Genomic DNA, 55,761 nt, shown 5'->3' on the forward strand with positions numbered 1-55,761 from the left:
CGATACTCAGGCACGAACCGGGAAAGGTAAGACGGATGAGTATAGTTAATGCGCTGAAAGTGCTGGGAAAAGAGTACAGTAATCTGGTCCTGAATAAATGACCAGATTACTGGGGATCCCTCAGCCCATGGGGAGAGGGTCGGGGTGAGGGGTAAAACGTTACGCTTTATCGCCCAGCAGGACGGATTCCAGCGCGATTTTGATCATGTCGTTGAAGGTGGTCTGACGCTCAGCGGCACTGGTCTGCTCGTGAGTACGGATATGGTCGGACACGGTGCAGATGGTCAGCGCTTTCGCACCAAATTCCGCCGCCACGCCGTAGATACCCGCGGCTTCCATTTCCACGCCGAGAATGCCGTATTTTTCCATCACGTCGAACATAGACGGGTCCGGCGTATAGAACAAGTCGGCGGAGAAAATGTTACCGACGCGGGCATCAACACCCAGCGCTTTCGCCGCGTCAACCGCGTTACGCACCATGTCAAAATCAGCAATCGCAGCAAAGTCGTGATCTTTAAAACGCAGACGGTTCACTTTGGAATCGGTGCAGGCACCGATTCCAATCACCACGTCACGCAGTTTTACGTCTGCACGTACCGCACCGCAGGAGCCGACGCGGATGATTTTCTTCACGCCGAAATCGGTGATCAGCTCTTTGGTGTAGATGGAGCAGGACGGAATGCCCATACCGTGACCCATCACCGAGATTTTACGGCCTTTGTAAGTGCCGGTGTAACCCAGCATGCCGCGCACGTTGTTCACTTCACGCACGTCTTCAAAGAAGGTTTCCGCGATGTGCTTAGCACGCAGCGGATCGCCCGGCATCAGCACAACGTCAGCGAAATCACCCATTTCTGCATTAATATGTGGGGTAGCCATCTTTCATTCCTTTTTAAAATTTTTTGCCGGGTGGCGGCTGTGCCTTACCCGGCTTACATAACTTTAAGCGCTTCCCGTAGGCCGGATAAGCGAAGCGCCATCCGGCAACGGGTATCAGAGCATGTTTTTGCCGTATTCCATTGGTGACGTACCGAAGTAGGTCGCCAGCGTCTGGCCGATGTCCGCGAAGGTTTCACGGTGACCGAGCGAGCCAGGTTTCACTTTCGGGCCGTAGATCAGCACCGGAATGTGTTCGCGGGTGTGATCGGTGCCTTTCCAGGCCGGATCACAGCCGTGGTCAGCGGTGAAGATAATAATGTCATCTTCGCCCACCAGCTCCAGCAGCTCCGGCAGACGGCGGTCGAACAGCTCAAGACCACCGGCATAGCCCGCCACGTCGCGGCGATGGCCCCATGAAGAGTCGAAATCGACAAAGTTGGTGAACACAATCGTGTTATCACCCGCCGCTTTCATCTCTTTAACGGTGGCGTCAAAGAGCGCATCCAGACCGGTCGCTTTCACTTTTTTGGTGATACCGACGTTGGCATAGATGTCCGCGATTTTACCCACGGAAACCACCTGGCCGTTCTTCTCTTCAACCAGTTTTTTCAGGATGGTAGGTGCCGGTGGCTCGACCGCCAGATCGTGACGGTTACCGGTACGCTGGAAGTTGCCCGGTTTGTCGCCGATAAACGGACGCGCGATCACGCGGCCAATGTTGTAGCCGCCGTCGGTCAGCTCTTCACGGGCGATTTCGCACAGCTCATACAGCTTATCGAGGCCGTACGTCTCTTCGTGACAGGCGATCTGAAACACAGAATCAGCAGAGGTATAGAAAATCGGTTTCCCGGTTTTCATATGCTCTTCGCCGAGCTGGTCGAGGATCACCGTACCGGAGGAGTGGCAGTTACCGAGGTAACCCGGCAGATTTGCGCGTTCCACCAGCTTGTCGAGCAGCTCCTGCGGGAAGCTGTTGGTCTCGTTGCTGAAATAGCCCCAGTCGAACAGGACAGGCACACCGGCGATTTCCCAGTGGCCTGACGGCGTGTCTTTCCCGGAGGAGAGTTCATGCGCCCAGGCATACGCGCCGATCACTTCCGCGTTGCCATCCAGACCCGCCGCAATCTTGCCGGTGGAACCTTCGTGGGCTTTCGCCAGACCCAGACGGGTCAGGTTTGGCAGATTAAGCGGACCCTGACGACCCTGGTCGGCTTCACCTTTTGCGCAGGCTTCTGCGATGTGGCCAAGTGTGTCTGAACCTACGTCGCCAAAGCGCTCCGCATCTTCAGTCGCACCGATGCCGAATGAGTCCAGCACCATTATAAATGCACGTTTCATAGTTTCTCCGTACCTTGCGCGCTGTAAAAAAGCGATCAGATCAGTATACCCGAACTCTTCCTGTAACGGGAAGCTCGCCGGGCGGTTATTCCGTAATTCTGCGATACACCACCGGGGTTTGCGCCGGTGCGCTGTCATCGACGCGGATGGCGGCTTTAACCGCGCGGGCCGCTTCCTGCCAGCTGTTTTCATCTTTGGCATGAATGACCGCCAGCGGGCGTTGACCGTCCACGCTGTCGCCCAGACGGGCCATATCGGTAAAGCCGACGCTGTAATCAATGGCGTCAGACGCCTGACGGCGACCGCCGCCCATCGACACCACCGCCATGCCAAGCGCACGGGTGTCCATTTCTGACACGAAACCTTCGTTATCAGCATAAACCGCTTTGGTCAGCATCGCCGTCGGCAGGTATTTGTCATAGTTTTCAACGAAATCGGTCGGGCCTTTCTGGGCGGCAACCATGCGGCCAAAGATTTCCGCCGCTTTACCGTTGTCGAGCACGTTTTGCAGCATGGCGCGGGCGCTGGCGTCATCTTTCGCCAGCTTGCCGGAAATCAGCATTTCCACACACAGCGCGGTAGTCACTTCCAGCAGGCGCGGGTTGCGGTATTCGCCGGTGAGGAACTGCACGGCTTCGCGCACTTCGACGGCGTTACCGGCGCTGGAGGCCAGCACCTGGTTCATGTCCGTCAGCAGTGCGGTGGTGCGAACACCGGCCCCGTTTGCCACGCCAACAATCGCCTGCGCCAGTTCAGCAGAGAGTTCGTAGGTTGGCATAAACGCGCCGCTGCCGACCTTCACGTCCATCACCAGCGCATCCAGACCTTCCGCCAGTTTTTTGGCGAGGATCGAGGCGGTGATCAGCGGAATGGAGTCAACGGTGGCGGTAATGTCACGGGTGGCATAAAAACGTTTATCCGCCGGTGCCAGCGAGCTGGTCTGGCCGATAATCGCCACGCCCACGTCTTTGATGATCTCGCGGAAGCGTTGATCGTTCGGGAAAATATCGAAGCCCGGAATGGCTTCCAGCTTATCGAGGGTGCCGCCGGTATGCCCCAGGCCGCGCCCGGAAATCATCGGAATATAACCGCCGCAGGCGGCGACCATCGGCCCCAGCATCAGCGAGGTGACATCACCCACGCCGCCGGTGGAGTGTTTATCAACGATTGGGCCGTTGAGGTTGAGGCTTTTCCATTCCAGCACGCTACCGGAATCACGCATCGCCATCGTGAGCGAGACGCGCTCTTCAATCGCCATGTCATGGAAGAAAATGGTCATTGCCAGCGCCGCAATCTGGCCTTCGGAAACGGTGTTATCGCGAATGCCGTTAATAAAGAAGCGGATCTCTTCATCGCTTAATGCGATGCCGTCACGTTTTTTGCGGATAATTTCTTGAGCGAGAAACAAGGGAACCCCCTGAGGAAAAAGAGTCGAAGGCCAATCTGTAGGCCGGGTAAGCAACGCGCCACCCGGCATGTGGTCAGGCAAATAACAACTTAATACGCGCTGGCGCTTTTACCGTCGCCATGACCCAGTGCTTTCAGCAGGCTAGCCAGCAGGCTGGACGCGCCGAAACGGTAGTGGCGGGAATCGGCCCAGTCAGCGCCAAACAGATCGTCTGCGATAGCGAGGAACTGCGCGGCGTCTTCAGCGGTACGCACACCGCCTGCCGGTTTGAAGCCCACGGTTTTTTCCACGCCCATATCACGGATCACTTCCATCATGATGCGCGCGCTTTCCGGCGTGGCATTGACCGGCACTTTACCGGTGGAGGTTTTGATAAAGTCAGCGCCCGCTTTGATGGCGATTTCAGAGGCTTTACGGATCAGGGCTTCTTCTTTCAGCTCACCGGTTTCGATGATCACTTTAAGCAGCACGTTCGCTGCGGCACAGGCGTCTTTACAGGCTTTGACCAGATCGAAGCCGACCTGCTCGTTACCGGCGATCAGCGCGCGGTACGGGAAAACCACGTCCACTTCATCCGCACCGTAGGCGATGGCAGCGCGGGTTTCGGCCAGCGCGATCTCGATGTCATCGTTACCGTGCGGGAAGTTAGTCACGGTGGCGATGCGTACGTCCGGCGTGCCCTGCTCGTTCAGCGTTTTACGCGCAATCGGGATAAAGCGCGGGTAGATGCAAACCGCGGCGGTGTTGCCAACCGGGGTCTTCGCCTGGTGACACAGGGCGATCACTTTCGCATCGGTGTCATCGTCGTTCAGGGTGGTCAGATCCATCAGTTTCAGCGCGCGCAGGCTGCTTGCGGTTAAATCAGTCATAACATTCTCCGGTTAACATTTTATTCCGGCGGGTGTGTGAGTATTCTAACATTCACCCGCCACGACACTTCGACATTCATCACAGTTAATGAAAACGACATTCACATTTGCATAACTGATATGAGATTCAGATCATATTTTTCAGCGACACGGCCAGGGTTTTTCCGCTGAGTCCGTACCAGGATCAAAAGACGCGCATCCGGCATTTCTTACACTGCCCGCCTCACTCAAGGAACCCGAGGAAAGCCCATGCCCGCGTCTGCGACCCCATCCCTGCTGCAACGTTGCCAGCACATTGTGACAAGCCCTGTACTCTCATCCGCACAAAAGCGCCATTTTCTGGCACTGGAGGCGGAAAACAGCCTGCCGTACCCCGCCTTACCGCAGGCCGCGCGTGCGGCGCTGGATGACGGCGTGATATGCGATATGTTCGAGGGCAATGCGCCTTACAAACCGCGCTATGTGCTGCCCGATTACGCAAAATTTCTGGCGCAGGGTTCGGAATGGCTGGAGCTGGAACCGGCAAAAGATGTCGACGATGCGCTGTCGATGCTCACCATTCTTTACCACCATGTACCGTCGGTCACCTCGATGCCGGTATTTCTTGGTCATCTCGATGCCCTGTTGCAACCGTATGTTAGAATTCTAACACAAGACGAGATCGATAGTCGCATAAAACGTTTCTGGCGCTATCTGGATCGCACGCTGCCGGACGCCTTTATGCATGCCAATATTGGCCCGTATGATACGCCGGTCACCCGCGCCATTTTACGCGCCGATGCAGAGCTAAAGCAGGTCGCGCCGAATCTGACCTTTATTTATGATCCGGAAATCACCCCCGAATCGCTGCTGCTTCAGGTGGCGGAAAACATTTGCGAGTGCAGTAAACCGCATATTTCCAACGGGCCGGTAAATGATAAAATTTTCACAAAAGGCGGTTACGGCGTCGTCAGCTGTTACAACTCGCTGCCGCTGGCGGGAGGTGGCAGCACGCTGGTCAGGCTGAATCTGAAGGCCGTTGCTGAACGCAGTGCGTCGGTGGACGATTTCTTTGATCGCACGCTGGCGCACTACTGCGCACAGCAGATCGCCATTATTGATGCGCGCTGCGATTTTCTTCATCAGCAGTCCCACTTCTTTGAGAATAGCTTCCTGGTGAAAGAGGGGCTGATCGATGCACAACGTTTTGTGCCGATGTTCGGCATTTACGGTCTTGCGGAAGCGGTGAACACGCTGTGTGAGAAAAGCGGCAGCGCGGGTCGCTACGGAAAAGACGAGGCGGCGAATCAGCTGGCGTGGCGCATCAGTGAATATCTGGCGGATTTTGTCGCCCGGACGCCGGTGAAACATGGCTGGCAACAGCGCGCGATGCTGCATGCGCAGTCCGGCATCAGCAGCGATACCGTCACCACGCCGGGGGCGCGTCTGCCGTACGGCGAAGAGCCGGACCCCATCACCCATTTGCAGACGGTTGCCCCGCATCACGCATGGTATGCGGCGGGCATCAGCGATATTTTAACCCTCGACGAAACCATCAAGCGTAACCCGCAGGCGGTGGCGCAGCTCTGTCTGGGGGCATTCAGTCTCGGGATGCGGGAATTTACGGCTAACGTCAGCGGCAACGATCTGGTGCGCGTCACCGGTTATATGGTGCGGCTGTCAGATCTGGAAAAATTCCGGGCGGAGGGATCGCGCACCAATACCACCTGGCTGGGTGAAGAAGCCGCGCGCAATACGCGGATGCTGGAACGTCAACCCCGCGTGGTCAGCCATGAACAGCAGATGCGCTTTAGTCAGTAGCCTGATCCCCTTCTCCTGCGTCGACGGGCCGGGCAGTCGGCTGGCGCTGTTTTTACAGGGCTGCACGATGCGCTGTAAAAACTGCCATAACCCGTGGACCATGGGGCGCTGCAATCACTGCGGGGAGTGCGTGCCGCATTGCCCGCCTCAGGCGCTGTCGATGATTAACGGACAGGTGGCGTGGGATGCGGCCGCCTGTCAGCAGTGCGACACCTGTTTACGCCTGTGTCCCCAGCAGGCGACGCCGATGGCGCAGCGCATGAGCGTGGCGGAGGTTATCGCACAGATCAAAAAGGTGCGCGCGTTTATCGGCGGCGTTACCGTCAGCGGCGGCGAGGCCACCACGCAACTGCCCTTTTTACTGGAACTGTTTGCGGCAATAAAAGCCGATCCCGCGCTGTCGGCGTTGAGCTGTCTGGTGGACAGCAACGGCCTGCTGAGTGAAACCGGCTGGCAAAAACTGCTGCCGCTGTTTGACGGGGCGATGATCGATCTGAAAACCTGGGACAATGACACTCACCGCCAGTTGACCGGGCGGGATAACGCGCAGGTAAAACAGAGCATTCGCTGGCTGGCGGCGCGCGATAAACTGAGCGAGCTGCGGCTGCTGGTGATCCCAGGCCAGAGCGATTATCTGCATCACATTGCGGCACTGAGCGCGTTTATTGGCAGTCTGGGCAACGTCAGCGTCAGGCTGAACGCCTTTCATGCCCACGGCGTCTATGGCGAGGCGGCCCGGTGGCGCAGCGCCACGCCGGCAGATGTTGAACCGCTGGCGGCGGCGCTACGGGAGCGGGGCGTGGAAAAGATTATTCTGCCCGCGCTCTATCTGTGAAAAATAGTCGGCGGGTGTTGGTCAATATTGTCTCCGCGATGAGCTCCGGTGCTTCCGGGCGCAGTTCGCACAAGGTTGCAAACACCTGCGCCACCCGCTCGGGCCGGTTGGGCTGGCCCTGATAACCATTCAGCGGCATATCCGGCGCGTCCGTTTCCAGCAGCAGCGCCGATAACGGCAGGCGCGCCATCACGTCGCGGGTTTTACTGGCACGCGGGTATGTGATAGTGCCGCCGACGCCAATGTAATATCCCAGTTCAATAAACCGCTGCGCCTGTTGCAGACTGCCGGCAAAACCGTGTACCACGCCGGTACGCGGCAACGCGTGACGCTTCAGGTGCATCGCCAGCTTATCGTGGGTGCGCCTCGAGTGCAGGATCACCGGAAAATCATAGCGTTTCGCCAGCGCCAGCTGGGCATCGAGGATCTGCGCCTGACGATCAAACTGCGGATCTTCACGCCAGAGATCGAGGCCGATCTCGCCGATGGCAATCAGCCGTGAGTCAGGGGCGGCCAGGTGCGCCTCCAGCTGTTGCAGGCAGCGGTCGGTATGCTGTTCGATGACGATGGGATGCAGACCGAGCGCGGCATACAGCGCGTCGTGCTCGTGAGCCAGCGTCAGCACGCGGGCGAAATTCGCCGCTTCCGTCGAAGGGACGATAATCGCCTCTACGCCAGCCCCGGCGGCACGGGTAATACTCGCGCGTTCGTCGCCGGTAAACGGCGGAAAATCGAAATGGCAGTGGGTGTCGATAAAACGAAAGGTCACGCCATCCCCTCACTGCTGATGGTGGGATCGTCGTTGGCCTGGGGTGCACCCACCAGCGGCGTGGTGATGGCGTCGTTCGCCACCACCGCTGGCGGCACCACGACGGTTGGCGGAACCACGACGCCCGGCGGGGTGACAATACGCGGTGTATGGCGCAGCAGCGGCGGAGTTTCCGCCAGCAGTTTACCGACCGTTGCCAGGAAGTAGCGTCCACAAAGACGGCCCAGTTTGTAATCATCGCGCAGCGCAGGCAGACGGCTGCCCAGCGCCATGCTTTTTAACAATCGTGGCGGGTAGATCTCAAAGATGCGCAGTTTTCCCGGCGGTTTTTCAATGAACTGCTGAATGGCGCGATAGCTGGTTTCATGGTGCTGAACCAGCGTCATCAGCGGTTGCAGGCTGCTGTCACCCAGCCAGCGTTCCATGCGCTTAAACCACTGCGGGGTGTAGTACATCTGTGACGGCACGGTGCGGATCACCACAATAGTCTGCGCGCCCCGCTTCGCCGCTTCCTGTACCGGGATCGCATCGCTGATGCCGCCATCAAGATAGTTAATCCCATCCAGCATGACGCCAGGCCGATAAAAACCGGGGATGGCGCTCGACGCGCGGATCAGATCCAGCCAGGTCTGGCTGGTAGGCGAAAAATAACCGGGCGTGAAGTCATCGCCGCGGCAGGCGCACATGTAAAAGGATTTGCCGCTGTCGAACAGACGGACGGCGGTGTCCATAGCCAGCGGCATCTGGCTGGCGGTGGATTCAATCAGCCAGTCGAGATCGATCAGGTTCCCGCCGCGCACAAAGCGCACCGGATTAAAAAATTCTCGTGAGGTGGTGTAGCGCATAATGACTTTTCGCGCATAGCCAGGCTGGTTACAGAGATAAGCGGAGAGGTTTTGTGCACCCGCAGAGGTGCCAAAGTACAGGTCGAAAGGGTTGAAATTCGCGCGCATGAATTCGTCCAGCACGCCGGCGGTAAAAATGCCCCGTTGACCGCCGCCTTCACATACCAGTGCGAGACGACCCGGGCGAAATGGACTTAACGCTAACGGTGCGATATTGCCGAGCGTTATTGGAATTCGCTGTCCCACCCTGCCTTCCTGTTAAATTTTTGTATCCTGTAAGGTAGCGCACTTTTCCTGACTCTGAAACAACGAAAGCCAGTCACGAGGACTGGCTTTGCAATGGTTCGGGTTTTGGCAAACTGCTATGGACGTCTACGGCCCATGAACAGGCTGACCAGGAACAGAATGATACCTACGACGAATACGATTTTTGCCGCACCAGCTGCAGTACCCGCTAAACCACCAAAGCCCAGGGCCGCAGCGATTAACGCGATAACCAGAAATATAATGCCCCAACGAAACATATGACTCTCCTTTACCATAATTAATGTCGATCGCTGCTCGCGAGCGCTCAGGCTACTCACTGCGATTTTTTTTCGGTGTGTTGCCTACAATCCCCGGCTCTAACCGGGTGAAGGTATTACTTAGCTTTAAGGTCGTTCTTCACACTCTTCACACCATCGACCGCTTTGGCGATACTTTCCGCACGATCAATTTGTGCCTGGGAATCCACCGTACCGGACAGCTGAACCACACCATCGGTAGTTTCAACTTTCACTTTACGTGACGGGACGATGTCATCAGCCAACAGTTTGGCTTTCACTTCGCTGGTGGTCGCAGTGTCGCCTGCGTACCCTTTCACGGATTCGGATTTGCCATCACGTACGTGGAGTTTGTCGCTGACTGACGCTACGCCCTCAACCTGTTTAGCAACCTTAACCGCTTCTTCAGCCTGTGCCTGACTTTCGACGAAACCGCTCAGCGTAACGACCGCTTTTTCCGTTTTCACCGAAATATCTGTGCTCTTGATGCTTTCATGATCAACCAGTGCCGCTTTTACTTTCGCGGTAATGGCGCTGTCATCCATGAAATTACCGACTTTATTCATAGAGCTATCGATTTTTTGCCCTGCGTCGCTTGCGGTAGACTGTGCTTTGTCAGTGGCGCTGGTTTCAGCCAGTGCAGAACCACTTGCCAGTACGGAACCCAGCATTACTGCCAGCAGAGTTTTAGAAATCTTCAGTCTTGTCGTAGTCATCGATTTATTCCTTTCAGTTTGCCCGCACCCGGGCGTCAAGCCGCCATACTGGCTGCTTCGTTGCTGTGGTGAAGCTCACCTAATGCAGAATTCAATGGCATGGGTCACAATTCAGCATGTCCCGTGGCGCACTGCCCTGCTCCAGTTATTAATATTATGGTTAGCCGTTAAGCCAGGATGAAAGGTCAACATTCACGCATTGAACAGTGCTTTCAGCCGCCCCTTCGGTAACCACTTTGTTAAATATAGCTAACAAAATTAAAAGCGCTTGCGCGAAAGGCTAAAAAGTGAGCAACAAACTGAAAAAGCGGGGTAATTAAGAACATTCCGCAAGAGGCTAATAAGACAGGGAAAGTCACTGAGCGCGGCGGCTGCCGCGCTCTGAGGGGTCGGGATTAGTGTTCGCGTGTTTTACGGAACTGCACGTCAGGATAACGCTCCTGCGTCAGGTTGAGGTTAACCATGGTCGGGGCGATATACGTCAGGTTGTCGCCACCGTCCAGCGCCAGCTGGATTTCGTTCTTCCGTTTGAACTCCTCAAACTTCTTCACGTCGGTACTTTCAACCCAGCGCGCCGTGGCAACGTTTACGGATTCGTAGATCGCCTCCACGTTGTACTCGCTCTTCAGACGGGCAACCACCACGTCAAACTGCAGCACACCTACCGCTCCCACAATCAGATCGTTGTTGGAGATCGGACGGAATACCTGTACCGCCCCTTCTTCTGACAACTGCACCAGACCTTTGAGCAGCTGTTTCTGTTTCAGCGGATCGCGCAGACGGATACGACGGAACAGTTCAGGCGCAAAGTTCGGGATGCCGGTGAACTTCATCATCTCGCCCTGAGTGAAGGTATCACCAATCTGAATGGTGCCGTGGTTATGCAGCCCAATGATGTCGCCGGGGAAAGCTTCTTCCACGTGCGAACGGTCGCCGGCCATAAAGGTCAGCGCATCGGAGATCACCACGTCTTTACCGGTACGCACCTGGCGCAGCTTCATGCCTTTTTCATATTTCCCGGACACCACACGCATAAAGGCGACGCGGTCGCGGTGTTTCGGATCCATGTTGGCCTGGATCTTAAAGACGAAGCCGGTGAACTTCTCTTCTTTCGCTTCCACGGTACGGGTGTCGGTTTTACGCCACATAGGCGCAGGCGCCCAGTCCACCAGACCGTCGAGCATATGGTCAACGCCAAAGTTACCCAGTGCGGTACCGAAGAACACCGGCGTAATTTCACCGGCGAGGAACAGTTCTTGATCGAATTCGTTAGACGCGCCCTGCACCAGCTCCAGCTCGTCACGCAGCTGTTGTGCCAGGTCTTCGCCCACGGCGCTGTCCAGCTCCGGGTTGTTCAGCCCTTTAACAATGCGCACATCCTGAATGGTGTGGCCTTTACCGGTCTGATAAAGATAGGTTTCATCTTTATAGAGGTGGTACACGCCTTTAAACAGCTTGCCGCAGCCAATCGGCCAGGTGATCGGCGCGCAGCCAATCTTCAGCTCGTTTTCCACTTCATCCAGCAGTTCCATTGGATCGCGGATGTCACGGTCAAGTTTGTTCATAAAGGTGAGGATCGGGGTATCGCGCAGACGGGTAACTTCCATCAGCTTACGGGTACGATCTTCAACGCCTTTTGCCGCATCGATAACCATCAGGCAGCAGTCCACTGCCGTCAGCGTGCGGTAGGTATCTTCGGAGAAGTCTTCGTGGCCGGGGGTATCCAGCAGGTTCACCAGGCAGTCGTGATACGGGAACTGCATCACGGAGGTGGTGATCGAGATCCCACGCTGCTTTTCCATTTCCATCCAGTCGGATTTGGCGTGCTGGTTAGAGCCACGGCCTTTTACCGTACCGGCAGTCTGGATCGCCTGTCCGAACAGCAACACCTTTTCGGTGATGGTGGTTTTACCGGCATCGGGGTGCGAAATAATGGCAAACGTGCGGCGCTTCGCCACCTCTTGTAAATAAGGAGACAACGTCATAATGATATTCTTCTTAGTCAATGCGCGGCGCGAAGCCACGCAGCATGAAATTCAAAATTGCGGCTATTTTACCCATCAATGGAGGACAGACAATCAATGTTTACACAGCAGCTGCTCCAGTTCGCCAAGGGAGGTCACGGTCCAGGTGGGTTCCACACCGTCCGGTAAAGTTCGCTGATGGGCGTTAAGCCAGCAGGTCGACAGGCCAGCATTCATGCCGCCCAGAATGTCCGACTCGGCGGTATCTCCCACCATTAATACGCGACTGCGCGCCGGGTTTCCTGCCTGCTCCAGCGCATAATCAAAAATGCTGGGATGTGGCTTCGCCACGCCGATCTGCTCAGAGATGACCAGCAGATCGAAATAGTCCCGCAGTCCGGTACGCGCAAGGCGAATTTCCTGCAGGGCGGTAAAGCCGTTAGTGATAATGCCCAGTTTTGCTTTACCTTTCAGGGCGTTCAGCAGCGATACGGCCCCCGGCAGCGGTGTACAAATCGCTGCCATCGCGTTAAGAAACGCCTCATTCAGATCGCCCGCCGGAACGTTTAATTTCGCCGCCCATCCTTCAAAACGCTGATGCTGCAACTGTAGGGCGGAGATGGCACCATTCTGGTATTCCACCCACAGCGGTTTATTAACGGCCTGATAATCCTGGAAATCGTCAGCGGTAAAGGTCACGCTATAGTCAAGAAACATCCGCTGTAAGCCGCCGAACGAATCAAAGGTAAACAGCGTTTCGTCAGCGTCAAAGAAAATCCAGTCCCAGTTCATTACATCACCTTACGTCTTGTTAAATCGGCAACGCCATAATAATTGCGTCTTCGCGGCCCGTTGCCGTCGGGTAATAGTTACGTCGGACGGTGGCTTCGTTAAAGCCCAGGCTTTCATACAGGGCGATGGCGGCGGCGTTTGACGCGCGCACTTCCAGCCACAGCGTCAGCACATCGCGTTTTTCCAGTTCGGCAATCAGATGCAAGAGCAGCATTTTGCCCAGCCCCTGGCGCTGAAAAGCGGGATCGACCGCGATGTTAAACAACGTGGCTTCATCGAGCACCACTTGCGTGATGGCAAACGCGGCCATGGTGTCACCGACCATCAGCCGGAAATTGAGGTAGCGCTCACCCTGATTACTGGCGAAGGTTTTTTCACTCCACGGAAACGCGTGTGCACGGGTTTCAATCTGGAAAGCAGCCGCTAAATCAGTCGTGGTGAGGGAAGAAATCGTGTTCATGTTCGCAGATTTGTTGCCATAGGGCGGCGCGAGCCGCAGGGTTAACCCGTAATTCATCGAATGGCGGGGACGTTACCTTCACGCCCTCCAGCGCCACGTTTTCGTCAGCGCCCAGCAGCCAGCAGTTACAGCGGCTGCCGGCAGGCAACATCGCGATCCGTTCCGGCGTGATTTGTAAAACCTGGTCGGGTGTGACGGTCAGCGCACGCATCACGTCGCCGATAAGCGGTTCGGTTAATGCCGGCAGTGTGGAGGACACCATCACCAGACGAATGTGTGCCGGCAGCGAAATCGCAATTTCGCCCTGCAACGCCGCGGGCCTGCGCAAAGCCCACTGGGTAATGCCCAGCTGCTGTAGTTGCCAGTCGCGTCGGGATGTCATAGGGGATCACTCCTGTCTGTCAGGCGCGCAAATATAGCAAATTCGTCGTATCTGCGCCAACAAACTACTATAATCGCCGCCTGAGTTTAATGAGGAGTGTTTAATGTCTGCGTTTACCCCGGCAAGTGAAGTCTTGCTGCGCCACAGTGATGATTTCGAAGAGAGCCGTATTCTGTTTGCCGGAGATATGCAGGATGACCTGCCTGCTCGCCTGGATACTGCGGCAAGTCGTGCGCATACCCAGCAGTTCCACCACTGGCAAGTGCTGAGCCGTCAGATGGAAGATCGTGCCCGTTTTAGCCTCGTCGCCGATGCGTCTGACGTGGCAGACAGCGATACGCTGATCTACTACTGGCCGAAAAACAAGCCGGAAGCCCAGTTCCAGCTGATGAATATTTTGTCGCTGCTGCCGGTCGGCACCGATATTTTTGTCGTCGGTGAAAACCGCAGCGGCGTGCGTAGCGCCGAACAAATGCTGGAAGCGTACTGCCCGCTGACCAAAGTCGACAGCGCGCGTCGCTGTGGCCTGTATCATGGGCGCCTGGAAAAACAGCCCACTTTCGATGCCGAAAGCTTCTGGGATGAATACCCGCTTGACGATCTGACTATCAAGACTTTACCGGGCGTGTTCAGCCGCGACGGTCTGGATGTGGGCAGTAAGCTGCTGCTCTCCACCCTGACGCCGCACACCAAAGGAAAAGTGCTGGATGTGGGTTGTGGCGCAGGCGTGTTGTCCGTCGCGCTGGCACGTCACTCACCAAAAGTGCGTTTGAGCCTGTGTGATGTGAGCGCTCCGGCGGTCGAAGCCAGTCGTGCGACGCTTGCGGCAAACGGTATTGAAGGTGACGTGTTCGCCAGTAACGTCTTCTCGGAAGTGACCGGTCGCTATGACATGATCATCTCTAATCCGCCGTTCCATGACGGTTTGCAGACCAGTCTTGAAGCAGCGCAGACGCTGATCCGCGGTGCGGTTCGTCATCTGAATAGCGGCGGCGAGCTGCGTATTGTCGCGAACGCCTTCCTGCCTTACCCGCAGGCACTGGACGAAACCTTTGGTTTCCACGAAGTGGTCGCGCAAACCGGTCGCTTTAAAGTTTACCGGACGGTCATGACGCGCCAGGCAAAACGCTAAGAGTTTAGGTGCCGTTTTTTACGACAAATAAAGAAACGGCACACAATTAACTGTTGACGAAAATCCTAAAACATCTAGAATGCGCCTCCGTGGTTACGATACTTAAAGAGTATCGATGGTATGCGAAGGTGGCGGAATTGGTAGACGCGCTAGCTTCAGGTGTTAGTGTCCTTACGGACGTGGGGGTTCAAGTCCCCCCCCTCGCACCATAAATCACATGATATTGCTCGCACTGGGCGAAGGTGGCGGAATTGGTAGACGCGCTAGCTTCAGGTGTTAGTGTCCTTAGGATGTGGGGGTTCGAGTCCCCCCCCTCGCACCAACGAGGCAATATCAAAAAATAAGATAACAGTGCGAAGGTGGCGGAATTGGTAGACGCGCTAGCTTCAGGTGTTAGTGTCCTTAGGATGTGGGGGTTCGAGTCCCCCCCCTCGCACCACTTATCTTGTTTTCTTCCTGCTTTCCTTCCCGGTTACATCACTCGCTTTAAATTCATCAGTAGCATCATCATCCCGCTGACCAGCGCAATGCCCGATGGCAACAGCACAAAGTGCCGTAACTGCTTGTGATAAAGCATCACTGGTGTCAATACCAGTCCCAGCACGATCAACATCCGCCACGCATTAAGAGAGAGATCGGCGTACGCCAGCCCGGTCACGAGCAGACCCGCCAGTAAAAGTCCCCATCCACTTCCCAGCGCCCGTTGCAACATGCTTTCACCCCTCAAAGGGATAATGATAACCAATATCATATGATATGTTTTCTCATTTGTCAGCTGATGTCATGAGGTTTGCGTGAACTTTACGCATCGCCTGATGACAGACATTCACTAAGGTGATAAATTGTGCGCTCAGGAAGACCGATAACACTTTTATATTATTTTTCGCGATTAACTTTTCCCCGCGTTATTTTTCGTTTTGGCAACTACTCCATTTCTAAATTGCAGATTAATAACGAATTAAAAAATGACAGCACACTCATGGCATTCCCTTTGTAACAATAAATACCGTTTATCCCTGCGCCTGTTCTTGTTTCTGAATGCAGCCTCGGCCCTGTTTTCTTTTCTGCTTCCACTCTATAACGTGCGATCGCTGACGGCCCCGCTGTGCCTGTTGTTTACTGTCAGCATGACGCTTCTGTTGTGGCACTGGCGTTTTCCGGCAAAGAAATTAAATGTGCAGCTGATCTCGGTTTTATTTGGCGCATTATGGGCCTGGCATGTCGCCATTAAATATTCCGGGCTTACCGATCCCGGTTCGCCTTATCTGCTGATCGCGCTTATTAGCGTGCTATTTATTGGCTCTATCGCTTTTTCTAATAATATCATCGCATTCACCCTGCATTCGTTGCCGGTATTTTTATGCTGCCTGTGGTTTAGCGAAGGTGAAAACATGATGCGGATGATATTTTCTTTCGCGCTCCCCATGACGGGTATCGCTATTCAGAACGTGATCCAGTCGCGTAATGATAAGTTTGCGCTTGATTTAATGTACCGACTCCTGGAAGAAAGAGAGACGCTGAATGATTTAAGCATGCTCGACCCTCTCACCGGCCTGTACAATCGCCGCGGCCTGCAAAACAAAATCGATAATCTGCTGGCGCTGGATAACGGCGTGCGTTATGTCCTGCTGCTCGACATTGACCATTTCAAAGCCTACAACGATCACTATGGGCATATGATGGGCGATCAGGCGCTGATCCGGGTGTCAGCCGCTATCCGTGATGCGGTGCGCTCACGGGATATTGTGGCCCGCTTTGGCGGCGAAGAGTTTATGATCCTGCTGAGCAGCGTGGATCTGGAGCGAGCGCGGATGGCCGCTGAGCGTATCCGTCAGCAGGTCTACGATCTGAAAATCCCTCACATGTTCAACGAAAGTGTGGCAACCAACGTGACGGTCAGCATTGGTATCGCGCCGCTGACGGACAGCAACATCGAGGCGGCGCTGGATCAGGCTGATAAGGCGCTGTATGAAGCCAAACACCTCGGCCGTAACAGTATCTTGTTCAGCGGAGAGCTGAAAGTCGCCTGAAGCGGCGCTGCCCCTGCACTTTTCGGACAAAGATCTTGCGATCGGTTTTATCTATAGTTAGGATTGGCAATCATTATCATTTAGATTCCATGTCAGTCGCGCACTATGGCCTATCGCTTCGCTCCGATTACTGAAGATGCTGTCTGGCGTATACCGCTTCGTCCTGAAACGGTTTCGCTGGTCGATGCCCTGCGTGACGTTTTTGCCACGCATCGTGCGCATTTCCTTGATGTGGTAAAGCTCGACGAACCTCACCCGCACCAGGCAATGACACTGGCCGAATGGTCAACGCCGGCGACGCTTCAGTCGTTGCAGGCGGTTTATGCCGATCACATCTACCGCAATCAACCAACCCAAGTGCGTGAAAATAAGCCGCTGCTGTCGTTATGGGCGCAGTGGTATCTGGGGCTGATGGTACCGCCGCTGCTGCTGGCGCTGTTAACGCAAAAAACCGCACCGGATGTGTCCCCGGAACATTTCCATGTGGAGTTTCATGAAACGGGCCGCGCTGCCTGTTTCTGGGTGGATGTGCATGCGGATCATGTCACCACCCGTCTGTCGGATCAGCAACGTATTGAAAGGCTGATTGTACGGGCAATGATCCCGGTAGTGCAGGCGCTGGAATCGACCGGCGAGATTAACGGCAAGCTTATCTGGAGTAATACCGGCTATCTGATCAACTGGTATCTCAATGAGATGAAGCCCTTGCTCGGCGAGGAGCGCGTCGCGGCGCTGCGCCAGTTTTGTTTCTTTGAAAAACAGCTTTCCGATGGTCAGGATAATCCGCTGTGGCGCACCGTGGTGCTGCGTGATGGATTGCTGGTTCGCCGCACCTGCTGCCAGCGTTACCGTCTGCCGGATGTGCAGCAATGCGGTGACTGCACACTGAAATAAACCAGACTGTTGGTCTACCGGGTGGCGCTACGGTCAGATTCCTGCATCCATGGCGGCCTATGGCCCGCCTTCTGTAGGCCCGGCAAGCTTACGCCGCCGGGCAATTCGCATCACGCTACCTGTTGACGTTCTTCCTCTGCACGCAATGCCTCTTCAGCTTCCTGCGCCAGCAACTGCTTCTCATACACTTTAAAGAACGGGTAGTAGATGATGGCGGACACCACCGCCAGGATCACCACGAGGATCGCGGCGCGGAAATCCCAGCCGAGTCCCCATGCTGCTCCGATTGGTGCAGGCGCAGTCCATGGCACCACAGAAATCACACGACCAATCAGATCCATTTTCATGGCGCCCCAGGCGATGATGGCGTTTACCATCGGCGCGAGCAGGAACGGAATAAAGAACACCGGATTCATGACGATAGGCGTGCCGAAGATCACCGGTTCGTTGATGTTGAAGAAGCTCGGCACCACGCTCAGCTTACCTATCGAACGCAGATGCACCGAACGGCTGCGTAAATAGCACAACACCAGCCCCATCGTGGCCCCGGAGCCACCAATCACAATAAAGAAGGTCCAGAAGGCTTCCATAAAGATATGCGGCAGCGGCGCACCCTGCGCCAGCGCGCTCTGGTTCATACCGAGATTGGTCAGCCAGAACATTTGCAGCATTCCGGAAACGATCGCCGCCCCGTGAATACCGGCAAACCACAGCAGATGCCCAATCAGCACCGCCAGCAGAATAGCGGGCAGTGAATCCGCCGCCGAGACCAGCGGTTTAAACAGCGACATGATGGCCTGCGGGATCAGCATATCCAGCTGCGACTGAATAAACAGGCTGAGCGGGTACAGCGTCACCACCACCACCAGCACCGGGATCAGCAGGTCGAATGAGTTTTTGATCATCGGCGGCACCTGATCCGGCAGGCGAATACCAATGTTATGCGCCTTCAGAAAACGCATCATCTCCACGCAGTAAATAGCAACGAGAATTGCCGTAAAGATGCCGGTTCCTCCCAGGCTGTCTACCGGCATCGCGCCTTTGGTTTTCGGCGCTGCTACCAGCAGGAAGGCCATCAGCGAGAGCATGGCGCACATGAAGGGATCCAGTTGATGCGATTTAACGTAGTGCTTGCCCAGGTTGTAGGCAATTGCCGCACAGATGTAGATCGACATGATCCCCATCGTCATATCAAAGGGTGTGAGGATCTGCCCTTCAAACTGTTTTGCCATATCCAGCCAGGCACGGGCAAAGCCTAAGGTGGTATCCGGTGAAAACGGCGGGTAGGCAAAGACCAGTAAAAACGAGCCGACGATCATAAAGGGCATGGCGGAAATAAAGCCATCACGGATCGCCATCACATGGCGCTGGGAGGATATTCGCCCGGCGATCGGGCTGACATAATTTTCAACAAAACGGAAAATCAGATTAAACGCAGCATGGTTATCAGACATAGCAGCTCTCCTGTCAGGCGAACAAGTTAAACGCAGCAGCGATAAACAACGCGCCGTGCGGCAATCCATTATGCGGGTTTACAACCATGCCAGGCGCAGGGCCAGCATTAAAGCTCAGTTGGATACGTTTCATAGACGGCTCTTTTTTATCTGAGACAGAGGAAGGGTGAAACGAGTATTAATCTCCGTTACGGACACTGCAACCGGTTACTGTAACCGGTTTCCGTGAATGTGAAGAGGATCGATAAATCCGGCAGATCCATTTGTGATTAATTAATATTTACAGCACACGAAGGCTTATGACAGATTACTGCCAGTCGTTCCCAGGAGATAACAATGAGTCTGCATTCTGTGCGGGAGTTTTTTGCAAGTCAGGCCCCCGATATTGAAATTATTGAATTAAGTCAGAGTACTGCAACCGTAGCGATGGCCGCAGCGGCGCATAATGTTGAACCCGGACAAATCGCCAAAACGCTGTCATTAAAAGTGAAGGATGAGGTCATTCTGATTGTGGCGAAAGGCGACGCCAGGCTGGATAACAAAAAGCTGAAATCGACCTTTGGCGCAAAAGCCCGCATGCTGAGCAGTGACGAAGTGGTACTGACGACAGGTCACCCGGTTGGCGGCGTTTGCCCCTTTGGCCTGGAAACCCCCCTGGCAGTCTATTGTGATGTGTCCCTTAAACAGTATCAGGAAGTACTGCCTGCCGCAGGCGCGACCCATAGCGCCGTGCGTATTTCACCGGCGCGCATGGCGCAATTGACGTCTGCCACCTGGGTGGATGTATGTGAATAACAGCTTGCGCCAGCCTCTCGACTGGCGCAGCAATACACAGACATAGGGTTACTACGCAAACATGTGTACTGCTGGCGGTTTTCGATCTACCGAGATATGCATCAGTATGTCCGCCGCATCCAACAATCCTGCATCAGAATGTACGCCGAGCTTGGTCATGGCGTTAAATTTATGCGCGCGCACGGTTTTGATATTTCGTGACATGCAATTAGCGATTTCCGGCATTGAGTAACCGTAAGTCATGTAATGCAGAATAGCGCGCTCGGTAGGACTCAGACCATTATTCTTACTGATATACCAGTCGTTAATAATGTTCTCATTAAGCCGATGGGTATTATGAAGCAATAGAGCAAGCTGCTCCTGCAATGGTCCAATCGCCAGTGTTTTGCTGATGATGCCATGCAGGCTGGAAGGGGAAAGCAAACTCATCAGGCGAACTTCTGTCTCATCCTGTGCCAGCACAATCCGTTGGGCGGACGGGTAAGCCTGCGCAAGTTTTAGCAGACTCTTAAGGCAATCAATACGCTGTGCCCGCAGCCCGGAAAGTGAAAACAGGACAGAAAAAAAAGGCATTTTGAGCGCAGCCGATTCAAAGGCGGCGTAATTTTTAAAAAAATGGAGCGTATACATACTGAAGGCTGACGCATTAAACAGATGAGACAGCCCCATCTCACTCATTACACAACTTTCGATGACAGCAACATGCCGCTTTGCACATTTCTTTTCCATTCGGTTTGCTCTCCGTAGGCTGAAGCTAAATTCAGCTCTCTCATTCCCTGTGCACTATTAATCCATGCGTACATTTCAGCATTGCTACGCAGTGAAAGACGGCGCATGGCACTATTCTTTTGCGCACTCACTGTTTTATTACTCTTCTTAAGCAACATCGCGACCTGATTAATCCCCCAGCCCTTACCAATAAGCCGTAATACGCGCCGCTCAGAGAGCGTCAACAGGGCTGACTTTTCCTCTTCCTCGTCAAAATCAGCGGGCTCAGGTGACAGCAGCGTTTGACTGATCCTTTCTGCACTAATACTGCCAGCGCGAATGGCGTTAACCACAACGTCTACCGGATCAACCTGAGACAGCAAGGTGCTTTCCGGACGCAGCAGCATCTCTACGGCCAGCGGATACAGCAGACGCGGGACAATAAAAATCCAATGAATATCAAGATAATGGGTCAATAATTTGTAGTAGTGTTCACAAATGCTTTTAGGATGGCGAATATCGCCAGATAAATCGGCAATCACTAAATCTGCGCGCCGCAGCTGAAGCAACGTAAGTTCTTCTAATGCGTGACAATACGAGAGTTCATATTCGGGAAAATGGTTAGCAATAATATTGCCAATGCCATTTTGTATGATAGGTGCTTTACTAATAACGATACCGAATTTACAACTTCCTGTAACCATAATTTACCCGTCTCCTTTTTAAGTTCAGAGACTCCAGGCAGAAATGAACGCTTTAATTAAGCATTATATTTTGCCCCTGAGTTTTCCGTCACTTTTTCCCTGGATACCAACCGTTGAGTGCCACATGGCATCTCTTTTCCCTTTGGAGAGATCACCATCGGATTTTTTCAACCTGCTCTCACCGCGCTAATATCGCATAAATAAGGAAAAATAAATAACCAACGACATGGTTAAAAAATACAATTAAATTTAAGTAAAAATTAAATGATTCATTCAACGAATATTAGAAGGGGAAATGAGGATGCCCATGCTCCCAGGATCTGCGCCGGGAAAGCCGAAAAAAAATCGACAAGATATGAACAATTATTGATCTGCCTCCCGCCTGGGTACCAGGCACTTTGTGCTAAAACTAGGCTTTCCGCCTGGCCTTCAGGCGTTTTGACGTTTTCTACCAGGGCACGACATGCAAGCAGAGCAGGCGTCACAGCGAATCATTACACGATTGTGTATCCAATGCGGTCTTCTTTTATTACAGCACGGTGCAGAGAGCGCCCTGGTAGAGGAATTATCAACTCGCCTTGGGCTGGCGCTGGGCATGGACAGTGTAGAAAGTTCCATTTCGGCCAATGCCATTGTGCTGACGACTATTAAAGATGGTGAATGTCTCACGTCAACGCGCAAGAACAGCGATCGCGGGATCAACATGCATGTGGTCACTGAAGTGCAGCATATCGTCATCATGGCTGAGCATAAACTGCTCGATTATCAGGACGTCGAAAAACGCTTTAATCACGTTAAGCCACTGCGTTACCCACGCTGGCTGATGGTGCTAATGGTGGGCCTCTCCTGCGCCTGCTTTTGCCTGCTTAATAAAGGCGGCTGGGACGGCGCGGTCGTGACATTCTTTGCCAGCAGTATCGCGATGTACGTGCGGCTGACGCTGGCGCAGCGGCATATGCACCCGCAGATCAATTTTTGCATCACCGCTTTTGTGGCAACCACGGTCGCGGGCTTACTGCTCATGCTGCCCACTTTCGCTCTGACCTCGACGGTATCGATGGCTGCCAGCGTACTGTTGCTGGTACCAGGTTTTCCGCTGATTAATGCCGTGGCTGATATGTTCAAAGGCCATATTAATACCGGGCTGGCGCGATGGGCGATTGCCAGTCTGTTGACCCTTGCTACCTGTGTAGGCGTAGTGATGGCGATGACACTGTGGGGGCTGCGCGGATGGGCTTAATCGATTTTCTGCTGACGCTGATGCAGGACATGGTGCTGTCTGCCATTCCCGCTGTGGGTTTTGCGATGGTGTTTAACGTTCCGCACCGCGCTCTGCCCTGGTGCGCGCTGCTGGGGGCGATCGGCCACGGTTCGCGCATGACAATGGTCACGGCGGGCTTCAATATTGAGTGGTCTACGTTTATGGCGTCAATGCTGGTTGGTGCCATTGGCATCCGCTGGTCCCGCTGGTATCTGGCGCACCCCAAAGTCTTTACCGTGGCGGCGGTGATCCCGATGTTTCCGGGGATTTCGGCCTATACCGCGATGATCTCCGCGGTGAAGATTGGTCATATTGGCTACAGCGAGGATCTGATGATCCTGCTGCTGACCAATTTCCTCAAGGCCACCTCCATCGTAGCCGCCCTGTCTATCGGCCTGTCGGTACCAGGACTGTGGATCTACCGCAAGCGTCCGCGCGTGTGAAATTTGTTTTCTGCTGCTGCCGTGGTGATAATCACCCTTTCCGTTTTGGCGTGTAAGGAGTGAGCGTGGAGCACCATGGCAGTAATCCTGAAGAGAAGACTGACGAAGCCAGCCTGAAAGAGAAGATCTTTAACAGCGCCATCACGCTGTTTGCGGAATACGGGCTGAACGGCGCGCGCATGGAGCAGATCGCAGAAAAAGCCGGCACCACCAAGCGTATGGTGGTCTATCACTTCAAAACCAAAGAGAACCTGTACTTACGCGTTCTTGAACATGTCTATACCGAAATCCGCGCCAGTGAAAAACAGCTCAACCTTGCCGGGATGCCGCCGGTGGAAGCGATGGTGCAACTGGTTGAAAGCACGTTTGATTATCATGCCGCTCACCCGGATTTTATTCGCATCATCTGCATGGAAAACATGCAGCGGGGCCGCTTTATGCAGCAATCCGCCGTACTGCGCACCGTTAACCGCAGCGCGCTGGATCTGCTGGAAGATATTCTCCAGCGCGGCCAACGCAAGCAACTGTTCAATAACACGGTCAACGCCCGTGATGTACACCGCCTGATGAGCAGCTTCAGTTTCCACTTCGTCGCCAACAGTTACACCTTCACCCTGCTGTTCGAAGACGGGGCCGACAGCGCCGCGCAGCAAGCGCATTACCGTGCGATGGCCGTGCAGGTGGTGCTGCGTTATCTGTGCCCGTAAAATAAGCAAACAAAATAACTTGCAATTAAATCGCACACTATCTATATTCAACTCATGAAGACGAAGACCGCTCCATCCAGTCGTATGCTGGACCTTGATAACCAGCTCTGTTTTGCGCTCTATTCGACGAATCTGGCGCTCAACAAAGTGTACCGGCAATTGCTGGCACCGTTGCAGTTAACCTACCCGCAGTATCTGGTGATGCTGGTGTTATGGGAACAGGATGATGTCACGGTATCGGAGATCGGCGAACGCCTGTTTCTGGATTCCGCCACGCTGACTCCACTGCTTAAACGCCTGGAAAGCGCCGGGCTGGTAAGCCGCCAGCGCTCTCGTCAGGACGAGCGTCAGGTGGTGGTTACGCTGAGCGACAGTGGCCGGGCGTTACAAGAACAGGCACGCGATATTCCCGAACGGGTGGGCTGTGCAGCCGCCTGCGACACCGCCACCATGACGGCGCTGAAGCAGGAGCTGGAAAAGTTACGCGAGAACTTACACCGCGCATAATGACTCATTGAGAGTGGTTATGCGCGCATATAAATAGCACGCTATTTTATAGCATACATAAGGAACGCACGATGTCTCTTGAAAAAGTAATCTACACTGCTGTTGCCAAAGCTACCGGTGGCCGTGATGGCCGCGCAACCTCTTCTGACGGCGTACTTGATGTAAAACTGGGCGTGCCAAAAGAGATGGGCGGCGCTGGCGGTGAAGTGACTAACCCGGAGCAGCTGTTTGCAGCGGGCTACTCTGCTTGCTTCCTCGGCGCGATGAAGTTCGTCAGCGCACGCGACAAAATCACCCTGCCTAAAGACGCGTTCATTGAAGGCGAAGTGGGTATCGGGCCGCTGCCGACCGGTTTTGGTATCGAAGCTAAACTGAACATCCACCTGCCAGGTATGGATGCCAGCGAAGCGAAAAAACTGGTTGATGCCGCTCATATCGTTTGCCCGTACTCCAACGCCACGCGCGGCAACATCGACGTTACGCTGAACATTATTGCCTGATTTATTACCCTCACCAGGGGGCTTTACGGGAGGATAAGACGGTTGCCCGCTTGCGCAGCCGCCTCCTTTATCCTGTTGATTCATCAACACTTAAGGCCGGGGAAACCCGGCTTTCTTTTCTGCACTGCTTTCCGGGCAGCGCTCTGTGCTACTATGTGCACATATCAGTTGCGGAACCCTTCGCAATGTCTGTACCAGTCAGTTTGAGATAGCACAATGTCCTCCAGAATCCTGTCCACGAACGTCATCGGCATCGATGATTTTATGCGTCAGCACGCTACCGTCCTGGCGCAAGCGCCGCACGGCACGGTGGCCGTGTTTGCCAATAATACCCCGGCTTTTTACGCGCTCACCCCTGCGCGGCTGGCGGAGTTGCTGGAACTGGAAGCCCGTCTGGAACGTCCGGCCAGCGATGTTGCACTGGATGCGCAGTTTTACGAAGAACCGGTCGCCACGCCGGTGAGCGTACCGATGGGCAAATTTGCCATGTATGCCGCCTGGCAACCCGACGCGGATTTCCAGCGTCAGGCCGCGCTGTGGGGCATCAGCCTGACGCAGCCGGTCACGCCGGAAGAGCTGGCCTCGTTCGTGACCTACTGGCAAGCGGAAGGCAAAGTCTTCCACCACATCCAGTGGCAGCAAAAACTGGCGCGCAGCGTACAAATGGGCCGCGCCAGCCAGGGCGTATCGCTCAAGCGTGATGTGAACACGGTAAGCGAGCCTGATAATCAAATTCCACCCGGTTTCAGAGGATGATGATGAAAAACGTCGGCGAACTGATGAAACGTCTGCAAAAAATGATGCCAGAGCACGTGAAACCCGCGTTTAAAACGGGCGAAGAGCTGCTGGCGTGGCAAAAAGAGCAAGGTGAGATCCGCGCCGCTGCCCTTGCGCGTGAAAACCGCGCCATGAAAATGCAGCGCACCTTTAACCGCTCCGGCATCCGTCCTTTGCACCAGAACTGCTCATTCGATAACTATAAAGTTGAGAACGAAGGCCAGATGAACGCCCTTGCCAAAGCGCGTCAGTACGTGGAAGCCTTCGACGGTAACATCGCCAGCTTTATCTTTTCCGGCAAGCCCGGCACCGGTAAAAATCACCTCGCGGCGGCCATCTGCAACGAACTGCTGCTGCGCGGCAAATCGGTGCTGATCATCACCGTGGCAGATATTATGTCGGCGATGAAAGACACCTTTACCAATCGCCAGATCAGCGAAGAACAGCTGCTCAACGATCTGAGCAACGTGGATCTGCTGGTGATCGACGAGATCGGCATGCAGTCCGAATCGCGCTATGAAAAAGTGATCATCAACCAGATCGTCGATCGCCGCTCTTCTTCCAAACGCCCAACCGGGATGCTGACCAACAGCAATATGGACGAAATGACCAAACTGCTCGGCGAGCGGGTGATGGACAGAATGCGTCTGGGTAACAGCCTGTGGGTCATTTTCAACTGGGACAGCTACCGCAGTCGCGTCACCGGTAAAGAGTATTGAGAGCAATCTGAACCCGTAACGCGCGCCGGCCCTGTAATAATGGGCCGATCCTGCCCGACAGGGCATTACCCAAGAGTACGCCAGATGAAATTAGCCCAACGTATGCTTTGCTGCGCCCTTGTCGGCAGCGCCCTTCTCTCCACGGCCGCCAGCGCTGCCTCCTGGCAGGAATCCCTCTCCAGCGCCGCCTCACAGCTCAGCCAGAACAATGACGCCCAGCAGGGCGGCCTGTCGCTCTCGTCCCTGGGCAGTTTACTTAACGGTGGTAATCAGGCATTAAGCGCCGACAATATGAACAACGCCGCCGGGATTTTGCAGTACTGCGCCAAAAACAAGCTGGCGTCGGTTACGAATGCGGAAAACGTGAAAAATCAGGTGATGGAAAAGCTGGGTCTGAGTACGCCCGCCGCCCAGCAGCAGGACACTAACTATCTGGATGGTTTGCAAGGGCTGCTCAACACCAAAGAGGGTGAACAACTGAGCCTGAGTAATATCGGCAACTCCCCACTGGCGGAGAAAGTCAAAACCAAAGCCTGCGACATTGTCCTGAAACAAGGGATAGGCTTCCTGTCCTGACCGACCAGACCGTCGCGTCATCACAGACGCGACGTTAATTTCCCGCTACCTGCCTTTTACGCCTCCCGATTAAAAATGCGACTGCCTTCAAATAGTCACACATCTAAACCAAATCTGAATCACTGCACGATTTATTGACACTAGAATTGCAGCAATATGTCATCGCCATTACATTGTATCGCTCAAAAACGATAAGACTGGCCAGCTGCACGACTGGCGACTGATGAGGACAGGCTGTTGTCAGAATTGCTCTCTCTTGCCCTTTTTCTTGCTTCCGTGGTGATTTACGCCTGGAAAGCAGGCCGTAATACGTGGTGGTTTACCGCCACACTGATTGTGCTCGGCCTTTTTGTGGTGCTTAACATCACCCTGTATGCGAGCGATTATTTTACCGGTGATGGCATTAACGATGCGGTGCTTTATACGCTGACCAACAGCCTGACCGGCGCGGGCATCAGCAAATACATTCTGCCCGGCGCGGGCCTGATCCTCGCTCTGATTGCAGTATTTGGCGCGCTCGGCTGGATCTTACGACGCCGCAGCCATCGGCCTTATCATTTCGGTTACAGCCTGCTGGCGCTGCTACTGGCGCTGGGGTCGGTGGATGCCAGCCCGGCGTTTCGGCAGATCACGGAACTGGTGAAATCCCAGTCACGAGAAAGTTCACCGGACTTTACCACCTGGTACAAAGTGCCAGCCAAAAGCATTCCTGATCCCAAACTCAATCTGGTTTATATCTACGGTGAAAGCCTGGAGCGCACCTATTTCGATAACACAGCCTTCCCGGATCTGACGCCGGAGCTGGGGGCGATCAAAAATAACAGCATCGATTTTACCCACACCGCGCAGCTACCCGGCACGGACTACACCATCGCCGGTATGGTGGCTTCCCAGTGTGGTATTCCGCTGTTTGCGCCCTTTGAAGGCAACGCCTCGGCGTCGATGTCGAGCTTCTTCCCGCAGAACCTGTGCCTGGGCGATATTCTGAAAAATTCCGGCTATGAAAACCATTTCGTGCAGGGCGCGAACCTGCGCTTCGCCGGTAAAGACGTGTTCCTGAAATCCCACGGGTTCGATCATCTGGTAGGTGCGGAAGAGTTGAAAACTCAGGTCGCCGATCCCGCGTATCGTAATGACTGGGGTTTTTACGACGACACCGTGCTGGATGAGGTATGGAAAAAGTACGAAGCGCTATCGAAAAGCGGCAAACGTTTTTCACTGTTCACCCTGACAGTGGACACGCACCACCCGGACGGCTTTATCTCGCGCGCCTGTGAGCGCAAGCGGTATGAGATAGAAGGCAAACTTAACCAGTCCTTCAGCGCCGTCACCTGTAGCCAGCAAAACATTGCGGCGCTGATACAGAAAATTCAGGCATCGCCCTGGTACAAAAACACGGTGATTGTGGTTTCGTCCGATCATCTGGCGATGAACAATACCGCATGGAAGTACCTTAATAAGCAGGATCGCAACAATCTGTTCTTTGTGCTGCGCGGCGATAAACCGCAGCAGGACGTGTCCGGCCTGAAGCGCAACACCATGGATAACGGCGCGACGGTGCTGGATATTCTCGGCGGCGATAACTTTATCGGTCTTGGCCGCAGCAGCCTTTCCGGCCAGTCGCTGTCGGAGTCTTTCCTGAATATGAAAGAGAAAGTGCTGTCCTGGAAGCCGGACATCATTCGTCTGTGGAACTTCCCGAAAGAGATGAAGGATTTTACCGTCGATACCGACAAAAAAATGATCGCGTTTTCCGGCAGCCATTTCCGTCTGCCGCTGCTGTTGCGCATTTCCGACCAGCGCGTCGAACCGTTGCCGGAGAGCGAATACTCCGCCCCGCTGCGCTTCCAGCTGGCGGATTTCGCGCCGCGCGATAATTTCGTCTGGGTCGATCAGTGCTACAAAATGGCGCAACTGTGGGCGCCGCAGCTGGCGCTCTCCACCGACTGGTGCGTCTCGCAGGGACAGCTGGGCGGTGAGCAACGTGTACAGCACGTCGACAAGAACCAATGGAAAGGCAAAACGGCGTTTAACGAGACGGTGATCGACAGCCTGCGCTATCAGGCAAACGTCGATAAGCTGAAAGTGGTGGATAACGATATTCGCTACAAAGCCGACAGCTTTGTGTTTAACGTCGCAGGTGCGCCGGAAGAAGTGAAGCAGTTCAGCGGCATTTCCCGCCCGGAATCCTGGGGCCGCTGGTCCAACGCCCAGCTCGGCAACGCGGTAAAAATCGAATACAAGGAGCCGCTGCCCGCCGAATTTGATCTGGTGATCACCGCCAAAGCCTTTGGTCCGAATGCCGATCGCCCAATCCCGGTGCGCGTCGGCAACAGCGAACAGACGCTGACGCTCGGCCACGATCTTTCCACCACCACGCTGCGTTTCACTAACCCGGCGCACAGTAATACGCTGGAGATCGTCCCGCCGGATCCGCAATCCACCAACGAAGGCAATATTCTCGGTCATTCACCGCGTCAGTTGGGGATCGGTATGGTGGAAATTAAAGTGGTAAACATCGGCGGGTAATTTTGGATGTGCCCGGCGGCGCAAGCTTGCCGGGCCTACAATCAGCAAACCATCGAACGTTAAATGCCCGACAGCGCAAGCGTGCCGGGCCTACAATCAGCAAACCATCGAAACGTTAAATGCCCGGTGCCGCAGGCGTGCCGGGCTTACAATCATCAAACCATCGAAACGTAATTGCCCGGCGGCGCAGGCGTGCCGGGCCTGGAGAGGTTATCTCGTAGGCCCGGTAAGCGCAGCGCCACCGGGCAACTGACTGAGCGTCAGAACGTTTCCCAGTTCTCGTCCGTGGTGGCGACTTTACGCGTCAGCACCGTCGGCGCCATGGTCTGTGCCGAAGCCATTCCCGCAGAAGCCGGGCGTGCAACGCGACGGGTACGGAATACGGCAACGGCCTGCGTCAGACGACTCGCCTGCTCTTCCAGCGCGGCAGCCGCAGCGGCAGATTCTTCCACCAGCGAGGCGTTCTGCTGTGTCACACGGTCCATTTCTGCAACCGCCAGACCCACCTGGTCGATACCACGGCTCTGCTCATCAGACGCAGAGGCGATTTCGCCCATGATGTCGGTCACACGCGTTACCGCGCTGACGATCTCATCCATGGTTTCACCGGCGCTTTCCACCAGCGTGGAGCCAATTTCAACGCGGCCCACAGAGTCTTCGATCAGGCTCTTAATTTCCCGCGCGGCCTGCGCACTACGCTGGGCGAGGTTACGCACTTCACCGGCAACCACCGCAAAACCACGGCCCTGCTCACCTGCACGCGCTGCTTCCACCGCGGCGTTCAACGCCAGGATGTTAGTCTGGAAGGCAATACCGTCAATCACGCTGATGATGTCAGCAATTTTCTGCGAACTGCCGGCGATGTCGCGCATGGTCTGCACCACGTTATCCACCACTTTGCCGCCTTTCTGCGCCGTTTCTGACGCGCTAAGCGCCAGATGACTCGCCTGACGGGCGTTTTCGGCGTTCTGCTTCACGGTCGCGGTCAGCTCTTCCATGCTGGCGGCCGTCTCTTCCAGGGAAGCTGCCTGCTGTTCAGTACGGGAGGAGAGATCGTTGTTACCGGCGGAGATTTCGCTGGCCCCGCTGTAAATCGCATCAGCGCCATTGCGAACATCGCCTACAGTACGTACCAGCTCACCCTGCATGTGGCGCAGACTGTCAGCCAGTTGCCCCATTTCATTGGTGCCGTGTACGTTGATGTCCTGTTCCAGATCGCCGCTGGCAATATGACGGATGCTCTCAACCAGACGTTGCAGCGGCGCGATCAGTACATTTTTAATGCCGAACCAGACGGCAACAATCACCGCCAGCACGACGATCAGCACGCTGATAATGATCCACACCGCCATGCTGTAGGAGCTGTCGTTATCCGCTACGGCCACGTCATAGAGATGGTCGTTCTGCTCAAGATACTGCACGTACTGCTTCTCAAAGCCATCCTGGTAACCCTGGGTTGGCTGATCGAAGAACTCGTTAATTTTGCCTGCGCCCAGTAACTGGATCAGTTCCGCCAGCGCACCGTGATAGATGTCATAGTTACGCTTCACTTCGGCGGCAGCGGCTTCGCTCTGGCGAGGATCGCGCGGCAGCGCCTGATACTCGTTCCAGCGCACTTCCGCTTGCTTCAGGGAGGTGGTAGCAATCTGCATCAGTTCAGCCACGGTCGCACCGCTACCGATGTTGTTCTGATCCATCATGTAGCGGATCCCGGCACGGTTCAGCGTGTTACGGGTCTGCAACAGCGCCACCCAGCTGCCATTCAGCGTCGACTGCTGGGCACGGATGGTCTGTAAAACGGTGAAGTTTTCTTTGTCATGCTTGAGGGCATTAAAGAAAAGTCCCCCGGAGGCGAGTTGTAAAAAGCCAAATAAACACAATACCAGTAATAAACTGGTAACAATTTTTATACGGTTCAACATGTTTTTTCATTCCTTTGGTCGGATAACACTTTTTCGGCCTGGATAAGAAAAACTTTACGGCTAAACGTGCTAATTGACGTTTATTTTGCAGGGGCTTTATCTGCGCGGTGAATTATTCCACGTGACCGTAATCACATATTTCCCGCCGCTGATTATCGTCATTTACCGCTTAGCGCCCACGCTGACCGCTCACCCCCAATTAACTACCGCTCAGGCAGATAGCGCCCGTTTTTTGCGCGCTTTTTGCCATGATCTGACCCAGCACGTTGTCTCTTAAAAACGTCATTTTTCACACACCAATTGACTCTTAACTGATCTTTAAGCCAGGTCTGATATGGATAATAAAAAACTACTTAAGCACTTACCCTGGGCACTGCTCGGGATCCTCGGTGCATTCTGTCTGGCGGTGGTCGCCTTACGACGGGGTGAGAGCGTAAGCGCGTTGTGGATCGTTGTCGCTTCGGTTTCGGTTTACCTCGTGGCGTATCGCTACTACAGCCTCTACATCGCCCAGAAGGTGATGAAACTCGACCCGACGCGCGCGACGCCAGCGGTCATTAACAACGACGGCCTGAACTATGTGCCGACCAACCGTAACGTTCTGTTCGGTCACCACTTTGCCGCGATTGCCGGGGCTGGCCCGCTGGTCGGCCCGGTGCTGGCCGCGCAAATGGGCTACCTGCCCGGCACGCTATGGCTGCTGGCCGGTGTCGTACTGGCCGGTGCGGTACAGGACTTTATGGTGCTGTTCATCTCCTCCCGCCGTAACGGCGCGTCTCTGGGCGAGATGATCAAAGAAGAGATGGGCCGCGTGCCTGGCACCATTGCGCTGTTCGGCTGCTTCTTAATCATGATCATCATCCTCGCCGTACTGGCGCTGATCGTGGTGAAAGCGCTGGCGGAATCGCCGTGGGGTGTCTTTACCGTCTGCTCGACAGTGCCTATTGCGCTGTTTATGGGCATCTACATGCGCTTCCTGCGTCCAGGGCGCGTGGGTGAAGTGTCGGTCATCGGTATCGTGCTGCTGGTGGCGTCGATTTACTTCGGTGGCGTGATCGCAAGCGATCCGTACTGGGGCCCGGCGCTGACCTTCAAAGACACCACCATCACCTTTACGCTGATTGGTTATGCGTTTGTCTCGGCGCTGCTGCCGGTATGGCTGATCCTCGCGCCGCGTGACTACCTGGCGACCTTCCTGAAAATCGGCGTTATCGTCGGTCTGGCTATCGGCATCGTGATCCTCAATCCGGAACTGAAAATGCCTGCCATGACCCAGTACATCGACGGTACCGGTCCGCTGTGGAAAGGGGCGCTGTTCCCGTTCCTGTTTATCACCATCGCCTGTGGCGCGGTGTCTGGCTTCCATGCGCTCATCGCTTCCGGCACCACGCCGAAGCTGCTGGCCTGTGAAACCGACGCCCGCTTTATTGGTTATGGCGCGATGCTGATGGAATCCTTCGTCGCCATCATGGCGCTGGTGGCGGCCTCGATTATTGAGCCGGGGCTGTACTTTGCCATGAACACCCCGCCTGCCGGTCTGGGGATCGTGATGCCGAACCTGCATGAGCTGGGCGGCGAAAACGGACCGATGATCATGGCGCAGCTGAAAGATGTCACCGCACACGCGGCAGCTACCGTCAGCTCCTGGGGCTTTGTGATTTCCCCTGAGCAGATCCTGCAAACCGCGAAAGACATCGGCGAACCGTCCGTGCTGAACCGTGCCGGTGGCGCACCGACGCTGGCGGTGGGCATTGCGCATGTGTTCCACAAGATCCTGCCGTGGGCTGACATGGGCTTCTGGTATCACTTCGGCATTCTGTTTGAAGCGCTGTTCATCCTGACCGCGCTGGATGCGGGTACCCGTTCCGGTCGCTTTATGTTGCAGGATCTGCTGGGTAACTTCGTGCCTTTCCTGAAGAAAACCGATTCGCTGGTGGCCGGTATTATCGGCACCGCGGGCTGCGTAGGTCTGTGGGGCTACCTGCTGTATCAGGGCGTGGTGGATCCGCTGGGCGGCGTGAAGAGCCTGTGGCCGCTGTTCGGGATCTCCAACCAGATGCTGGCTGCCGTGGCGCTGGTACTGGGTACGGTGGTACTGGTTAAAATGCAGCGCACCAAATACATCTGGGTGACGGTTGTTCCGGCGGTATGGCTTTTGATCTGCACCACATGGGCGCTCGGCCTGAAGCTGTTCAGTGACAATCCGCAGATGGAAGGCTTCTTCTACATGGCGAGCCAGTACAAAGCGCGTATTGCCGCCGGTGGCGAGCTGACCGCGCAGGAAGTGGCGAACATGAATCACATCGTGGTGAACAACTACACCAACGCGGGCCTGAGCATTCTGTTCCTGGTGGTGGTGTACAGCATCATTTTCTACGGCTTCAAAACCTGCATGAAAGCCCGTAACAGCAAGGTGCGCACGGATAAAGAAACCCCGTACGTGCCGGTGCCGGAAGGCGGTGTGAAAACCTCCTCGCATCACTAAGTAGCCTGGCGGGTGGCGCTGCGCTCACCCGCCCTACAAAACACTTCAGGTCCGGCACGCGTAGCGCCGCCGGGCTTTTACTTATCGGAATACAAAAATGTTTGGTAACTTAGGCGAAGCAAAAAAGTATCTCGGCCAGGCCGCGAGAATGCTGATTGGTATTCCTGATTACGACAATTACGTCGAGCACATGAAAACCAATCATCCGGACAAGCCCTGGATGACCTATAACGAGTTCTTCCGCGAACGTCAGGAAGCACGCTATGGCAGCGGCGGAAGCAGCTGCTGTTAAGAAGGAAACCTCATGACCCCGATTGCCGTCACGCTCCTCACCGGTTTTCTTGGCGCAGGAAAAACCACCCTGCTGCGCCATATCCTCAATGAACAGCACGGTTACAAAATTGCCGTTATCGAAAATGAGTTCGGGGAAGTCTCCGTCGATACGCAGTTGATCGGCGACCGCGCGACGCAGATTAAAACCCTGACCAATGGCTGTATCTGCTGTAGCCGCTCGAACGAGCTACAGGATGCGCTGCTGGATCTGCTCGACAGCCTCGACAAAGGCGATATTGAGTTTGATCGGCTGGTGATCGAATGCACCGGCATGGCCGATCCCGGCCCGATTATTCAGACCTTCTTCAACCATGAAATTATTTGCCAGCGCTACCTGCTGGACGGTGTCATTGCGCTGGTCGATGCGGTACATGCCGACGAACAGATGAACCAGTTCACCCTTGCCCAGTCGCAGGTAGGTTACGCCGACCGCATTTTGCTCACCAAAACCGATATTGCTGGCGAAGCCGAAGCGCTGCGTGAACGGCTGGCCCGCATCAACGCCCGCGCGCCGGTCTACACCGTGATCCACGGTGAAACCGATCTGGCGCTGCTGTTTAACACCAGCGGATTTATGCTGGAAGAAACCATCGTTCCGGCAAAGCCGCGCTTCCACTTTATGAGCGATAAGCAGAACGATATTGCGTCGATTGTGGTGGAGATGGATTACCCGGTGGACATCAGCGAGGTGTCACGGGTGATGGAAAACCTGCTGCTGAGCTTCGCGGAAAAGCTGCTGCGCTACAAAGGCATGTTATGGATAGACGGCGAGCCGAATCGCCTGCTGTTCCAGGGCGTGCAGCGCCTGTACAGCGCCGACTGGGACCGCCCGTGGGGCGACGAGCCACCGCACAGCCAGCTGGTGTTTATCGGCGTTCAGTTGCCGGAAGACGAGATCAGAGCAGCGTTTGCCGCCCTGAAGAAATAATTGTGTTGTAGGCCGGATAAGGCACAGCCGCCATCCGGCATAACGTTACTCCTGATAACACGCCACCAGAAATTCCATCATCTCGGTGGCATCTTTACTGTGATAAAAACGCACCATTCTGGCGTTAAAGTCGAGCGCACGTGCAGCCGGGATGCTGATAGGGTTGAAGCCGTGCAGCATCAGCCAGCCATTCATCATATAACGACTGGTGCGTTTATTGCCGTCGAAGAAAAACTGGAAATAAGCGCCAAAAAGGAACATGGCCAGCGCGCCTTCAAATGGCGGCAAAGTTTTGATCTGGCGAACACCTTCTGAAAATATCCGGTTAAGTTCCGGAGCACCGGCTTCCGTTGCGGGTGGGAAATGCGTGCCCAGTTCCCCCAGGTGAACGCGGGCCTGATAATACACCTCATCCCCTTCCCCGCGGAAAACGCCCCACTCCAGCGCTTCGTTACGGGCAATAATGCTGTGCAACAGCGTGAAGGTTTTTTTATCAAGATCAAACCGCCCGGACTGCACCAGCTCAATCAGCTTTTTGCTGCTGTCAGCAAGGTTTAACACCTGCTCGGTATCACTCACTTTATGGCCGCCGACGGTAACACCATCCAGCAGGGTTTTAACTTCAACATAGGTATAGGGGTTATTTTCCAGCTGTGCCGCGTCCCAAACAAAACCTGCCATATGGGTTTTAAAGGTAAATAACGCCACGCGGGAACCCACGTTTTTAACCTCCGGGATCACACTCGCGTCCCAGGTAAGTCCCAGCAGTTCAGTCGACATCGCTCTTTCCCGTATCACTGTTGATACTGGTATTATTTCACAGTTTTAGCACATCGCTACTGTGGCGTTCGAATCAGGGGGGAAGGGGCTTAGAACGGAACAAGGCTGGCCCTCCCCTGCGAGAGGACCATAATGCTAATCAGCAATTACTTACTCACTACCACCAGCTTCTGGTTCACAAATTCTTTGATCCCCAGATCCGATAGCTCGCGGCCAAAGCCGGAGCGCTTCACGCCGCCGAACGGCAGCTCAGGCGCGGTATCGGTCAGCGAGTTGATGTAGACCATACCGGTTTCGATACGCGAGGCGAGGCCTTTTGCACGCTCGATGTTCTGGCTGAAGATCGCGCCGCCCAGACCATAGTGGGAGTCGTTCGCCAGCTTCACCACTTCATCATCGTTTTTCACCACGTATACCTGCGCCACCGGGCCGAAGAACTCTTCGAAGTACGCCGGGTTATCACGAGTGATATGGGTCAGAATGGTCGGCTCAAAGAAGTTACCTTTGTGATCCACCGGCTTACCGCCATAGTGCAGCGTCGCGCCGTTTTTCACCGCCTCGTCCACCTGTTTGGTCAGGGTTTCAACAGCATCTTTGGAAGAGAGCGGGCCAAGGGTGGTGCTTTCATCCAGCGGATCGCCCATTTTCACCTGACGGAACGCCTCGGTATATTTTTCGAGGAATTTATCAGCCACCGCTTCATGGATGATAAAGCGTTTCGCGGCGGTACAGACCTGTCCGGCGTTCTGTAAACGCGCGGTCACGCCTACTTTCACCGCTTTTTCAATATCGGCGTCGTCGAGCACCACGAACACGTCGTTACCGCCCAGCTCCAGCGTCGATTTTTTCAGTTTCTTCGCCGCCTGCGCAGCCACGATGCCACCGGCTTTTTCCGAACCGGTCAGCGCCACGCCCTGCACACGGTCATCGGCAATAATGTTCGATACCTGTTCGGAGGTGATAAACAGGTTGGTGTAGGCCCCTTCCGGCGCGCCCGCTTCGCGCACCAGATGCGCAAAGGCTTCGGCACAGTGCGGCACAATGCTCGCATGTTTTACCACCACCGGGTTACCGGCGGCGAGGTTCGGTGCCAGTACGCGCATCAGCTGATAATAGGGGAAGTTCCACGGCTCCACGGCCAGCAGTACGCCAATCGGATGGTGCTCAACCCAGGCGTCGCCCAGATCGGAGTCATATTTTACCGGGGCGAGAAACGCTTTCGCGTTATCGGCATAGTAACGGGCGATTTTCGCGCACAACGCCACTTCGCCGCGGCTTTGTTCAATCAGCTTACCCATGTCTTCGGTAGCAATTTTTGCCAGCGCTTCCTGCTGCTCTTCCATAAGATCGGCCAGGCGGTGCAGGATCGGCAGCCGCTGAGCAATATCCCCTTTCGCCCAGTCGGAGTGGTAAAGCGCATCGGCTTTTTGCAGCGCGCGTTCGACGTCGGCATCGCTGTGGGGCGGATACTCTTTTACAAGCTCGTTGGTAAAAGGATTAATTGTCTGGTACGCCATATCAAATACCTCCTGATGGGCAGTAAAAAATGCTGTTCGGGTTAATAATGGTAGACGCTAACGCTGGCATCAGGGGTAAAGTTGGGTATAACCAGAGGGTTCTTAGTTTCAAAATGTTTTAAAAAACGACAAATTCCGGGCAGAGGATATGCTTAAACCATGGATAAACTCGCTGAACTTAAACGCGCCAAGCGTCTGGCGCTGTCGTTACTGCTGATTGCGGCGGCGACCTTTGTGACGACACTCTTTCTGCCACCCTCCATCTGGGTCAGCGGCGTAAAAGCGATTGCCGAAGCGGCGATGGTCGGCGCGCTGGCAGACTGGTTTGCGGTGGTCGCGCTGTTTCGCCGCGTGCCACTGCCGTTTATTTCCCGCCATACGGCGATCATCCCGCGCAATAAAGACCGGATCGGCGAAAATCTTGGGGTCTTCGTGCAGGAAAAATTCCTCGATACCCAGTCGCTGATCGACCTGATCCGCCGGTACGAACCGGCGCTGATTATCGGCAACTGGTTCAGCAAACCGGAAAATGCCGCGCGTATTGGTCAGAATATGTTGCAGGTGATGAGCGGTTTTCTCGATCTCACGGACGACTCACGTATCCAGCTGCTGCTCAAACGCGCGGTGCATAAGGCTATCGATAAGGTCGATCTGAGCGGCACCTCTGCGCTGGTGCTGGAAAGTCTGACCAAAAATAACCGCCATCAGGCTCTGCTGGATGCGCTGATTGCGCAACTGGTGACGCTGTTAGGGCGCGAAAGTACACGCGCCTTTATCGCCGCGCAGGTGGTGCGCTGGCTGAAGGCCGAACACCCGAACAAAGCGCGACTGCTGCCCACGGAGTGGCTTGGCGAGCACAGCGCCGAACTGGTGACCAGCGCGGTAAACTCCCTGCTGGCCGACATCAGCGCCGATCAGGCGCACCAGATCCGCCTGGCCTTTGATCGCGCCACGGTGCGGCTGATCGAACGGCTGAAAACCGATCCGGAGATGGCAGCGAAAGCGGAGAGCACCAAACGGTATCTGAAAGAGGATGAAGCGTTTAACCGCTATCTTGGCGAGCTGTGGGGCGATCTGCGCGGCTGGCTGAAAGCGGATATGCAAAGCGAAGACTCCCGCGTCAAACAGCGCATTACCGAAGCCGGGCTGTGGTTTGGCGAAACGCTGGTCAGTGACAGCGCCTTGCGCGCCTCGCTTAATCAGCATCTGGAACAGGCCGCGCGCAGCATCGCGCCGGAGTTTGCCCGCTTCCTGACCGGGCATATCAGCGACACGGTGAAAAGCTGGGACGCGAAAGACATGTCGCAGCAAATTGAGCTGAACATCGGCAAGGATTTGCAGTTTATCCGCGTCAACGGCACGCTGGTCGGCGGCACGATCGGGCTGATCTTATTCCTGCTTTCTCAGCTTCCGGCGCTGTTTTCGCGCCTCTCTTTCACCTTGTAACGCATCTTGTCACCTTCAGGCCTGCGGCGGATCCATCACGTAGCGGGTCGCGGCAAAGCGATTGAGGATCCGGTGCACCAGAAAGACCATCGTCAGGGTGATCAACAGCGAAACGGTCACGGAAGCAATACGGTAAACGTCGCTGAACACCAGATCCTGATCCGGGTGCATGTTCTGCCCGAACATAATGCCGAGGGTGGTGACGCTGGCAAAGCCCACGCCCGCGCCGACTTTTTCCATGGTGTGCAGCCGTGCGCCGAAGGCGAGGCCGAGGCCAATCAGCGGCATCATCAGCAGCATATGACTGCTGTGATCGTAGAGCACCAGCTGCACCACCATCACATACAGACAGCCCAGTACCACGCCAACAATGCGCCACAGCGAACTCAGCACCGCGCCACGGTAATGCATTGGAAACAGGGATAACACGCCCGCCATCAGCGCCGACAGCGAATCGCTCAGATTACACACCTGGAAGACAACAAAAATCAGGGTGGCCACCGTGCCGGACAGCAGCGACTCGTGGCGCACGCGGGCGGCGTTTTTCTCGATCAGCGGCGGGCGCATACGCGGTTCAACATCCGGGATCATATAGTGCAGCACCGCGCTCAGGCACACCGCCATCACGCTGGCTTCCATATTGGAGAACAGCAGCACATGCCAGTCGTTAGTGGGATAGCTCATAAAGTTGAGCATCACGCTCTGGCACACCACGCCCATCGACCCAAACAGGAACAGCGGCCCCTGGCTCATTAAGCGAAAACGGATCACGTACAGCCCAAATACCACCAGCGTCATGATCACCGGCCATTGCGACAGATAGCCTATGATAAGCACCATTTCGACGCAGTTGACCGCCGCACTTAACATGAACTGTTTCGCGACGTGGCGGTTAAAGACCGGCACCAGCGACATCAGCATCAGCGGATAGATCACATAAAAGACGCCGTACTGGGTGTTGTAAAAACTTGAGATGCTGAGCGCGATCACCCCCGCCACCGCGATGCGCATGGTCTGACGCAGATCGTTGGCGGTGAACACGATATTGTCGTGCGGCGTAAAAACGCGGGTCAGCGTGTTGTTAATAGACATAATGCAACAGGCTGACTAAATGGATTTGCAGCCCGGAGAAGAAACGGGCGAACGGACCTTCGCTGTTATACAGCTGCACGGTAGCGCGCGCGCCGGTCGGCAGCCGCTGATCCAGCGGTTCATCCAGCGCGACGTGAATGCGCATACGCTGGGCATCACGCACCCAGCGGTTAGAGGATTCCGGTGCCGACAGCTCGCCGTTCACCGCTTCCTGCCCCGCCAGTACCCCGGCGTCACGGCTGGTGACGTGCGCGTGAAACACCTGGCCTGGCAGCGCATCAAATACCACTGCCGCATCGGCACCGGGATGGGTATGGCGCAGGCTCTTTTCCCGGAAATCGGCGATAATATCCGTCTGCTCGCTGACCAGCGCCAGCGCCGCCGATCCGGCCGCGGCATTCCAGCCGGGGCTTAATTGCAGGTTACTCACCATGCCGTCGGCTTCGGCGCGCACTTTAGTCCACGCCAGATCCAGCTGGGCCTGCGCCAGCGCGTTGCGGTATTTTTGCAGCGTCACGTTGCGGCTGTCGTCTTTCTCGCCGCGCTCGATAACCAGCTCGCTGAGGTTTGCCCGCAGCGCATTCACCGACTGTTCGCTGCTCTGCCAGGCGGTACGCACTTTATCCAGATCCTGCTGTGAGACATTTTGCATCGCGCTTAACCGCTGGTAACGGTCATAAGTGACCTTATCGTTTTGCGCGGTGAGCGTGGCGGTTTTCAGGCTCGCCTGAGTGGCGGCAATTTTCGCATCGAGCTGTTGATTGGTCAGACGCGCCTGTTGCAGCGCAATTTCCGCCGCTTCCACTTTATTGATGAATGCCGTCGGATCCAGTTCAAACAGCAGATCGCCCTTCTTGACCGGGCTGTTATTGTGTACATGCACCTTTGCGACATAGCCCGACACGCGGGAGGAAACTGGCGTCACCACGCGCATCACGGTGGCATCCGGCGTCAATGGGATCCAGATATCCGCGACAATAAAATAGACAAACATCAGCAGGAAAGAGGCAATACTCACCCTTACCCAGCGGGCAAATTTTTGTTCAGGCGTCATCATAATTATTATGTCTTCGTGGTTTCGTTATCGACGGGCAGCCGGCTAAGCTAATGGTTATCAGGGGCAGGATCAAGAAAGCGGCAACAAGAGAGCATGGAATGCGAAAAAGTGATCGCGATCACATTAACGCACAAAAAAGCCCGGTCGGCTTTCGCCTCCGGGCTGCTTTTAACAGACATCATCACGTTTAAGTCCCACATCCCGCAGTTGCGCATCACTCATACGACTAAACAGTTTCCGCGTCTGCGCCTGTCGACGCCACTGTTTAAACGCCCGCCAGATCAGCACAAAGCCGATAAAAGGCCGTTTTGGCCGGTTTTCAAAGAATTCCATAATTGCTCTCCTCGTCGGAACAGAGCCTTATCATGCGGGAAATAGCGGGCTGCAATACAGATGCAAAAAACGCTTTTCTTAACCATACAGATCCGCTAAAACAGCAGCTGAATGGCATTTTTGCCGCTGCTCTGTACTGGTCCTCGGATCTGTATGGATGTGACAAAGGATACAGCATGACGCGTTACCAACATCTGGCCAATCTGCTGGCCGACCGTATCGAGCAGGGGCTGTATCGCAGCGGTGAAAAACTGCCTTCCGTGCGCAGTCTGAGCCACGAGCACGGCGTCAGTATCAGCACCGTCCAGGAAGCCTACCGGGTGCTGGAGAATTTGCAGCTGATCCTGCCGCAGCCGCGCTCGGGCTATTTCGTCGCCCATCGCAAAGTGCAGCCGCCGGTGCCGGCGATGTCGCGTCCGGTACAGCGTCCGGTTGAAGTCACCCAGTGGGACGAAGTGTTGACGCTGCTGGATGCGCGCTGCGATCCCACCATCACCTCCTTTGGCGGCGGCTCGCCGGACATCGCTCAGGCCACCCTGAAACCGCTGTGGCGCGAGATGAGCCGCGTGGTGCTGCACCAGATGCTCGATGCGTTCAGCTACGACGAGCTGTCAGGGCGACACGAACTGCGCGAACAGATCGCCCGCCTGATGCTGGACAATAGCGCGGTGCTGAGCGCCGACGAGATCATCATCACCAGCGGCTGTCACAGCGCGCTGGCCACCGCCCTGCTGGCGGTCTGCAAAGCCGGGGATATTGTGGCGGTGGAATCACCGTCGTTTCACGGCACCATGCAGATGCTGCGCGGGCTGGGCATCAAAGCCCTCGAAATCCCGACCGATCCTGACACCGGTATCAGCGTGGAAGCGCTGGAGCTGGCGTTCGAACAGTGGCCGATCAAAGGCGTCATTCTGGTGCCGAACTGCAATAACCCGCTGGGCTTTGTCATGCCTGACGCGCGAAAACGGGCGATGATCACCCTGGCGCAGCGCCACGATATTGTGATTTTTGAGGACGATGTTTACGGCGAGCTGGCGTTTGATTACCCGCGTCCGCGCACGCTGAAATCGTTTGATATTGATGGCCGCGTGCTGCTGTGTAGCTCCTTCACCAAAACCATTGCGCCTGGCCTGCGCGTTGGCTGGATCGCGCCGGGACGTTATCACGATCGCGTGCTGCACATGAAATACGCCGCCAGCGCCACCACGGCTCCCACCACGCAGATGGCGATGAGCGCGTTTATCCGCGACGGGCATTACCATCGCCACCTGCGCCGTATGCGGCAGCTCTACCGGAATAATATGGACACCTTTACCTGCTGGGTGCGCCAGTATTTTCCTGCTGAGATCTGCGTGACGCGCCCGAAAGGCGGCTTCTTGCTGTGGGTCGAACTTCCTGAACGGGTGGACATGGTATGCGTGGCAAAACAGCTGCGCCGCCTGAAGATCCAGATCGCCCCCGGCTCGCTGTTTTCTGCCTCCGGCAAATACCGCAACTGCCTGCGCATCAACTGCGCCCTGCCCCCCAACGAGCATCACCGCCTGGCCCTCAAACAGCTCGGCGAGGCGGTGCAGATTGCGATGGAAGAGTGACGCGGATTATTTAGCCGCAGGCTTCACGTCTGCCACCCAGGTGGGCAGATCCCAGGTTCCACCGAGGCGCAGATAGCGACACATGCCGGTGGTGGATTCATGGCTCAGGCGGAAAGCCGTGCCGTCCCATACCCAGCTGGCCGTGGCCCAGCAGTCGCCGAGACCGCGCCCTTTCTGGCCCATGGCGATCACGCCGTCGCTGTGATCCGTTGCCGAATCGGTCACCAGCACGGGCTTCGCATCCGGGGTATTCGCGATCACCCAATAGCCATAACCTTCGTTGTACGCCCCGCGCCAGCAGAGGGTGGAAGCCAGCACGTGACGGTCATCCAGCGGCGTGACGGTAATATCACCATCCCCTTCCTGCGCATCGCCTTCCGCGGGTTGCAGGCGATCGCACTGGGCGTCTTTGTTCAGCGTGGCAAGCAGTTGCGGTTTCAGCGCATCGGCGTTGGCCTTGCTCAGCGTGCGCGTTTCGCCCGGCACCACTTTCACCGCCTGGATCACCGGCGCGGGTACGGCGGCCTTAACGCTCGTCTCAGGTTTATCGCCCTTTTTGATCAACGCGCCCGGCGTGCCAATGCGCCCTTGTACATCATCCATTTTCAGCAGCACTGCGGTGGCACCGTTACCGGAGAGCACAAAAGGCGTGCGTCCCTCTTTCACTTCCACTTTTCCGCTGCCTTTGACGGCCTTGATCACCGCCTGCGTTTGCGCCGTCGTGAGCGACCAGCGATCGTCCTCACCCGCCTTCAGCGCGCCTGCGGGCTGATCGTTGATCCACAGCATCAGCGTGCCCGATGTGGCGTTATCGTCAGACTCGGTATCCGCCAGCACCACCTCACCGGTTACGGCGCTGTTCGGCCCGGCCTTGCGGGTCAGCAGCACCGATCCGCCCGTGCCTTCTTCCGTCTCTTCGCTGCTGTAACCTGCCGCGCGGCAGGTGAGCGTGTTGTCACAGACCATTTCCCAGTCTTTGTGGCTGAATGAGACGCCGTTTTCCTGCGCGATAACCGGAGCGGCAAGCAGCGTCAGCGCCGCCAGGGTGTGGGGAAGTTTCACTACATGTTCCTTATAAGAGAATGACCTGGCTCAATAATAGGGTGGCGCATGCCAAAAGAGTATGACGTTTTGTCGGGTGGCGCTGCGCTTACCCGACCTACAGGGGAAGGTGTCTCGGTAGGCCCGGCAAGCATGCGCCGCCGGGCGTGGCGGGATTATTCGTCGAAGTACCAGTAGCCCTGATTCACCAGCGCGGTCAGCTCGGCGATAAACGCCGGGTTGTTCAGCGCATCGCCCAGTTCGTTTTGCCCGACAAGCGTATAGCGGCACAGCGCATCGGCAGCGACGGGATCTACGGTGTCCAGCGGCTCGCTGTTCACGAAGAAGCGACCGCTGATGTTCAGCACCCGCAGCCCGCTCAGGCGGGAGAGGACTTCGCCACCCTGGAGGGCGTCGAGGATCTCGTCTTCCGCGTACGGCGGCTCGGCAGGGGCGATGTCCAGCTCATGGCGCGGCGTGGTGGCAAAGCGGCCAAACCAGTTCCGGAAATCTTCTGGCTGGTTGATCATGTCGATCATCATCTCGCGCAGGCGCGCCAGCTCGTACTCTTCTACCCGCCCCGGATGCTCGCGACAGGTCAGATCCGGATCGCTGTAATGCTCGCCCCCCAGATCGTTTTCCAGCGCGTAATCGGCGAAGCTGCTGATCAGATCGCGGCCGTTCGGCCCACGGAAACCCACCGAATAGTTGAGCGCAGTTTCATGGGTGAAACCATCGTGCGGGAAGCCCGGCGGAATATAGAGGATGTCCCCCGGCGCCAGATCTTCATCAATAATCGGTTCGAAAGGATCGACATGCAGCAGCGCCGGATGCGGGCAGAACTGACGCATCGGCAGCTTATCGCCCACACGCCAGCGACGGCTGCCCATACCCTGAATGATAAACACATCATACTGATCGATGTGCGGCCCCACGCCGCCGCCCGGCACGGAGAAGGAGATCATCAGATCGTCCAGCCGCCAGTCCGGCAGCACGCGGAACGGACGTACCAGTTCAGCCGAGGGCGCATGCCAGTGGTTCACCGCCTGCGCCAGCAGCGACCAGCCGGTTTCGCCCAGCCCGTCGAAATCCTCGAACGGCCCGTTGCTGGCCTGCCACTGACCATTCTTGTGGCTGACGAGGCGGCTATCCACCTCCGGCTCCATCGCCAGGCCCGCCAGTTCATCCGGGGTGATCGGATCGACAAAATTCGGCAACGCGTTTTTCAGTACAACGGGTTGTTTCTGCCAGTATTTTTCAAGAAATTCCGGCCAGTTTAGATTGAGTTGGTACGCCATACGATCCTGCCTGCGAGAAGATAAACGGCCCTGATTATAAAGAGCGCGCAGGCCTGGCCGCCTTGTCATGGGTCAAGTGTTGGCGTGGCGCTGCCCGACGCGCATGGCGCTGTAGAGCGAACACAGCTCAAGCAGGCTTTTGGTGCCGGTGCGCTTCATCAGGCCATTGCGCTGCACGCTGACGGTGGTCGGGCTGACGCCGCGGATCGTGGCGATCTCCTCCAGCGAATGGCCGCGCAGCAACAGCCGCATGATCTGCTGCTCGGCGGCGGTGAATTTAAAGGGATCGACACGGTAGCCCGCGCCCTGATTTTGCTCCGCAAGCAGGGTCATGATGCTCAGCGCCTGCCGCAGCTCCTCCACGCCGAGGTTTTCTGACAGGCTCAGTTTTATCAGTCCGGGGAACAGGCGGTTTAACGCGTCGAAATGACGCTCGGCGGTAATAAAGATCGCGTGGTGAACCGGCGGGTGAGAGAAATACAGGGAGTAGATTTCCACAATATCCATGCCGGAGGTGACATAGATGCAGGACGGCGTTGCCCGGCTCCCCCCACCCCGTTCCCGGTACAGCTGTTTGAGTATTTTCTCTATTCCATAAATGTAGAAGCGATCCTTTCCGTAGACAGGCATATCAGATCTCCAGAGGTAGTCTTTTTTTATTAACCTTCTCAGCAGAAGGTTTTTATGCGTTTTGTGCAGGTCATCAGCCTGATGTTCCTGCTTGTTTAGTCTTTGTTTAGGTTGTATCACGATCGCATATTGCGTCTTAAAGTCACGCAGGCTGACTATTTCGACGTTTATGCTTTGTCGTTTTATCTACGGGTTATTTATTATCCAGGAATAAATTTATTGTCAAACGTCACTTATCTAAAAAACAGGCAATATCGTGGCAATGAAAATTGAGCATTTATCGATTATCTTATTGATACTAATGATTAATTTTTATTAGGATTATCTTTATAAATGCCATTTTAATTAATTTCAGCTTATTCTTAATAGTCTGATCCTAGTCTCAAAACACCATTTCATTTTGTGCAAAAGTCTATTCCACAAAAATACAAAACCCTCTATCTGCCGTCAGGCAGAGAGCATCTTATACCTTTGGACTACTAAAATAGGGGATCCTATGTTGCGCTCATTATTATTATTTACTGTACCTTTCATGAGTATTGCAGCCCACGCCGTAACCTTTGATTACCGTCACGAAATGAACGACAGCGGCGGGAATAATCATAAAGATCGCTTACTGATGTCGCACCGTTTTGCCAACGGATTTGGCTTATCGCTGGAAGGGAAATGGAAAGGCTCGCAGGATAAAGACAAAGCCTATGACGAAACGGTCAGCAATGGCACCGAAGTGGTCGCCAGCTACGTCTATAAAATTGACAAGACCTTCCAGATTGAGCCGGGCTTCTCGCTGGATACCAGCTCGTCATCGAATAACTACCGCCCGTATCTGCGCGGTAAAGCGAATCTGAGCGACGACGTCAGCATTAACCTCCGCTATCGCCCGTACTACAAGCGTAATTCCAATAATATTGGCACGCAGAAAAACACCTCAGAGAACGGCTATAACCTGACCAGCGTGCTGTCATGGAAAATTTCCAAAGACTATCAACTGGATTACGAGCTGGACTACAAAAAAGCGAATTCCGCCGGCGTGGTGCTGGCTGATAACGAGAGCTACGACTGGACGCACGATTTTAAGCTGACCTATAAATGGGATAAAAACTGGTCCCCCTATATGGCGATTGGTAATGTTTCCGGCAGCAAAGTCACCGATGAAAGACAAACCCGTTATCGCGTCGGCGTGAAATATTCCTTCTGATGACATCCGGGCAGCATCATAAAAATAAATAAGGGTTTTATTTAAAGCCCTTATTTTGACTGAGAGGCAAATAATGAAAATATCAGGATTAGCACTGGCGATAGGTTGTCTGAGTCTGCTCTCTTTTCATGCCATGGCGCAGGAGAGCGAGCGCCTGAACAGCGTAAAACAGTTCGCTGACACGGTACTGGATAAAGCGGGCGACCACTACGGGCACAACGTGCCGCTGCTGGCGAACGGCGTGGATCCGCGCACCGGCAGACAGATGGAGTGGATCTTCCCGGATGGCAAAAAAGCCGTGCTGTCGAACTTCTCCGCCCAACAAAACCTGATGCGCGTGCTGGTCGGCCTGAGCAATCTCACCGGTGACGCGAAATATAAACAGCGCGCCGAAGACAACGTGCGCTACTACTTTGATCATTACCAGGACGCCAGCGGCCTGCTGCTGTGGGGCGGCCACCGTTTTGTGGATCTAAAGACGCTCCAGCCGGAAGGTCCGAGCGAAAAAGAGATGGTCCACGAGCTGAAAAATGCTTACCCCTATTACGATTTAATGTTTGCCGTGGATAAACCCGCCACCACGCGTTTTATCAAAGCGTTCTGGAATGCGCACGTTAACGACTGGAAAACGCTGGAAACCAGTCGCCACGGGGAATACGGCAAAGCGATGGGCAAACTGTGGCAGAGCGATTTCGAACAGCAGCCGCCGTTTTTCGCCACCAAAGGGCTGAGCTTCCTGAATGCCGGAAACGACCTGATCTACTCCGCTTCGCTGCTCTATCAATACGATCATGATGAAGGCGCGCTGCGCTGGGCGAAGCGGCTGGCGGAACAGTACGTCTTACCGCGCGATAAAAAGACCGGCCTTGGCGTTTATCAATTTACGCAGCCACTCAAACGCGCGGAAACCACTGACGACACGGATACCAACTCAAAATACGGCGACCGCGCCCAGCGTCAGTTTGGCCCGGAACTGGGTGCCGATGCGCTGGAAGGCAATATGATGCTCAAAGGCCGCACCAGCACGCTCTATTCCGAGAACGCGCTGATGCAGCTGGCGCTGGCAAAATCCCTCGGTAAGGATGGCGATGACATCAAAAAATGGACGCTCGACGGCCTGAAAGCCTTCGCCACTTATGCCTATGACGCGCAGACCAACACTTTCCGCCCGATGCTGGCGAACGGTACCGATCTGTCGGGCTACGAGCTAAAACGTGACGGCTACTACGGCAAAAAAGGCACCGTCCTGAAGCCATACCCGGCGGGTAACGAGTTCCTGCTGTCTTATGCCAGAGCCTGGACGCTGGAGCCGGATCCGGCGATGTGGATAGTGGCGCGCGGCATTGCGCAGGGTCAGGGACTGGGGGACATCGGCGCGCCGGGCGGCACGGACAGTAAGCTTAACCTCAACACCGACAATAACGAGCCGTACGCCATTTTCGCGCTGATCGATCTGTGGCAATCCACCGGCAATAAAGCCTATCTGACGCTGGCAGACCGCGTGGCGACCAACATCCTGAATACGCGTCGTCTGAACGGCTTCTTCGTTGACGACCCGCAGGCCGAGTTCGCCAGCATCGACAATATCGCCCCTTACGCATTACTGGCGCTGGAAGCCGCCCTGCGTAATCAACTTGACGCGGTGGCCCCTTTCCTTAACGGCGCAGGCTTCACCGAGGGTGCTTATCTGCTGGCAGACGGCACGGTGCGCTACTCCACCCGCGACGATGAGCTGTTCAAACTCAAACCGGGCGAGCAGTTAAAACCGAACGGCAAAAAGTAAGCTGACGCCCCCGTTCCAGGACGGGGGCTGCCGTTTAGCGTGCGCCACTGCCGATACGCTGCCCCAGTTCGCGGGCGGCGTTCAGATAATCCTCCGGACGCGGCAACTGCGAAGGCAACATCCATTCCGCCGCCCTGAACTGCGCGCCGCAGTAGCCAAAAATGCCGTGCTCCAGCTGCGTTTTCATCGCCTCAAAATAGTTGTGCCGCTGGTAGACGTCCTCCGTGGCCGCACCCAGCCCCACCAGCCAGACGTTCAGCCGACCGAGTTTTTTAAGCGGTTTGCCGTCGGGCGTCTCTTCGTAGGCCCAGCCATTGGCAAAGACGCGATCGATCCAGCCCTTCATCATGCCGGGCATCGACCACCAGTAAATCGGGAACACCAGCACCAGATTGTCGGCGGCGTCGATGCGCTGCTGCTCCCGGCGCACGTCGTCAGGCACCGTACGCTGGCCGTTGAACGCCTGATAATCCACGTCCTGATACGCTGGCGCGAAGTTCTCCTGATCTAAGTCGGCAATCTCCACGCGGTGCGCGCGGTCGGCGCTGGTGATGCCGTCGGCAATATGGTTCGCCACGTTGCGAGTGAGCGAGGTGAGAGACGGGTGAGAAGTGACGATCAGAGTTTGCATAGGTTTTCCTCATTGCTTCTGCCGGGGAACTCTTTTACTCTTAAAGCTGAAGTTACCTTTAGTAACTTACCAATAGTAACTTAGCGATGGACGAGGCTGTTGTCAACAGGAGGCCCGACGATGACGCAAAAGCGCATGAGCAAAGAAGACCGTTTTCAGCAATTACTGGAAGCAGCCTGGAAACTTATTGGCCAGGAGGGCACCGAGTCCCTGACCCCCGGCAGGCTGGCGGAGTTTGCCGGCGTGACCAAGCCGCTGGTGTATAACCATTTCGGCTCCCGCACCGGGCTGTTTATTGCGCTGTACCGGGACTTTGAAGCGCGCCAGGCGCAGATTTTCAACCAATCGATTTCCCGCAGCGGCCCGACGTTGCCCGACAAAGCCAGCGCCATCGCCCGGGCGTACATCAACTGTGTGCTGACCCAGGGCATTGAGATCCCCGAGGTGCTGGCCGCGCTGAGCGCATCGCCCGAGATGGAAGTGTTTAAGCTGGAATACGCGCGGGATTTCGTGCACCTGTGCCGCGACCTTCTGCTGCCCTTCTCGCCTGATAAGACTCTGCCCGATGCCGGTTTATGGGCGATTTTCGGTGCCGCCGAGGGGCTGAGCTATGCGGCGAAAACTGGGGAACTGGATGCGGATGCGGCGGTGGAGGAGTTGATGGCGGTGATTATGAGGGTGGTGGAACGGGGGTAAGACGGGGCTACGAACGTCGTCGTATTCAGGGGGTTTGGCTCAGCCAGAACAGTTGCAGAAAAGGTCAGGTTTCGAGGATGGGTGCGGGCGGTGATCGCCGGTGATGAGAGATAATGGGTAAGGTCATTACCCATCAGGTTGAGCTGAGCGGCATTAACCCTGCTTGCCCGCTTGCGAGTTGATCATCTTAAAGGGTTTGAAATCACGGATCTGTAGCTCGCTCAGCGGCAACGTTTTTTTCTGTTGATCAGAAACCAGCGTCAAAGAGGTGAAACGTACCGTAAGTTCATCGTCGCACTCTGCCTCGCCTTCCAGTAAAGCTTGCTGATAACGAGTTGCTTCCGATTCGCCAAACCGATCGACATTCAGCGTATCAGTCGCGATGACCACGCCCTGCGCATTCACCAGCTCTACGCCAATCTCCAGCGGGCCGATGACGTCCATACCGCTGTCCAGCGTAAAGGTGGCACTGCACATCCCCTGGTTTGCCCAGACGGTGTTCGAGTGCCAAATTTCCAGTGCGCTGGCGGGCGTCATAAATAACAGACAGGCCAGCATCGCACCTGCTTTCAGTGGGGGTGCCATGTCACCTGTCATAAGTCTGGGTATCCGTAGGTGCCGTCGTCCCCTGTATCTGATTCCTGCACCAGGTTCTGCCCCTGATAGCTCCGTGTCAGAAACCCACCGTTAGTACACTCTTTTTTCATCAGCAGTTTGGCGTTCTTATAGACCTTCAGGCCGGTAAACTCCCAGCCCTTGCCGATCCCGCTGTAAACCACATAGCTGTATACGCCATTGATAAAACGGTAGTAGAACGCGCCACCACCTGAGAAAGCCACTTGTCCGACGCGAACCTGCGTTTTGTCCCCTTCAACTTTAGGAAGGGTCATTTCGACTTTATCAATCGAGCCGTAGTAGTAGGCAGGCACGTCGTTATTAAGGCGCAAGACAACCCCTTTGCCATTGGAAAAATCACAGTTGAAAAGCAGTTCGGGATCGGGTGGGGCCGCAACCGCCTGGTTCACGAACATTCCAGCGGCCAGTAAGCTTAGGGCAATCGGTTTTTTTTTCATGGTCGGGTCCTGAACAGAGAGTGCCTGCCGGGTGCGTACCCGGCAGGCCTGGTACGTTACTGTGTGGCCAGGGTGGCCTGCAGGTCAGCTAACTGACCCTGCAATTTTTGCAGCTCCATTTGTTTTTGCATTTCAGAATCACTTGGTCGGTTTTGCGCCTCTTTGATGCTTTTTTCGAGAGCGGCGACCTGGTTCTGCGCCTCTGCGCGTCCGGCCGTTTTGGTTTTAAGCTGTGCGACCAGTTTGTTCAGCGAGTTTTGTAGCGCCTGTTGAGACTGACGTTTGCTGGCAACGCTGGCGTTGCTCTGCGCTTTCTCTTTCTCAATGGCTTCATTAACCGCTTTGAATTCCGCATTCAACATTTGCTCATGCGCCAGGGTATTTTTTTTATTATCTACGCGCTTATCCCAGGTACCGGAATAGTTGCAGTTGAACTTGGTGATGATATTGACATCACCTGTGGTCGGATCGCAGTCGCGTGCATTTGTCGCGCAACCGCTCAACAGCAGGGCAACTATGGCCAGCATTACATAACGCATTCTTCTCTCCTTAACTCACTTTCAGTGCGGTACGCTGGGAATACAGACTGTCCAGTTCACCTTGCAGGGAGCCGATCTTGTCACGCATTAAGGCAATTTTACTGTCAAGATTGCCGGTGTCGCTGCCGGATTTATTCATGCTTGCAGAAACGTCCTGCCACTGTTTTTCATGTTTTTTCATATCAGTGATGGTGTTTCGCAAATAAGCGATATTGGCGTCCACCCCTTTGATTTGTTTCTGAACCTCATCTTTTTTCACCGTGTTGGCGGCAATATCTTTTTCAATTTTGGCCAGCTTCTGCTTGTCATTCGCGATTACCGATTTCGCAACGTTAGTCGCGTTTTGAATGCGGGCATTTTCGCTTTCTACGTCTTTAATCGCCGCGTCTAACTGCAGCTCTTGCGAGGCATATTTTTTACGCTGGTTATCGAGATAGGCGTTAGCCCCCATCCCCACGCCACAGCCGGCAATCGCCGCCGCTGCCATACAAACGGCTTTGTTGCTGGAATTACTCACCGCGCACGCTAGCGCACCTAACGCCGCGCCACCGGCGCAAGCCTGCCAACCTGATTTGTTAAAGAACTCAACGTCCTGGTTATTGGCAAGACGTGGGTCCACACCACCGCTGCTGCTACTGCCCGTACTCTGACAACCTGCCACCACCACCATCAGTCCGGCGACTATCACTGTGCGTAACGCTTTAAACGTAAACATTTCTTGCTATCTCCTTGTCGGAATTAATTATTTTTTTTGCATGCCGTCAGCCACACATCGCGCGCGACCTTGCCATCTTTCCAGTAGCCCTGAAGGTTCTTCCAGTAAGTTTCCAGGTAGCCATTCAGGTTCGTTTTTCCACGTGCCGCCATCTGCTGCTGAACCACCGTAATTTGCGGGTCGATAAGCGGTTTGTTGAAGGTCGTGCCCATATCAACCAGGGTGTCAGCGTAGTAGCTGGTGATAAAATCCAGCGCTTTCTGGTGCTGGCCTAGCTGTTCCTGTCGGCGCGCGCAGTTGGCATCCAACTGGCTATCAGCGGCGCAAGTTTTGGTGTAAAGCTGGTTCAGACGATCGAGGAACTCCCCATCGTCTTTCATCTTCGTGCAGAGGAATGCCCCTAATTGCAGCGAGGTGCGAATAGCCTGGTCGCGCTGCTCATCACGCAGCTGACTATTAGCACGTAGTTCACCACGCAGTTTTTCCAGCTCTTTTTTTAGCCCGTCATCCTGGACTTTGGCGGAGATGACGTTCAGGTTTTGCAGCGTGTCCGGTGTTTTACCTGATGCCGTGGTTTTCTGCCCGGCGCCCAGAGCTTGCCACTCTTTCTCGATCTCCTTTACGCGATCGCGTGAGGTTAGCGTGGTAGAAACCATCACCAGACGCACACCGGTGGTTTTACTCACGTTTTCACCGCTATCGGTGTAATAAGGCTCTTCACCACGCAGGGCGCTACGAATATCGCCTTGCGTAGTGACATAACTGCCGCCTCGCACGACATAACCCCCTGCCTTGCCGTGCAGACGATCCAGCTTATTAAGACGGAAAGGTTCAAACATCATCTCCGCAACGTTGCCCAACATGTCATGCAGACCGAGAGGATTTGGTTTGAGCAGGCCCGTCAGCTGGAGTTTGCCATTGGCTGACTGCGCCCCGGCAAACCAGACGTAACCGTTCAACCCTTCAGGCATCGGGAAATGCACATCGCGAAACTCAGAGGGCGACACCGCAAGCCCACCACGGGTAGCAAACTCCCATTCTGTTTCCGTCGGCAGACGCAAGAAGCCCGGCTGTCCGTCGTCTTTCGGTAGCGAGCCGATTTTTTCTTTACGCAGCCACAGGTTGTACTGGTTGGCGAACGCCATCGCGTCCATCCAGCCGATGTTCACTTTTGGCAGGCGGCCTTTAATATCTGCTTTCGGGCACTCGCCTGCGAGCGCGCGGAACTGCAAATCGCTCAGTTCGTACTTCGCCATCAGGTAATAACGGCCCTTGTTTTTCGGATCGGGGAAGCTGCCAGCGATATGCTCCTGGCGGGACTGCTCCACGTAACCCCACTCATCGCCCTCCTGACCGAGGGTGATGTTGTAGTCCTCTAAGGGCTTATTCTGCGGTATGGCGACCTTGCGAAACGCCATTGCGCCGTCGCACGGCATCGGAAGGATCACATCGTCCGCCAGCGGTTTCGGATTCCAGAACTTCTCATCCCAGGTGGCCTGCACGGCGCAGGAGTAGCCCAGCCCGATCGCTGCCAGGCCCAGTACCAGTTTAAATTTCACGTAAACTCTCCGCAGGTTCGATCTTCAGGGCGCGCAATGCCCCGATTGCGGCAACGCTGAGTGCCACCACCAGCACACACAGCAGCGCCGCAAAAAAATGATGGGGTTCGAGGTGGCAGACAAATGCCTGATTGGGCAGTGATGCGCCCAGCACCCGGTTAAACAACGTGCTGCCCAGCAGGTAAAGCACAAGCCCGGCACCAAAGGCGACACCGGTCAGGCACAACGCCTGGATCACAATAAAGAGGGTGACGGCGCGACGGCGAAAACCGAGCAGCCGCAGTATTGCCATGTCCTTTCTTTTGCGATCGATGTTGGCGATAAAGGCCCCGATCAACGATGCAATGCAGCCGGTAGCCGAAATCCAGGCGATTACGCCGAAGATAACGCCCAGCACGCGATCGATCGCCCGCACGGCCTCAATTTGTGCCGCCTGGGTGACGGCTTCAATGTGCTGCTCTTCCAGCCATTGTGCTAACGCCGGGACATCATCCAGGGAGTTGGCATACACGCGGGCGCGGGAGAACCGCGTGCGCTCGCGAGGCGGTTTACCCTCACTGACCTGTAACAGCGGCACCTGGTAGCCGTCCCGATAGTCTTCCAGCGCCACCAGCAGCGGAAGTGTGACAAAAGCGCCAGGGCGGGCAAACCGGGCGTCGTCCAGCACGCCACTCACCGTCAGGGCGAAGGCCGCGCGTTGGTTTTGCCCCTCAATTTTGCGACTGACCATCAGACGGAATGACTCGCCAGGCTTGAGATCAAGCCGCCGGGCAGCGCTGGCGCTTAACACCACTTGATGATCCCGGCGAGGCACAGCAACGCCAGACAGCAGAGGATCGCCAATGCCAGAGGGGATCACTTCAGCTCCCGCGACAAAGTGCTGCCCATCGCGCACCAGATCAGCCTGGGTGTTCAGCGAGCGAGTCAGAGGGATCGAGAAGCCCACTTCCGGGCGTTCCGCCAGCCGCTGTAGCCAGCTGAAATCGTAATTCCCATTGCCGGTGATGCGCACTTCTCGGGTACGGGGATCGTCCAATAGCTGGTGGCGCAGTTGGCTGACGATGCCGTTTTTCAGCCCGAACAGCAGAAGCAACGGGGCGATGACGGCTATCAGCGAAAAAATAACGCACAGCGCGACTTTGCGATCGTGGATCAGATCGCGTAGTGCCATGCGCCATAGCAGGCCGCCCTCAGGAGGCCTGTCAACCGGGCAGGAAGACACTTTTCCCCTCCTCAATTCTGGCGGTGTAACGTTTCAGGCCGAACTGATCAACACGCTGCCAGTCATGGCTTACGATGATCGCTGTCATTTCCAGGCTCCGCACCATCTCGACGATCAGCGTAAACAGGCGGCTGGCGTTGTCGGGATCCAGCGCGGCGGTCGGCTCATCAGCCAGCAACAGGCGCGGCTGATGGGCGATGGCGCGAATAAATGCTACGCGCTGGCGTTCGCCAATGGAGAGCCGGGAAGGCATGCTCTTTAACAGATGCCGCACGCCCAACGTGTCGATGGCCGTCTCCAGCCAGGATGACTGAGTGGTGAGGCCCGCCAGACGACGAGCCAGGGTGATGTTTTCCATCACGGGCAGCCACGGCAGCAGCCCGCCATGTTGAAGCATAAAACCCAGTTCGCGGGCGCGAATGGCCGCCAGCGCAGGTTCGTCTTCGGCCAGCAGCGGGACGGCAATGTCACGCTCGCCCAACTGGTAGGCTCCGAGGGTGCCGGGGCGCAGGATCGCCCCGGTCATCTCAAGTAACGTGCTTTTGCCACAGCCGCT

56 protein-coding genes and 3 tRNA genes (1 of these 59 only partly in view) are annotated in these 55,761 nt (G+C 55.5%); 26 read left to right on the forward strand and 33 right to left on the reverse strand.

Annotation, left to right across the window (positions count from 1 at the left end; genetic code table 11):
- Nucleotides 1–159: 159 nt before the first annotated feature.
- The 4 genes from deoD to deoC all read right to left on the reverse strand — a co-directional run bounded on the left by deoD (nt 160) and on the right by deoC (nt 4,494).
- The gene (gene deoD, locus KW828_RS18590) at nt 160–879 is read right to left on the reverse strand and encodes a purine-nucleoside phosphorylase (RefSeq protein WP_218337759.1); all 720 of its coding nucleotides are present in this window, start codon (nt 877–879) and stop codon (nt 160–162) included.
- Nucleotides 880–993: 114 nt separating this feature from the next.
- Nucleotides 994–2,217 (reverse strand): phosphopentomutase, encoded by a 1,224-nt coding sequence (gene deoB, locus KW828_RS18595; protein ID WP_218337760.1) that lies wholly within the window; start codon nt 2,215–2,217, stop codon nt 994–996.
- 85 nt (nt 2,218–2,302) lie between these two features.
- On the reverse strand, nt 2,303–3,625 hold the full coding sequence (gene deoA, locus KW828_RS18600) for a thymidine phosphorylase (protein WP_218337761.1): 1,323 nt from the start codon (nt 3,623–3,625) through the stop codon (nt 2,303–2,305).
- Nucleotides 3,626–3,714: 89 nt separating this feature from the next.
- Nucleotides 3,715–4,494, reverse strand: a complete 780-nt coding sequence (deoC, locus tag KW828_RS18605) for a deoxyribose-phosphate aldolase (RefSeq protein WP_088220700.1) — start codon at nt 4,492–4,494, stop codon at nt 3,715–3,717.
- A gap of 249 nt (nt 4,495–4,743) precedes the next feature.
- On the opposite strand from deoC, the gene KW828_RS18610 reads away from it, so the two are divergent.
- Both KW828_RS18610 and KW828_RS18615 read left to right on the forward strand, forming a co-directional pair.
- On the forward strand, nt 4,744–6,294 hold the full coding sequence (locus tag KW828_RS18610) for a YjjI family glycine radical enzyme (protein ID WP_218337762.1): 1,551 nt from the start codon (nt 4,744–4,746) through the stop codon (nt 6,292–6,294).
- The gene (locus KW828_RS18615) at nt 6,266–7,129 is read left to right on the forward strand and encodes a YjjW family glycine radical enzyme activase (protein ID WP_218337763.1); all 864 of its coding nucleotides are present in this window, start codon (nt 6,266–6,268) and stop codon (nt 7,127–7,129) included. Before KW828_RS18610 ends, KW828_RS18615 begins: the two co-directional genes overlap by 29 nt.
- On the opposite strand, the gene KW828_RS18620 is transcribed toward KW828_RS18615, so the two are convergent.
- The 8 genes from KW828_RS18620 to KW828_RS18655 all read right to left on the reverse strand — a co-directional run bounded on the left by KW828_RS18620 (nt 7,104) and on the right by KW828_RS18655 (nt 13,599).
- A complete protein-coding gene (locus tag KW828_RS18620) occupies nt 7,104–7,898 on the reverse strand; it encodes a TatD family hydrolase (RefSeq protein ID WP_218337764.1) in 795 nt (264 codons plus the stop codon). The genes KW828_RS18615 and KW828_RS18620 overlap by 26 nt on opposite strands.
- Complete coding sequence (locus tag KW828_RS18625; RefSeq protein WP_218337765.1) at nt 7,895–8,989, reverse strand: patatin family protein; 1,095 nt, start codon at nt 8,987–8,989, stop codon at nt 7,895–7,897. The genes KW828_RS18620 and KW828_RS18625 overlap by 4 nt, the downstream gene beginning before the upstream one ends.
- A gap of 116 nt (nt 8,990–9,105) precedes the next feature.
- Nucleotides 9,106–9,267 carry a DUF1328 domain-containing protein gene (locus KW828_RS18630; RefSeq protein WP_002437547.1) on the reverse strand — a complete coding sequence of 54 codons (162 nt, stop codon included), beginning with the start codon at nt 9,265–9,267 and terminating at the stop codon, nt 9,106–9,108.
- Between the two features lie 116 nt (nt 9,268–9,383).
- A complete protein-coding gene (osmY, locus tag KW828_RS18635; RefSeq protein ID WP_218337766.1) occupies nt 9,384–10,001 on the reverse strand; it encodes a molecular chaperone OsmY in 618 nt (205 codons plus the stop codon).
- A gap of 395 nt (nt 10,002–10,396) precedes the next feature.
- Entirely contained in the window at nt 10,397–11,986 is a 1,590-nt protein-coding gene (gene prfC / locus KW828_RS18640) for a peptide chain release factor 3 (RefSeq protein WP_088220694.1), read from the reverse strand.
- Nucleotides 11,987–12,079: 93 nt separating this feature from the next.
- The gene (gene yjjG / locus KW828_RS18645) at nt 12,080–12,757 is read right to left on the reverse strand and encodes a pyrimidine 5'-nucleotidase (protein WP_218337767.1); all 678 of its coding nucleotides are present in this window, start codon (nt 12,755–12,757) and stop codon (nt 12,080–12,082) included.
- A 19-nt stretch (nt 12,758–12,776) separates the two neighbouring features.
- On the reverse strand, nt 12,777–13,217 hold the full coding sequence (rimI, locus tag KW828_RS18650) for a ribosomal protein S18-alanine N-acetyltransferase (RefSeq protein ID WP_218337768.1): 441 nt from the start codon (nt 13,215–13,217) through the stop codon (nt 12,777–12,779).
- A complete protein-coding gene (locus KW828_RS18655; protein ID WP_218337769.1) occupies nt 13,186–13,599 on the reverse strand; it encodes a DNA polymerase III subunit psi in 414 nt (137 codons plus the stop codon). Before KW828_RS18655 ends, rimI begins: the two co-directional genes overlap by 32 nt.
- A 103-nt stretch (nt 13,600–13,702) precedes the next feature.
- Between KW828_RS18655 and rsmC the strand changes: the two genes are divergently transcribed.
- The 4 genes from rsmC to KW828_RS18675 all read left to right on the forward strand — a co-directional run bounded on the left by rsmC (nt 13,703) and on the right by KW828_RS18675 (nt 15,170).
- Complete coding sequence (gene rsmC, locus KW828_RS18660; protein WP_218337770.1) at nt 13,703–14,731, forward strand: 16S rRNA (guanine(1207)-N(2))-methyltransferase RsmC; 1,029 nt, start codon at nt 13,703–13,705, stop codon at nt 14,729–14,731.
- A 122-nt stretch (nt 14,732–14,853) separates the two neighbouring features.
- Nucleotides 14,854–14,940, forward strand: a tRNA-Leu gene (locus KW828_RS18665).
- Nucleotides 14,941–14,967: 27 nt separating this feature from the next.
- A tRNA-Leu gene (locus KW828_RS18670) sits at nt 14,968–15,053 on the forward strand.
- A 31-nt stretch (nt 15,054–15,084) separates the two neighbouring features.
- Nucleotides 15,085–15,170 (forward strand) — tRNA-Leu (locus tag KW828_RS18675).
- 33 nt (nt 15,171–15,203) lie between these two features.
- Here KW828_RS18675 and KW828_RS18680 read toward each other — a convergent pair.
- Nucleotides 15,204–15,482, reverse strand: a complete 279-nt coding sequence (locus KW828_RS18680) for a DUF1435 family protein (protein ID WP_218337771.1) — start codon at nt 15,480–15,482, stop codon at nt 15,204–15,206.
- A gap of 214 nt (nt 15,483–15,696) precedes the next feature.
- On the opposite strand from KW828_RS18680, the gene KW828_RS18685 reads away from it, so the two are divergent.
- Together KW828_RS18685 and fhuF are read left to right on the forward strand one after the other, a co-directional pair.
- Entirely contained in the window at nt 15,697–16,761 is a 1,065-nt protein-coding gene (locus KW828_RS18685) for a GGDEF domain-containing protein (protein WP_218337772.1), read from the forward strand.
- A gap of 105 nt (nt 16,762–16,866) precedes the next feature.
- Nucleotides 16,867–17,655 carry a siderophore-iron reductase FhuF gene (gene fhuF / locus KW828_RS18690; RefSeq protein ID WP_218337773.1) on the forward strand — a complete coding sequence of 263 codons (789 nt, stop codon included), beginning with the start codon at nt 16,867–16,869 and terminating at the stop codon, nt 17,653–17,655.
- 110 nt (nt 17,656–17,765) lie between these two features.
- Here the strand turns inward: fhuF and KW828_RS18695 are convergent, their stop codons facing one another.
- Complete coding sequence (locus KW828_RS18695) at nt 17,766–19,109, reverse strand: PTS sugar transporter subunit IIC (RefSeq protein WP_218337774.1); 1,344 nt, start codon at nt 19,107–19,109, stop codon at nt 17,766–17,768.
- Between the two features lie 336 nt (nt 19,110–19,445).
- Here KW828_RS18695 and KW828_RS18700 point away from each other — a divergent pair, with 336 nt between their 5' ends.
- Nucleotides 19,446–19,904 carry a YbaK/EbsC family protein gene (locus KW828_RS18700; protein ID WP_218337775.1) on the forward strand — a complete coding sequence of 153 codons (459 nt, stop codon included), beginning with the start codon at nt 19,446–19,448 and terminating at the stop codon, nt 19,902–19,904.
- 51 nt (nt 19,905–19,955) lie between these two features.
- On the opposite strand, the gene bglJ is transcribed toward KW828_RS18700, so the two are convergent.
- Both bglJ and KW828_RS18710 read right to left on the reverse strand, forming a co-directional pair.
- Complete coding sequence (gene bglJ, locus KW828_RS18705) at nt 19,956–20,633, reverse strand: DNA-binding transcriptional activator BglJ (RefSeq protein WP_218337776.1); 678 nt, start codon at nt 20,631–20,633, stop codon at nt 19,956–19,958.
- Complete coding sequence (locus tag KW828_RS18710; RefSeq protein WP_218337777.1) at nt 20,582–21,316, reverse strand: LuxR C-terminal-related transcriptional regulator; 735 nt, start codon at nt 21,314–21,316, stop codon at nt 20,582–20,584. The genes bglJ and KW828_RS18710 overlap by 52 nt, the downstream gene beginning before the upstream one ends.
- Before the next feature lie 463 nt (nt 21,317–21,779).
- Here KW828_RS18710 and KW828_RS18715 point away from each other — a divergent pair, with 463 nt between their 5' ends.
- The 9 genes from KW828_RS18715 to opgB all read left to right on the forward strand — a co-directional run bounded on the left by KW828_RS18715 (nt 21,780) and on the right by opgB (nt 29,335).
- Nucleotides 21,780–22,556 (forward strand): threonine/serine exporter ThrE family protein, encoded by a 777-nt coding sequence (locus KW828_RS18715; RefSeq protein WP_218337778.1) that lies wholly within the window; start codon nt 21,780–21,782, stop codon nt 22,554–22,556.
- Nucleotides 22,547–23,020, forward strand: coding sequence for a threonine/serine exporter (locus KW828_RS18720; protein ID WP_218337779.1), 474 nt, complete (start codon nt 22,547–22,549; stop codon nt 23,018–23,020). The genes KW828_RS18715 and KW828_RS18720 overlap by 10 nt, the downstream gene beginning before the upstream one ends.
- 65 nt (nt 23,021–23,085) lie before the next feature.
- Entirely contained in the window at nt 23,086–23,727 is a 642-nt protein-coding gene (locus KW828_RS18725) for a TetR family transcriptional regulator (RefSeq protein ID WP_218337780.1), read from the forward strand.
- 54 nt (nt 23,728–23,781) lie between these two features.
- The gene (locus tag KW828_RS18730) at nt 23,782–24,234 is read left to right on the forward strand and encodes a MarR family winged helix-turn-helix transcriptional regulator (RefSeq protein ID WP_218337781.1); all 453 of its coding nucleotides are present in this window, start codon (nt 23,782–23,784) and stop codon (nt 24,232–24,234) included.
- Between the two features lie 71 nt (nt 24,235–24,305).
- Nucleotides 24,306–24,734 carry an organic hydroperoxide resistance protein gene (locus tag KW828_RS18735; RefSeq protein WP_218337782.1) on the forward strand — a complete coding sequence of 143 codons (429 nt, stop codon included), beginning with the start codon at nt 24,306–24,308 and terminating at the stop codon, nt 24,732–24,734.
- 216 nt (nt 24,735–24,950) lie between these two features.
- Nucleotides 24,951–25,490: a primosomal protein DnaT gene (gene dnaT / locus KW828_RS18740; protein WP_218337783.1), complete on the forward strand. Its 540-nt coding sequence runs from the start codon at nt 24,951–24,953 to the stop codon at nt 25,488–25,490.
- Between the two features lie 2 nt (nt 25,491–25,492).
- Nucleotides 25,493–26,230, forward strand: a complete 738-nt coding sequence (dnaC, locus tag KW828_RS18745; RefSeq protein WP_088220677.1) for a DNA replication protein DnaC — start codon at nt 25,493–25,495, stop codon at nt 26,228–26,230.
- 84 nt (nt 26,231–26,314) lie between these two features.
- Entirely contained in the window at nt 26,315–26,806 is a 492-nt protein-coding gene (locus KW828_RS18750) for a DUF2501 domain-containing protein (RefSeq protein ID WP_218337784.1), read from the forward strand.
- Nucleotides 26,807–27,043: 237 nt separating this feature from the next.
- Complete coding sequence (opgB, locus tag KW828_RS18755; RefSeq protein WP_218337785.1) at nt 27,044–29,335, forward strand: phosphatidylglycerol--membrane-oligosaccharide glycerophosphotransferase; 2,292 nt, start codon at nt 27,044–27,046, stop codon at nt 29,333–29,335.
- Between the two features lie 260 nt (nt 29,336–29,595).
- Here the strand turns inward: opgB and tsr are convergent, their stop codons facing one another.
- Nucleotides 29,596–31,257, reverse strand: a complete 1,662-nt coding sequence (gene tsr, locus KW828_RS18760; protein WP_218337786.1) for a methyl-accepting chemotaxis protein — start codon at nt 31,255–31,257, stop codon at nt 29,596–29,598.
- Nucleotides 31,258–31,591: 334 nt separating this feature from the next.
- On the opposite strand from tsr, the gene KW828_RS18765 reads away from it, so the two are divergent.
- The 3 genes from KW828_RS18765 to yjiA all read left to right on the forward strand — a co-directional run bounded on the left by KW828_RS18765 (nt 31,592) and on the right by yjiA (nt 35,003).
- On the forward strand, nt 31,592–33,742 hold the full coding sequence (locus KW828_RS18765; RefSeq protein ID WP_218337787.1) for a carbon starvation CstA family protein: 2,151 nt from the start codon (nt 31,592–31,594) through the stop codon (nt 33,740–33,742).
- A 97-nt stretch (nt 33,743–33,839) separates the two neighbouring features.
- On the forward strand, nt 33,840–34,034 hold the full coding sequence (locus KW828_RS18770) for a YbdD/YjiX family protein (RefSeq protein ID WP_088220669.1): 195 nt from the start codon (nt 33,840–33,842) through the stop codon (nt 34,032–34,034).
- Between the two features lie 12 nt (nt 34,035–34,046).
- The gene (gene yjiA / locus KW828_RS18775) at nt 34,047–35,003 is read left to right on the forward strand and encodes a GTPase (RefSeq protein ID WP_218337788.1); all 957 of its coding nucleotides are present in this window, start codon (nt 34,047–34,049) and stop codon (nt 35,001–35,003) included.
- A 45-nt stretch (nt 35,004–35,048) separates the two neighbouring features.
- Here the strand turns inward: yjiA and KW828_RS18780 are convergent, their stop codons facing one another.
- Both KW828_RS18780 and KW828_RS18785 read right to left on the reverse strand, forming a co-directional pair.
- Complete coding sequence (locus KW828_RS18780) at nt 35,049–35,783, reverse strand: Fic family protein (RefSeq protein ID WP_218337789.1); 735 nt, start codon at nt 35,781–35,783, stop codon at nt 35,049–35,051.
- A gap of 146 nt (nt 35,784–35,929) precedes the next feature.
- Nucleotides 35,930–37,300: an NAD-dependent succinate-semialdehyde dehydrogenase gene (locus KW828_RS18785; protein ID WP_218337790.1), complete on the reverse strand. Its 1,371-nt coding sequence runs from the start codon at nt 37,298–37,300 to the stop codon at nt 35,930–35,932.
- A gap of 159 nt (nt 37,301–37,459) precedes the next feature.
- On the opposite strand from KW828_RS18785, the gene KW828_RS18790 reads away from it, so the two are divergent.
- Complete coding sequence (locus tag KW828_RS18790) at nt 37,460–38,746, forward strand: DUF445 domain-containing protein (protein WP_218337791.1); 1,287 nt, start codon at nt 37,460–37,462, stop codon at nt 38,744–38,746.
- A gap of 15 nt (nt 38,747–38,761) precedes the next feature.
- Here KW828_RS18790 and KW828_RS18795 read toward each other — a convergent pair whose 3' ends face one another.
- From KW828_RS18795 to KW828_RS18805, 3 genes are all read right to left on the reverse strand, one after another.
- The gene (locus KW828_RS18795) at nt 38,762–39,838 is read right to left on the reverse strand and encodes a DUF2955 domain-containing protein (RefSeq protein WP_218337792.1); all 1,077 of its coding nucleotides are present in this window, start codon (nt 39,836–39,838) and stop codon (nt 38,762–38,764) included.
- The gene (locus KW828_RS18800; RefSeq protein ID WP_218337793.1) at nt 39,828–40,895 is read right to left on the reverse strand and encodes an HlyD family secretion protein; all 1,068 of its coding nucleotides are present in this window, start codon (nt 40,893–40,895) and stop codon (nt 39,828–39,830) included. Before KW828_RS18800 ends, KW828_RS18795 begins: the two co-directional genes overlap by 11 nt.
- A 168-nt stretch (nt 40,896–41,063) precedes the next feature.
- Nucleotides 41,064–41,228: a DUF1127 domain-containing protein gene (locus tag KW828_RS18805; RefSeq protein ID WP_088220661.1), complete on the reverse strand. Its 165-nt coding sequence runs from the start codon at nt 41,226–41,228 to the stop codon at nt 41,064–41,066.
- Nucleotides 41,229–41,404: 176 nt separating this feature from the next.
- On the opposite strand from KW828_RS18805, the gene KW828_RS18810 reads away from it, so the two are divergent.
- Entirely contained in the window at nt 41,405–42,820 is a 1,416-nt protein-coding gene (locus KW828_RS18810) for a PLP-dependent aminotransferase family protein (protein ID WP_218337794.1), read from the forward strand.
- Between the two features lie 6 nt (nt 42,821–42,826).
- On the opposite strand, the gene KW828_RS18815 is transcribed toward KW828_RS18810, so the two are convergent.
- The 3 genes from KW828_RS18815 to KW828_RS18825 form a co-directional block, all read right to left on the reverse strand.
- Nucleotides 42,827–43,882: a DUF1176 domain-containing protein gene (locus KW828_RS18815; protein WP_371316138.1), complete on the reverse strand. Its 1,056-nt coding sequence runs from the start codon at nt 43,880–43,882 to the stop codon at nt 42,827–42,829.
- A gap of 155 nt (nt 43,883–44,037) precedes the next feature.
- Nucleotides 44,038–45,159 carry a cupin domain-containing protein gene (locus KW828_RS18820; RefSeq protein ID WP_218337795.1) on the reverse strand — a complete coding sequence of 374 codons (1,122 nt, stop codon included), beginning with the start codon at nt 45,157–45,159 and terminating at the stop codon, nt 44,038–44,040.
- Nucleotides 45,160–45,231: 72 nt separating this feature from the next.
- Nucleotides 45,232–45,789 (reverse strand): helix-turn-helix transcriptional regulator, encoded by a 558-nt coding sequence (locus KW828_RS18825; protein ID WP_218337796.1) that lies wholly within the window; start codon nt 45,787–45,789, stop codon nt 45,232–45,234.
- A 496-nt stretch (nt 45,790–46,285) separates the two neighbouring features.
- Between KW828_RS18825 and KW828_RS18830 the strand changes: the two genes are divergently transcribed.
- Complete coding sequence (locus KW828_RS18830) at nt 46,286–46,987, forward strand: oligogalacturonate-specific porin KdgM family protein (RefSeq protein ID WP_218337797.1); 702 nt, start codon at nt 46,286–46,288, stop codon at nt 46,985–46,987.
- A 73-nt stretch (nt 46,988–47,060) separates the two neighbouring features.
- On the forward strand, nt 47,061–48,770 hold the full coding sequence (locus KW828_RS18835; RefSeq protein WP_218337798.1) for a pectate lyase: 1,710 nt from the start codon (nt 47,061–47,063) through the stop codon (nt 48,768–48,770).
- Between the two features lie 34 nt (nt 48,771–48,804).
- On the opposite strand, the gene KW828_RS18840 is transcribed toward KW828_RS18835, so the two are convergent.
- Nucleotides 48,805–49,401, reverse strand: coding sequence for an NAD(P)H-dependent oxidoreductase (locus KW828_RS18840; RefSeq protein WP_218337799.1), 597 nt, complete (start codon nt 49,399–49,401; stop codon nt 48,805–48,807).
- A gap of 120 nt (nt 49,402–49,521) precedes the next feature.
- Here KW828_RS18840 and KW828_RS18845 point away from each other — a divergent pair, with 120 nt between their 5' ends.
- Nucleotides 49,522–50,097, forward strand: coding sequence for a TetR/AcrR family transcriptional regulator (locus KW828_RS18845; protein WP_218337800.1), 576 nt, complete (start codon nt 49,522–49,524; stop codon nt 50,095–50,097).
- A 153-nt stretch (nt 50,098–50,250) separates the two neighbouring features.
- Here the strand turns inward: KW828_RS18845 and KW828_RS18850 are convergent, their stop codons facing one another.
- From KW828_RS18850 to KW828_RS18880, 7 genes are all read right to left on the reverse strand, one after another.
- Nucleotides 50,251–50,682, reverse strand: a complete 432-nt coding sequence (locus tag KW828_RS18850; RefSeq protein WP_218337801.1) for an IrmA family protein — start codon at nt 50,680–50,682, stop codon at nt 50,251–50,253.
- Nucleotides 50,683–50,690: 8 nt separating this feature from the next.
- Entirely contained in the window at nt 50,691–51,170 is a 480-nt protein-coding gene (locus KW828_RS18855) for a hypothetical protein (protein WP_218337802.1), read from the reverse strand.
- Between the two features lie 56 nt (nt 51,171–51,226).
- Nucleotides 51,227–51,709, reverse strand: a complete 483-nt coding sequence (locus KW828_RS18860) for a hypothetical protein (RefSeq protein ID WP_129361711.1) — start codon at nt 51,707–51,709, stop codon at nt 51,227–51,229.
- Nucleotides 51,710–51,719: 10 nt separating this feature from the next.
- Complete coding sequence (locus KW828_RS18865) at nt 51,720–52,379, reverse strand: hypothetical protein (RefSeq protein WP_242495131.1); 660 nt, start codon at nt 52,377–52,379, stop codon at nt 51,720–51,722.
- A gap of 68 nt (nt 52,380–52,447) precedes the next feature.
- Complete coding sequence (locus KW828_RS18870) at nt 52,448–53,983, reverse strand: SUMF1/EgtB/PvdO family nonheme iron enzyme (protein ID WP_218337803.1); 1,536 nt, start codon at nt 53,981–53,983, stop codon at nt 52,448–52,450.
- Nucleotides 53,973–55,154 carry an ABC transporter permease gene (locus tag KW828_RS18875; protein ID WP_218337804.1) on the reverse strand — a complete coding sequence of 394 codons (1,182 nt, stop codon included), beginning with the start codon at nt 55,152–55,154 and terminating at the stop codon, nt 53,973–53,975. Before KW828_RS18875 ends, KW828_RS18870 begins: the two co-directional genes overlap by 11 nt.
- Before the next feature lie 31 nt (nt 55,155–55,185).
- A protein-coding gene (locus KW828_RS18880) for an ABC transporter ATP-binding protein (protein ID WP_256350274.1) crosses the window boundary here: on the reverse strand, nt 55,186–55,761 show its 3' portion. Its footprint extends 111 nt past the window's final position; 576 of the gene's 687 nt are visible here — the last part of the coding sequence; the start codon falls outside the window, past its right edge; the stop codon is at nt 55,186–55,188.

The sequence above is a fragment of the Enterobacter sp. ENT03 genome (assembly GCF_019218745.1).
Taxonomy (GTDB): Bacteria; Pseudomonadota; Gammaproteobacteria; order Enterobacterales; family Enterobacteriaceae; genus Enterobacter_D.

What these genes read in the sequence shown, in the direction of transcription:
- deoD (WP_218337759.1), bottom strand. Translation starts at nt 879, where the DNA reads ATGGCTACCCCACATATTAATGCAGAAATGGGTGATTTCGCTGACGTT.
- deoB (WP_218337760.1), bottom strand. Translation starts at nt 2,217, where the DNA reads ATGAAACGTGCATTTATAATGGTGCTGGACTCATTCGGCATCGGTGCG.
- deoC (WP_088220700.1), bottom strand. Translation starts at nt 4,494, where the DNA reads ATGACTGATTTAACCGCAAGCAGCCTGCGCGCGCTGAAACTGATGGAT.
- KW828_RS18610 (WP_218337762.1), top strand. Translation starts at nt 4,744, where the DNA reads ATGCCCGCGTCTGCGACCCCATCCCTGCTGCAACGTTGCCAGCACATT.
- KW828_RS18615 (WP_218337763.1), top strand. Translation starts at nt 6,266, where the DNA reads ATGAACAGCAGATGCGCTTTAGTCAGTAGCCTGATCCCCTTCTCCTGC.
- KW828_RS18630 (WP_002437547.1), bottom strand. Translation starts at nt 9,267, where the DNA reads ATGTTTCGTTGGGGCATTATATTTCTGGTTATCGCGTTAATCGCTGCG.
- osmY (WP_218337766.1), bottom strand. Translation starts at nt 10,001, where the DNA reads ATGACTACGACAAGACTGAAGATTTCTAAAACTCTGCTGGCAGTAATG.
- prfC (WP_088220694.1), bottom strand. Translation starts at nt 11,986, where the DNA reads ATGACGTTGTCTCCTTATTTACAAGAGGTGGCGAAGCGCCGCACGTTT.
- yjjG (WP_218337767.1), bottom strand. Translation starts at nt 12,757, where the DNA reads ATGAACTGGGACTGGATTTTCTTTGACGCTGACGAAACGCTGTTTACC.
- rimI (WP_218337768.1), bottom strand. Translation starts at nt 13,217, where the DNA reads ATGAACACGATTTCTTCCCTCACCACGACTGATTTAGCGGCTGCTTTC.
- KW828_RS18655 (WP_218337769.1), bottom strand. Translation starts at nt 13,599, where the DNA reads ATGACATCCCGACGCGACTGGCAACTACAGCAGCTGGGCATTACCCAG.
- rsmC (WP_218337770.1), top strand. Translation starts at nt 13,703, where the DNA reads ATGTCTGCGTTTACCCCGGCAAGTGAAGTCTTGCTGCGCCACAGTGAT.
- KW828_RS18680 (WP_218337771.1), bottom strand. Translation starts at nt 15,482, where the DNA reads ATGATATTGGTTATCATTATCCCTTTGAGGGGTGAAAGCATGTTGCAA.
- KW828_RS18685 (WP_218337772.1), top strand. Translation starts at nt 15,697, where the DNA reads ATGACAGCACACTCATGGCATTCCCTTTGTAACAATAAATACCGTTTA.
- fhuF (WP_218337773.1), top strand. Translation starts at nt 16,867, where the DNA reads ATGGCCTATCGCTTCGCTCCGATTACTGAAGATGCTGTCTGGCGTATA.
- KW828_RS18695 (WP_218337774.1), bottom strand. Translation starts at nt 19,109, where the DNA reads ATGTCTGATAACCATGCTGCGTTTAATCTGATTTTCCGTTTTGTTGAA.
- KW828_RS18700 (WP_218337775.1), top strand. Translation starts at nt 19,446, where the DNA reads ATGAGTCTGCATTCTGTGCGGGAGTTTTTTGCAAGTCAGGCCCCCGAT.
- bglJ (WP_218337776.1), bottom strand. Translation starts at nt 20,633, where the DNA reads ATGGAAAAGAAATGTGCAAAGCGGCATGTTGCTGTCATCGAAAGTTGT.
- KW828_RS18710 (WP_218337777.1), bottom strand. Translation starts at nt 21,316, where the DNA reads ATGGTTACAGGAAGTTGTAAATTCGGTATCGTTATTAGTAAAGCACCT.
- KW828_RS18715 (WP_218337778.1), top strand. Translation starts at nt 21,780, where the DNA reads ATGCAAGCAGAGCAGGCGTCACAGCGAATCATTACACGATTGTGTATC.
- KW828_RS18720 (WP_218337779.1), top strand. Translation starts at nt 22,547, where the DNA reads ATGGGCTTAATCGATTTTCTGCTGACGCTGATGCAGGACATGGTGCTG.
- KW828_RS18730 (WP_218337781.1), top strand. Translation starts at nt 23,782, where the DNA reads ATGAAGACGAAGACCGCTCCATCCAGTCGTATGCTGGACCTTGATAAC.
- KW828_RS18735 (WP_218337782.1), top strand. Translation starts at nt 24,306, where the DNA reads ATGTCTCTTGAAAAAGTAATCTACACTGCTGTTGCCAAAGCTACCGGT.
- dnaT (WP_218337783.1), top strand. Translation starts at nt 24,951, where the DNA reads ATGTCCTCCAGAATCCTGTCCACGAACGTCATCGGCATCGATGATTTT.
- dnaC (WP_088220677.1), top strand. Translation starts at nt 25,493, where the DNA reads ATGAAAAACGTCGGCGAACTGATGAAACGTCTGCAAAAAATGATGCCA.
- KW828_RS18750 (WP_218337784.1), top strand. Translation starts at nt 26,315, where the DNA reads ATGAAATTAGCCCAACGTATGCTTTGCTGCGCCCTTGTCGGCAGCGCC.
- tsr (WP_218337786.1), bottom strand. Translation starts at nt 31,257, where the DNA reads ATGTTGAACCGTATAAAAATTGTTACCAGTTTATTACTGGTATTGTGT.
- KW828_RS18765 (WP_218337787.1), top strand. Translation starts at nt 31,592, where the DNA reads ATGGATAATAAAAAACTACTTAAGCACTTACCCTGGGCACTGCTCGGG.
- KW828_RS18770 (WP_088220669.1), top strand. Translation starts at nt 33,840, where the DNA reads ATGTTTGGTAACTTAGGCGAAGCAAAAAAGTATCTCGGCCAGGCCGCG.
- yjiA (WP_218337788.1), top strand. Translation starts at nt 34,047, where the DNA reads ATGACCCCGATTGCCGTCACGCTCCTCACCGGTTTTCTTGGCGCAGGA.
- KW828_RS18780 (WP_218337789.1), bottom strand. Translation starts at nt 35,783, where the DNA reads ATGTCGACTGAACTGCTGGGACTTACCTGGGACGCGAGTGTGATCCCG.
- KW828_RS18785 (WP_218337790.1), bottom strand. Translation starts at nt 37,300, where the DNA reads ATGGCGTACCAGACAATTAATCCTTTTACCAACGAGCTTGTAAAAGAG.
- KW828_RS18790 (WP_218337791.1), top strand. Translation starts at nt 37,460, where the DNA reads ATGGATAAACTCGCTGAACTTAAACGCGCCAAGCGTCTGGCGCTGTCG.
- KW828_RS18795 (WP_218337792.1), bottom strand. Translation starts at nt 39,838, where the DNA reads ATGTCTATTAACAACACGCTGACCCGCGTTTTTACGCCGCACGACAAT.
- KW828_RS18800 (WP_218337793.1), bottom strand. Translation starts at nt 40,895, where the DNA reads ATGATGACGCCTGAACAAAAATTTGCCCGCTGGGTAAGGGTGAGTATT.
- KW828_RS18805 (WP_088220661.1), bottom strand. Translation starts at nt 41,228, where the DNA reads ATGGAATTCTTTGAAAACCGGCCAAAACGGCCTTTTATCGGCTTTGTG.
- KW828_RS18810 (WP_218337794.1), top strand. Translation starts at nt 41,405, where the DNA reads ATGACGCGTTACCAACATCTGGCCAATCTGCTGGCCGACCGTATCGAG.
- KW828_RS18820 (WP_218337795.1), bottom strand. Translation starts at nt 45,159, where the DNA reads ATGGCGTACCAACTCAATCTAAACTGGCCGGAATTTCTTGAAAAATAC.
- KW828_RS18825 (WP_218337796.1), bottom strand. Translation starts at nt 45,789, where the DNA reads ATGCCTGTCTACGGAAAGGATCGCTTCTACATTTATGGAATAGAGAAA.
- KW828_RS18830 (WP_218337797.1), top strand. Translation starts at nt 46,286, where the DNA reads ATGTTGCGCTCATTATTATTATTTACTGTACCTTTCATGAGTATTGCA.
- KW828_RS18835 (WP_218337798.1), top strand. Translation starts at nt 47,061, where the DNA reads ATGAAAATATCAGGATTAGCACTGGCGATAGGTTGTCTGAGTCTGCTC.
- KW828_RS18840 (WP_218337799.1), bottom strand. Translation starts at nt 49,401, where the DNA reads ATGCAAACTCTGATCGTCACTTCTCACCCGTCTCTCACCTCGCTCACT.
- KW828_RS18845 (WP_218337800.1), top strand. Translation starts at nt 49,522, where the DNA reads ATGACGCAAAAGCGCATGAGCAAAGAAGACCGTTTTCAGCAATTACTG.
- KW828_RS18850 (WP_218337801.1), bottom strand. Translation starts at nt 50,682, where the DNA reads ATGGCACCCCCACTGAAAGCAGGTGCGATGCTGGCCTGTCTGTTATTT.
- KW828_RS18855 (WP_218337802.1), bottom strand. Translation starts at nt 51,170, where the DNA reads ATGAAAAAAAAACCGATTGCCCTAAGCTTACTGGCCGCTGGAATGTTC.
- KW828_RS18860 (WP_129361711.1), bottom strand. Translation starts at nt 51,709, where the DNA reads ATGCGTTATGTAATGCTGGCCATAGTTGCCCTGCTGTTGAGCGGTTGC.
- KW828_RS18865 (WP_242495131.1), bottom strand. Translation starts at nt 52,379, where the DNA reads ATGGTGGTGGTGGCAGGTTGTCAGAGTACGGGCAGTAGCAGCAGCGGT.
- KW828_RS18875 (WP_218337804.1), bottom strand. Translation starts at nt 55,154, where the DNA reads ATGGCACTACGCGATCTGATCCACGATCGCAAAGTCGCGCTGTGCGTT.